Raw genomic sequence first — 57,671 nt, 5'->3', positions numbered from 1 at the left:
ATGGGCTCAGAACACTCGGCACTGCTGATTAACAAAGGACAAGAAATTGTAGATAGAGATTGGAAAGGATCGCCACGATGATCACCAAGATAAGCATCTTGAAACGCAAAAAGAATCGTCTCTAAAATTTGCGTTTCTATTTCTGGAGAGCACTGCAATTCTACTTGGCCGTCATCGCGATCTTTAAACCCAACATCAATGTAAGCTTTGAGTATCGCTTCATCCCAAGTTTTAAATACAGGCTTTTCTTTGTAGTTTGCAAACAACTCTTCTCGATCTGAAAACACGCTGCGCCGATTAGTAAAAGCTCGCGCGCGTGCTCGAATAGAATCTTTCACCGTATCATGCAGACGCTTTTTTTCTTCCATAGACACATCAATAGACACATCAATAGACACATCATTTGCAGCAGACAAGGTTGGCTCCATGACAAATATTTTTTTGAACAAGGTATTTTCAATGCTCTGCGCTATCAGCATATCTGTACCACCCGCACTATGGCCGACGGCATAGGTGTCTTTTAAGCCAAGTGCCTTGCAAAAACCAATACAGTCTTCGGCGAAATCCATAAACTCATAACCCTGCTCCGGCTTACTGCTAAGACCATGGCCACGTCGATCATAAGCAAACACTTGAAAATGAGAAACGAGTTGTTCCGCAATTGGATTAAACGTCGCTGCAACAAAACTAGTACCGTGTAATAAGAGTAGCGATGGCTTATCGACAGCGTCAGGATTCCAACATACGTAAGACAAATCCATACCGTTGGGCAAGGTAACTTTTTTGGCTTGTGGCAACATTTGTTCTTTCATATTCATCTGTAATTATTTTTTATCCGACAACTTATGCTGATTCTTTAAGGCCTCTCGTTTTGCCAAATTACTAAGCTTTGCCTCATGTTCACCAATATAACGTTGAACCTCTTTGATATCTTGCCAGGCATAGGAACGTAAAGCCCAACCAATGGCTTTTTGTAAAAAGAATTCCTGCTCGGCTAAAGACGGTTTAATACAGGCATAGAGAAATTTTAAATCGGTTTTCTTCTTAAAACTTAACTGGCTTAATATCGCCGTACGTCGCTTCCAGATATTTGCATCAACAGACCACGCCTTGAGAATTTTTTTCATGTCCTTCGGGTGTTGCTCTAATAAATAACCAATGCGATGGGAGGCAATCACGTCGACATAATCCCACCAAGCCCCAGTGACAATCATCTCTTCATACATTGGCAAAGTATCGAGGGTTTGAAACTCAAGATATTGCTTTGCTTCGCACAATAAAATTCCACAATGACGTTCTTCACGAAACTTGGCTTTGCGCCATAACAATAAAACAGTATCGCGCCAATCGTCGGAGTTTTTTAAAGGGTACTGAGCAAAAATCTCTTTGCAGGTGGAGCGAATCAATGGCATTTTCACACCATAAAAAGGGGTCGCCGACTTCATATAGGATTGCATTTTCTGAGCGGCGATGGGATCAGCTTGAGATTGAAGAGCGGCTTTAAGCGAGGAGATTAGTTTTTTATTGGCGGGCATTGTTGAGACCTAAAATACAACAACAATAAAGTCAGCAAAATATTTCTTATTGCAATAAAAAATACTTATCCAAAACTCTTAATATTCATCACTAAAATATTCTGGCGCTAAATTTTCGAAGCGGGTGAAGTGGCCGACGAAAGCGGCGCGGGAGGTACCAACTTCACCGTTACGTTGTTTGCCGATAATTAATTCGGCGATACCTTTGTCAGGGCTTTCTTCGTTGTAGTATTCGTCGCGATAAATAAATAACACAATGTCCGCGTCCTGCTCGATAGCACCCGACTCACGTAAATCGGAATTCATTGGGCGTTTGTTGGGTCGCTGTTCAACACCACGATTTAACTGCGACAAAGCAATCACCGGGCAGTTATATTCTTTTGCGATGGCTTTTAATGAACGGGAAATTTCTGAAATTTCTTGCGTACGGCCTTCGGTACTACCGGCAACATGCATCAACTGAATATAGTCGATAACAATCATTGCGGGTTCGCCGTGCTCACGAGCAATTCTACGGGCTCGGGCTTTAATATCTTGTGGCGTTAAACCCGGAGTGTCATCAATAAATAATGGGCGGCCTTTCATTTTACCAACAGCGGCAGATAACTTAGGCCAATCCTCTTCTGTTAATTTTCCGTTACGCATTTTGCCTTGATGAATTCGACCAATGGATGACAACATTCTCATGACGAGAGATTGCGCAGGCATCTCCATACTGAAAACTAAAACAGGCATATCTTGATTTAAGATCGCGCTTTCAACAAAATTTAACGCTAATGCAGTTTTTCCCATTGACGGACGTGCCGCCAGAACAATCAATTCACCATTTTGCCAACCGGAAGTTCGCTCATCTAAATCTCTAAGGCCAGTAGATAAACCAGTGAGATCGTCATCGGAATCAAACAATTCTTCAATACGTTTGATGGCGCCTTTTAATAAGCCATCTACTTCGAGAAAGCCGCCTTCTTTGGGTCGGTCTTCAACAATTTCTGCAACCCGTCGTTCCGCTAATTGTAATAAAGCGGCTGAATCCAAACCGGCGGGATTTAAACTGGAGCGACTAATCTCATTTGCTGCTGAAATTAGTTGGCGGACGGTGGAGTGATCACGAACGATTTTCGCGTAAGAAGTAATATTCGCAGCACTAGGCGTATGGGAGGCCATTTCCGCGAGATAACCATGACCACCAATACGATCTAACTCACCATGACGTTCCAAGGCTTCCGCCAAAGTCACGATATCGAGAGGCTTGCTTTCTGTTGCTAACTCCACCATCACTTTAAAAATCTGACGATGGTCGTCTTTATAAAAGTCTTCAACTGTGACGAATTCTGCAACTGCATCAAAGCGGCTGTTATCCAGCATTAGGCCACCGATCACTGACTGTTCAGCCTCAACTGAATGGGGCAAGAAAGTCTCTACCGCAGAGCGCTGGGCTTCTGGGGCATCATCCATAAAGTCGTTATCGTAATCGTCGGGTAATTCAGCTTCCAATGACATAGGCGTAGCTTGTTTCGTCGGGCGCTCCAGAGAGAGCTATTTAAGTTATTGTTTTTTAAAAGAATATATTTCAGAGTAAAGACAAGAATGAAATATTTTGCTCACTACAAGGTAAATATGTGCGCGCAAAGTTGCAGGAATTGTAACGGTTTTTGAGCTTCGAAAATACCGGCAAGCAAGAATATCGGGAAAAGAAATGACTACCTTAGTGCCGGTAGAAACAAGGTACTAAAACAAAAACGCCGTAACCAAGAGCCAACACATTGGGCCATCTAGTCACGGCGTTTGAAAGGCTGCTCTCAAAGGAGAGCAGCAAAAAACGACAATTTTTATTCCGCTTCGATAACTAATTTAATAGCCTGGGTCACTTCGGAATGTAGTTGGATATCGATGTCATTTTCGCCAAGCTCACGAATAGTACCCTGAGGCAAACGCACTTCAGCCTTAGTGACTTCAACACCAGCAGCAGTAATCGCATCGGCGATATCTTTAGTACCAATTGAACCAAATAATTTACCTTCGTCACCCGCGTTTGCTGCAATTGTTACAACCAAACCTTCAAGCTTGTTTGCTCTCGCTTGTGCCGCACCAATTTGCTCAGCAGCAGCCGCTTCTAATTCCGCGCGACGGGCTTCAAATTCTTGAATATTTTTTTCAGTTGCGGGTATCGCTTTGCCTTGCGGCATTAAAAAGTTGCGTCCAAAGCCAGCTTTTACACTTACCTTGTCACCAATCGCGCCAAGTTTACCCATTTTTTCTAACAGAATAACGTCCATCAGTATGTCCTCAATGTATGTCTCGCAAAATAATAGCGGCGAGAGTTTTAACTTAATTTATTTTCTGTAATTCAATATTGTAGAAAACAAGATATTGCGCTTCTCTACGTGGCTTATTTTTGCAAGCTCATTTTTTACGAGCCAGGTTTTTACGAGCTTAGCGGGACAGGATTTTTTTTCTAAAATCAACCCAGCTATCCATCAACCCAATAACAACTGCAACCAAATATATCGCGGGTAGCATTGTCAAAATATAAAAAGCAATTAACCACTGCTTACCAAGCTTTTTCTCCGCCACGATATTATGAACTATCGTAACGCTGACTAAGAATAATGGTAGCGCTGCAACAAGCCCCCAATAATCATATTCACGTCGACTCAAACCCAAAACAGCTAAACCGAAACAGAATAGTGCTTGGCTTAAGTTTAATCGAAATTGATGAAACTCAAGCTGAAAACCACCAGGGTTATACAACATTGCTTGCCACCAACGTCCAACTAGAAGTGCTAAAAATGCACTCGTTGTTGCGACATAAGCAACTATGCCAGTTACCTTTGGAGCACTTAACTCAGTCACCTCAGAAACTTCATAGCCTTGCTGCTTTAACTGCTGAACTGCTTGCGCTTGAACCGAGTTCCATTGATCAACAAAAGCATTAATATGTTCTGGAAATGTAGAGCCAAAAACAAATCCGCCGGTAGCGCAAATTGCTAGCAAACCCAAAACGCTGACTGGCCAAGTGGAGCCTGATCGCAACACTAGCGCACCACCAATGGTCGCAGCCATGATTGTTAACACCAAAAATGTAAACGGTAACAAACTTACATCAACAGCGGTGAAAACAATGTAGGGCAACAATGCCCACACTAGGATATAAAATCCATTAAGGCCGCCACGACGAAGAGTAACTAAGGCAATCGCAGCGGAACCTAAAAAGGGTACAAAAAAACAGAGGCCGGCAAAAGCGGCTGCTTGCGCTCGCCCACGCATAATAAATTCAGCAAGGGCGCGCACCAATACTACTCCGTTTTTACTCGTGGCTATCGGTATAAGGTAGCAACGCTAAATATCGCGCACGCTTAATCGCTGAAGAAAGCTGACGCTGATATTTTGCTTTTGTACCCGTGATACGACTAGGAACTATTTTCCCAGTTTCTGATACGTAAGCTTTTAATGTTTCTAAATCTTTATAGTCAATTTGCTTCACGCCTTCAGCAGTGAAACGGCAAAACTTGCGACGTCGGAAAAATCTAGCCATCTTATTCTCCTCCCTCTTCTATTTCGGTTTCGGCTTCATCATCTAAATCGTCAGCGTCTTCATCGCTTTCGTCAGACTCAGCTGCACGCGCTTCACTTTCTTCGCGCTGTTCCATACGGGTTCGGCGCTCACGATTTTCAGCTTCTGCTTTCATGATGTGGGATTGCTCGGTGACAGCTTCATCACAACGCATAACCATGTTTCGCAACACAGCATCGTTATAACGGAAAGCCGTTTCAAGCTCGTCCAATACTTCCTGAGTACATTCAACATTCATCAGGATGTAGTGGGCTTTATGAATTTTATTAATGGAATAAGCAAGCTGGCGACGGCCCCAATCTTCTAGACGATGAACAGTGCCACCACCATTAGTAATTGAAGAGGTATAGCGTTCCACCATACCGGGTACCTGCTCGCTCTGGTCTGGATGGACCAAGAACACGATCTCGTAATGTCTCATTGTGACTCCTTACGGGTTAAAGCTTCCCGTCTATTCAACATAAATAGCGGTGAAGCAAGGAGCGCTAGCTGGCAATCGAGGCCATAGCTAGCGGGGGCGGCTATTCTAGGGGCTTGCCAATGGCTTTGCAAGCAGCGGGAGGTCAATTTTTAGGCAAGACCCAGTGCTTTTGCAAAACCACACACTAAACTCAGAAAAAACCTCTATCTCCAAGCATCGGACGCTCTGAATACAGCCCAAACAAGGTATTAGACTAAGGACTTTGCTATCCTATTTGGCCAGCCGGGCCATAAAATTTCATAACAATATAATCGCCAGGCTTATACTCATAGGGGCAAAATCGGCTATGCGACAAAACCACCAAAGCGCAATAAACCTCCGTGCGAATGCCTCTATGAAAAAGTTTATTTTGATAGTCCTGCTTTGCCCTTGGCTATTCATTCAAGCCAGCCCATCCTCCGCGCAGAGCTACCCCTCCTATACATCAGTCTACGTAAACGATTTTGCCAACATCCTCGATGCGGAACGTGAATCACGCCTTACTCAAATGCTCACATCTACTCGGGAATCCCGCGGTGTCGAGATAACTCTCGTCACCATTAACAGCCAAAGCGAATATGGCTTCCCTAAAGACATCGAAGGTTTCGCGACCGGTTTGTTTAACAAGTGGGGAATTGGTGATGCCGCGAGAAACGATGGAATATTGATACTCGTCGCAGTGCAGGATAGGCAAATGCGTATCGAATTAGGCAGAGGATATCCCAGGCGTTTTGATAACGAAGCGCAAACAATTATTGATAATTATTTTTTACCTGCCTTCAAACAAGGGAATTACGCCTCGGGCATTGAAGCAGGAACAAGAGAAACAATTCAAAAGATTAGTCTAAACATTCAAAGAGAAGAACTAGGAATTATCGCCAGTATTTATGATTCGGGAAAATCACTAGTACAAGACTGGGCACCGAGTGGAGTTTGGCCATGGATTGCAGGCCTTATTAGTTCCTTTTTTGGATTTGTAGGAATCAATCGATACAAAAGAAACAAACCGAGAAACTGCCAGATATGTAATAGAGAAATGCAAAGACTTGGCGAGGGTACTGACGACCATTATTTAAATCACGGCCAGCAAGTTGAAGAAAAAGTGCTATCAAAAGATTACGATGTTTGGCATTGCATCGTCGACAACAGCATCATCATCGAAGGTTATCGGAACTGGTTCACTCGTTACAAAGTCTGCAAGTATTGCAATTTTAGAACACTCCATGTTGAGCGAACGGTGATTGATGCCGCAACCGAACACAGTACCGGCACCGCAAAAATTGATTACAACTGCAAAAATTGCAAGCGACATTGGTTTGAAAACGTAACAATTCCGAAAATCAGCCGCGATCACTCATCGTCGTCTTCTTCAAGCTCGTTTAGTGGCGGCTCTTCTTCCGGTGGTGGCGCTTCTGGGAGTTGGTAGCTTTTGGTAAGAAATAAGCGCTGGTAAAAAACTGAAAGTTTAATTTTTTCTCTGGCGAATCGCTTCAAACAAACACACGCCAACAGCAACTGAAACATTTAAACTACTAACACCGCCGATCATGGGGATGCTAGCAAGATAATCGCAAGACTCTCGTGTTAGGCGTCGCATGCCTTCACCTTCTGCCCCCATCACAATAGCCATCGCCCCTTTGAGATCCGTTTCGTAAAGCGATTTATCGGCCTCTCCCGCGCTACCAACAATCCAAATCCCTCGCTGCTGTAACGCTTTCATGGACCTAGCTAAATTGGTAACTGGTACATAAGGAATTAATTCTGCCGCGCCACTTGCGACTTTACGAACCGTGGAATTAATACTAGCAGAATTATCTTTTGGCGCGATCACCGCATGAACACCAGCCGCTTCTGCGGTTCGTAAACAAGCGCCAAGATTATGTGGGTCGGTGACGCCATCGAGAATAAGTAGTAATGGAGGGACAGATTGCTCATCGAGCTTATCGAGAAGCTGATTTAAAAACGCTTCGTCGTGAACCTCACCTGCACTGCATTCGGCGATCACGCCTTGATGATTACCGTCTTCAATATCATCAAGTTCATCGCGAGATTTAAAACTATAACTTACACCTTGCTTTTCGGCTAAGGCAATTAGCTTTGCCACACGCTGATCTTTACGACCTTGTAAAACATATAATTGTTTAACTCGATCAGATGCCGACTTAAGCAACGTTTGTACTGAATGAATACCAAACACATATTCAGTTTTTTTACTTTTCGATGCACTCAAGATTAACGTCGCCCCTTCTTAGCCTTGGTCTTAGCTTTGGTCTTTGCTGTTGATTTTTTTCCGGCTTTGGATTTAGAAGAGGTTCTTTTTTTCCCGCTGCCACTTTTAGCCGATGTTTTTTTCGGACGATCACCACGGGGGGATTTTTTATTTTTAGTACTTCCTGAAGTGGCTTTATCTACTTCTTTTTGTGTCAGCAGATTAGTCTTGGTTTTTTTCGACTCAACTAATTCAAAATCTACTTTTCGCTCATCCAAATTAACGCGAACAACTTGCACTAATAATTCATCACCAAGACGAAATACCCGCCGCGAACGCTCACCAATTAAACGATATTGCGCCGCTTCGAAGTGATAATAATCTCTCGGCAAAGAAGTGATATGCACTAAGCCTTCAACATATAAATCTTTTAATTCAACAAATAGGCCAAATCCAGTTACCGAAGTAACCACACCTTCGAATTTATCGCCAACGTGGTCTTGTAAAAATTCACACTTTAACCAACTGGTAACATCACGAGTTGCGTCATCAGCTCTTCTTTCCGATAACGAGCACTGCTCACCAAGTTGCAGCATTTCCCCCATACCGTAGGGGAAAATGGCTTTCTTCTCGATTAATGCCGCACCACGTACTCGTTGCACGTGTGCAGACTTTTTGCGTGAGTGAATGATATGACGAATAGCGCGGTGTACTAATAAGTCCGGATAGCGACGGATCGGTGATGTGAAATGCGCATAGGCTTCATAATGCAAACCAAAATGGCCAAGATTTTCCGGTTGATAAACCGCTTGCTTCAAACTGCGCAACATCACGGTTTGAATAACATGAGCATCAGGGCGACCTTGGATTTTCTTTAGAACCTCTTGGTAATGGGCAGGCGATGGTTTATTCCCACCAGGCAGATAAAGACCAAGCTCCGCAAAAAACTCTCGTAAATTTTCTAACTTTTCTTCCGTGGGGCCTTCATGTACGCGATACAAACCAACAAGATCATGCGCTTGCAGAAAATTTGCTGCACTCACATTGGCGCACAACATACATTCTTCAATCAGCTTATGGGCATCATTTCTTTGTACGGGAACAATTTTTTCTATCTTTCGTTGCTCGTCAAAAATAATTCGTGTTTCAACGGTTTCGAAATCAATTGCACCGCGTTTACTACGTTCCTTTCGCAATACTTTGTATAGATTATGTAGCTCATCGATATGGGGAACTACTTCGCGATACTGCTTACGAAGATTACTGTCACTTTCTTCTTGGTTGCGTTCTGCGATCATCTTTCCGACTTGGTTGTAAGTCAGTCGCGCATGAGAGTGGATAACTGCTTCGAAAAACTTATAGTCGCTGACCTTTCCTTCAGCACTAATCGTCATTTCACAAACCATGGTCAATCTATCGACATGGGGATTGAGCGAACACAAACCATTTGAAATGGCCTCTGGCAGCATAGGGATAACATGGTCAGGAAAATAAACCGACGTCGCGCGCAAAACCGCTTCACGATCAAGCGCGGTATCAGGCTCTACATAAGATGAAACATCGGCAATGGCCACCCACAAACGCCAGCCGCTGGTATTTTTTTCCGCCAATGTTTTTGCTGAAGTGATAGCTTCGCAATAAACCGCATCATCAAAATCCCGCGCATCTTCACCATCGATAGTAACGAAAGGAAGATGACGTAAATCAACACGATGCTCTTTATCTTTTTCTTGTACTTCTTCAGGAATTTGTCCCGCTTGATCAAGTACCACCTGCGGCCAAACATGAGGAATGTTGTGGCTCCGAATCGCCACATCAATTTCCATACCCGGCGCCATGTGATCACCGAGGACCTGAAGAATTTTTCCCGCCGGTGGATGCTTGCGATCAGGTTGCTGAACAATTTCAAGCTCTACAAATTGGCCACTTTTGGCTTTTTCACCTTCGTCTTTTACAACGAGAATATCGACGTTAATTCTTGGGTTGTCCGGACGTACAAATTCCACGCCTTGTTCTTTATAGTAACGCCCGACTAACTTCTCAGTGTTACGACTGAGTACCTCAACGATAACCGCTTCGTTCTTACCTTTAAAATTCGCCCCAGAAGGACGAACTAACACTTCGTCACCATCAAATACTTTTTGCATTTGCCGAAAGGGCAAATATAAATCTTCGCCTCCCGCTTGAGGAATAACGAATCCAAAACCATCTTTATGGCCCTGAACCCTACCGCGAATCAGATTCATTTTATCGACGCGCCCATAGGCTTTGCGGCGATCGCGAATCACTTGGCCATCCCGCTCCATGGCAATTAGCCGGCGGCGCAAGGCCTCGATATCATCTTCATCAGTCAAACCCAGCTCATCTACCAAATCTTCATGGCTCAAGGGTTTACCGGCAGCCTCCAACTTATCGAGAATAAATTCCCGACTAGCAATAGGCTGACTATATTTTTCCGCCTCACGCTTGGCGTGGGGATCTTTGTTTTTTACTCTAGTTTTTTTCAAAATATTAAATTACTCAATTAAAAGAAGCGGCTACTATACTCCGAGTGCGGTTTGACATAAACCAGCAGCAGCACTAAGATCGCGACCGATTGACACCCTCGGAACATGATTTCTAGTTCACTGAAAGATATCGACGATATATCACAACCCGATGACAGGACGGCCACGCGTCGCGTATCAGGTTGAGAACACTGAGATTGAAGTAAGAGTAAATTTTCAATAAATCGAAAATGCCCAGGTGGTGCGTCTTGTAAACGAAAAGCGTAGACACATCGTGTCGAGGGAACAGATCAAAATTCCGAACACTGAATAGTTAAATCCACCCTATAAATGCCCAGGTGGTCGACTGCTCGGCAAATAATTGTTCCTTCATTATTTGCATTTACACCATCCATGGTGCTCGATGCAGGAGGTAGAACAACGCAGGAGCAGTTGTCGAGAAATTGACTCGCCCCATCCATGGGACTCGGTTCTTCGAACCAACCAAAACGGACGGTTGTTCTAATTTGTTCCAAACAAATTAGTGGGAGATGAAGCACACGATGTGCAAATGCCGCGTGAGGCAGGAGCCGGAAGCGGCCACGCGTAGCGTGTCGGGCATTTACCTCCGAACCTATAATAAAACAGAATATTTAAATCCACCCTCGAATTGCCCAGGTGGTGAAATTGGTAGACACGCTAGCTTCAGGTGCTAGTGCTCGCAAGGGCGTGCCGGTTCAAGTCCGGCCCTGGGCACCATACACTTTTCCATCGTAGTTTGAATTTGCGAACAACTAATTTATCACTTCGAAGACACAGCCGGACTAATCCTGCTAACTCTTTTTATTCGCGCTTCGCGCAGAGTTGTGTAGATAAATTATTCCGACTCAAACATTATTTCCGCTTCCAACCCAGTAGTACACAACCAACAAAACCAAGGCGATGACGGTTGAAATTAATTCCATACCTAATAAATACCATTGAATAGACGATCCACTGTCGTCATAGAAAATACTGCACAAACGAACAATCCCAATAGTTCCCACAATCAATACCATTGCAACGAGGCCGGTTTTCACCTCAAAGAACGCAGCATACAAAAGAAAGCAAGCTATACCGAGCATTAGCCCGCCATAAGTTGCCCTGATCTCGGTTTTAGAAATACCACTATTAATAGAAATCTCCATCGGCAAAACCGTAGCGACGGGATTAACCAAGCCCAAGACCCCAAAATAAAAAAAGAGGCCCGCACCTATAATCAGGAATATTCTTGGTAGATTGGTAATTATTATTTCCATAATCTTCGACCCGATAACTACGTTTGTTATTTTCATTCATTTTGACGCCGCAACATCCTTTCCATCTTTCGCTTATACGGCCGAAACCAAAGTTCAGAAAATATTATTGCGTAAATAACAGGTTTGGAGATAATCGCTAAATATCTCTGAAAATCCTCTTGAGGCAAATTCGAATGTATCACCAATGATATGCTTGTGATTAAAGAGGCTGAAACCCCAATTATGTAAGTGTTATTTATAACCATTTTTGCGTGAGCGATAAACTTGTTGAGCCCTCGAACATAATTAGGATATTTCACAATCCACGAAGTATTGTCATACAGGCGGTAGGTTTCACGAGCACCATGACTGATAATTGACACTAAAACCGTAAGACCCCAGACGATAGATATGCTTGCGAGTTCCCATTTTCCATTCGTTGCTGTTAGCAGTACAACGGTCATCGTCACTAAGCCCAGAATAAAAAGACCAATGACGCCGCTCCAATCGATCACATATTCTGATTTTTCGTCTCTTAATGCCGCCTCATCTGATTGAGACAATTCAGCTGGAGAAACTTCGAATACCGTTGCGAATGCTAATTTGCTGTCCATTGAGACCGATCCATCTTTTTCAGCCCTCTGGATCGTCCTTTCGCTTATACCGCTTATAGCGGCTAACTTTTCCTGAGACCAGCCTCTATCTTTCCGCAATTTCGTTAGTTTTTCTGGCGATAGTTTCATTCGTCCTCTCCGGTTTTAAATTACGGAGATAATGGCTTAAAAAGCTTAAATATCACCACGACAAAAACCCGACAAGTATCCGCCAAGCCGTCGCCATGAAAATGTAATACTCCAAATAGGTTCAATCGAGATATCAAAAACTCTTCTATTCTTTTGAAATACCAAAATCAATTGCCCTAACTTCATGAGCTTTACTCAGGGACTCTAGAATTATGGAATTGAATTATTTTCCATTGACCATTTCGCTTAGATAGAGCCATGCTAACGCGAAGTGGCGTGCCGGTAACTTGGTCTTTGGGGGTGACTTGCCACATGCCAGAAACGATCACTTCGGTCTCAGACAGTACTACCACAGAATAATCCAAGGCACTTGCTTTACGTTCTCCGGGAGGGCGTCGACTCAAGCCGGAAAAGTATGCGTGAATCCCATCAGTATCTTGGACTAAAGTCTTCGAGCCAGTTCCCCAAAATAAAGCGTCTTCCGAAAATAGCCCAACGATTCCCGCAGCATCAGAGTTAGTAAAGAATTCTAGAAATTGCTCGAAGACTGCTGCCGCATCCTCTTTAGGGTCTGCTTGCACTGCTGGCGACAAGAATGGAAACAACACGAATACTATTGAAATTATTTTAGTTTTCAAAAAAACCTCGTTTAAATATTTTCGGGGCTTCATATCCGCGATTATATAGACATGAAACTAAACTGTCTTTGCTACAAAATTCAAGCTTAGCATTTCTTTTGTTCGATGCGGGTATTTGTTTAGCTAGATAGAGTGGCCTGTAAATTTTTTATATGTATATTTTTACTCATTTAGAATACCAAATATTGGTGAGGAAAATAGCCCCACCAATTTAAGGTAAAAAATGTATTTATTCAGGCATGATAACTGAATCGATAACGTGAATTACACCGTTGCTAGTTTTGATGTCCGTCATCACTACCTGGGCACCATCAACGAATACTTTACCATCTTGCACGCTGATCCCAACGGATGTCCCTTGCACGGTTTTCGCTTCTTTTAAAGCAAGCACATCTTCAGCCAATACTTCACCAGCGACTACATGGTAAGTTAACACATTAGTTAAAGCGGCTTTGTCTGCAATTAGTGCATTTAGAGTAGCAGCCGGAATTTTTGAAAACGCTTCGTCGGTGGGCGCAAATACAGTGAAAGGGCCATCACCTTTTAAGGTATCTACCAAGTCCGCGGCCTGTACAGCTTTAACCAAAGTCGTAAAGTTACTGTTCGCAATGGCCGTATCAACAATATCCATCTGCTTCTTCGCTTCGTGATTTCCAGCAATAGCAAACGTTGATATCAAAGCGAACAAAGCACTAATGATTCCGAGTGGTAATTTCTTTTTCATGATTAGGAGCCTCTGTAATAAATTGATTTATCTGACAACATCTGTGTCAGTCAACAGTTTGTACGGGGAAACATAAATTTGGATCAGTTCGTTGACCAGCATTTCAATTTGATCGACATTTCAAAGAAGAATTTGGATGATACTGATCCGAAGCTAGGCAACACTACGTATATACCCATTAATCGTTTTCAGAATTTTGATTCATCACCGGCATGCTCACTGCGTAACTAATCGAAAATTTAATAGGTGCCAAAACTAAAATGATTTTACGAAGACTTACAGAGGGTTAGTAGTATGGTAAAAAATTTATGCGTAGTGCTAATTATTATTTTTTTTACGAAGGCTTCCATGGCAACTGAAGAGCCGGAGTACACTGTTATAGAAAAATCCGGTGCTTTTGAGTTACGCGTTTATGCCCCTATGATTGTGGCGGAAACACAAACCTCGGGCTCATTAGATGAGGCCTCCGATGCTGGATTTAAAGTAATCGCGGATTATATTTTTGGAAATAACACCTCACGTACTGGTGACGGTGAGAAAGTAAGCATGACCTCTCCAGTAACTGTTGCGCCTCTGGGGAACGGAGCGCCAGAATCTGAAAAAATTAGCATGACCGCGCCGGTAAGCATGAAACAAATCGACGGACAGTGGCGGATGCATTTTGTGATGCCTGAAAAATATACCTTGGACAGCTTGCCCAGCCCCAATAACCCGGCGGTGGTATTGCGCGAAGTACCTGAACATAAATACGCGGTCCTGCGTTTTTCGGGTTTCGCCGGTGAAGCTAAAATTGCAAAAAAAACCGTTGAACTGACGACGTGGCTGGCCAGCAAAGGCATTCGCCCAACAGGTGCACCTGAAATTGCACGCTACGACGCACCCTGGACTTTACCCTTTTTTCGCCGTAACGAGATCATGGTGAGGTATTAGTCGAAGCCGTGTATAAACTTTTTAGAAGCTTGTTTCGTATATAGAGGTATGAAATCAACTTTTGGTTGAACATATAGAGGATCAATTGTGAATGCTTCACTCTTTTATGACGGCACATGCCCATTATGCAGCAGAGAAATTACCGTTCTAAGGCGCCTAAGTAATGGTCGCATGAACTTCATCGATATCCACCAAGTAGACAAAGAAAATATTCCCAGCAAAGAGGCGTTATTAAAGCGGCTACATCTACGTAAAACGGATGGTACTTGGCTGATTGGTCTGGACGCCAATGTCTATGCTTGGTCTCAGACACCCTACGGTATACTGTTTAAAATTTTGAGAATTTGGCCTGTTCGTATTATTGCCGACGCTATCTATAACCGTTGGGCGGACCAACGTTTCAAGAAACGTTATCAATGTAAGGCATGTTTAAAATAAAGAATATTCAATAGTTAAGTATTTTCAATAGGTAGGCACTTATGTTTGGATGGCTAAAAAAAGACCCTATTAAAAAACTCGATGCACAATACCAAGCTAAATTAAAAGAAGCTATGGAATCACAACGCAACGGTAACATTCGTCGCTATGCTGAATTAACACAACAGGCTGAGTCTATTCGTGAATCAATGGAAGCGCTAAAAATAACTTCGCAGAAAAACCATTAGCAGCGCAGCACGAAGACGCTTAAAATTTTACCTCAGCTTTCTGCCTCAACACGTTTGATTATTACACCTGAAGCCTGCACACCAACATTATTAGCCTAACTATTTGCTTGAGAAAATACATAATGATGAGAATCGCACTTGCTACTGTTCTGGCTTTAGCACTAACAGGCTGTCTTGGCATGCCTAAGAGTGTTGCACCTGTCGAAGATTTTAAGTTAGATCGCTACCTAGGCACATGGTATGAGATCGCACGCTTGGATCATTCATTTGAACGTGGTCTCGAAAATGTTACTGCCGAATATTCGATGCGTGAGGATGGTGGTGTTTCAGTTGTAAATCGCGGCTATTCAATTAAAACCAAAGAATGGGAAGTGGCCGAGGGCAAAGCGTACTTTGTCGGCGATAAAAATACTGGCTATCTAAAGGTGTCATTCTTTGGCCCTTTTTACGGATCCTATGTCATATTTCAGATTGACAAGGAGGGTTACGAATACGCATTTGTGTCTGGGCCAGATACTTCGTATTTGTGGTTACTATCCCGAACGCCAAAAATTGAAAGCGAAGTTATCAAAAATTTTGTAACTCTCTCCGATGAACTTGGCTTTGATACCAGCAAATTAATATACGTTAAGCATGAGTAAGGTACTTAGCTATATTACTCGCACTAATTGATTTCAAAATTTAGTAGTAAAAACTCGAAACGCATTATACGGGCCGCAAACATGAACTTGCTTATTACTGGAGGAACAGGTTTTATCGGTACGGCTTTGTGCTCCCATCTTTCAGATCAGCATGACATTACGCTTAAGACCAGATACCCGGAGTCAATCAGCGGAAATATAAAGGGGATTTCAAGTCTGAGCCAACTCGCTCCTACTAAAGTATTCGATGTGGTAATAAATCTTGCGGGAGAGCCGATTGCCAACAAACGGTGGTCTAAAAACCAAAAACGAAAAATTATCGATAGTCGGATAAACGGCACAGAAGAATTAGTTAACTTTTTCAAAAATTCCAAGGAGAAACCCTCTTTGTTGATTAGCGGGTCCGCAATTGGGTACTACGGCGTCGGATCAACAAACGAAACTATCGATGAAGACAATTCAGGAGATAAAAGTTTTTCCAGCAGTCTTTGCACCAAATGGGAAAATACTGCAATGCAGGCCGAATCCCTAGGGATTCGTACCTGCACGCTGCGCACTGGAATCGTATTAGGTAAAAACGGCGGCGCCCTCAAGAGAATGCTATTGCCTTTTAAGCTGGGACTAGGTGGAAGAATAGGAACCAGAGATCAGTGGATGTCGTGGATTCATATTGATGATCTAATCGGTATCATCAATTATTGTATCGAGCATAAAGATCTACATGGCCCGATTAACGGTACAGCACCAAACCCTACTAGCAATGCAGAATTTACCAAGATACTCAGTAAAACCTTAAAACGCCCTGCTTTTTTCCACCTCCCTTCACCCATCATTAAATTTCTCGCAGGTGAAATGGGCGAAGAACTGTTGCTAGCCGGTAAAAAAGTTGTTCCATCAAAAATATTGGCCGCGGGATATAACTTCAAATATGCATATTTGGAAGAAGCCCTATCAAATATATTACACGCCGAGCAAAAGTAAACGGCCTTTGCCCCAGCTTATTAACTCTCAAGATAGCAATCTTTTATTCAAGCTATCTAGAATTATGAAATTGAATTATTTTCCATTGGCCATTTTGTTTTCAAAAAACTCTCCCATTAAAAATTTTTCGAGACTCCATATTGCGATTACTTAAAGCATTAAAAAGCCACCCCGGTTCCGACTTTCAGCAAAGGTCGCCAACAATTGTAGAATAATACTCACTCCCAATCGAAAATAAATCTCCTTCCACCTACCCTTTGGACCTTCAAGCGCAAGCTGCAATTTGTCGAATATTTTCACCCGACAAACTAAACAACATCCATTCTCGTTCATGCCGAGCACCAAGCGAATAATAAAATTGCTGGGCTTTTAGGTTAGAAGACAATACATCCCAACGGATTTTATTGCTACCTTTGATCTCACACTCGCAGGCAAGCTGTTTTACTAATTTGAAGCCAACATTTTGTGAGCGAAAATCCTCAATAACATAAAGCTCTTTGATGTAAGTCCAAGGGTTTAGATCATAGGTGAAAGGTAAATGATAATACACCAACATACCAATCAACTGATGCTCCTGCTCAGCGACCAGCACCGAAAATATTCTTTGATCGATAAGTTTTTCATGGAGTACTGATTCGGTGACTTTAAAGTGTTGTGCATAGCCTTCGAATTCAGCCAACTCTCGCATCAGGTCAACCAGAACTGCACAATCTTTGCGTTGAGCGTGTCGAATAATACAGGTTTTTCTAATCGCGGCTTTCAAGGGTAAATCCTTCATCAATCCATCCCGTTACACCGCCGATCATTTTCTTTACCGGTCGATTCAAACCGGCTAACTTGATTGCCGCTTTTTCAGTTGCGTTGCAATGCGGACCGGCACAATAAACAACAAAGAGTGTGTCGAGAGGAAACCCCTGCAGACTCGTTTCATTAATTCGATGATGGGGCAGACTGATTGCACCCGCGACATGCCCCGAGTTGTAGGCTTCCTCTCCTCTAACATCGAGAAGGACGAAGTCTTGACGATGATTACTAAGCGCATGATGCACGTCCCAGCAATCAGTTTCGAATTTCAACAAACTTTGAAAGTGTTCTAGTGCGGCATGGCTATCCGCTGCGCTTGGTCTTGATACGGCTGACATAGTTTTCTCCTTAAGATGTTCCGGTGGCCATTATCTCGGGTTTTTCCACATCGAAATATTGGCTTAAAAGACAATCTTCGATAAGATCACGCCATTCTTTTACCGGGGACTCCATTGAAACACATCGCCATACTTGCCAATGATCAGGGCGCGTTCTTTGAGTTGGGCTGCGCTATCGAGGTATTCGGCCTACCTAGGCCAGAATATGAGAATTGGTATCAATGTGACGTTGTCTCATTTACTCAAGGCCCCTTGAACTTCACCAGTGGAATTCAAATTCACTGCAAAGTGATCGAATCTCTAGATGACTACAACATGCTTGTCATACCCAGCTGGCCGACAAATAAGTCCAAACCATCGCAGCAATTAATTGAGGAGGTTCTCAGCTTTCATAAAAAGGGCAAGCGAATCATCTCATATTGTTCCGGTGCATTTCTTTTAGGTGAAGCGGGTATTTTGAATGAACGCGACGCAACGACTCACTGGAAATATGCTGAGCGATTTAAAAAAGCATTTCCCAAGACCCACTATCTCGACGATGTACTCTACGTCTACGATGGGCTGATCGGTTGTTCCGCGGGCAGCGCTGCGGCCTTGGATTTGAGTATCGAAGTGGTGCGTAGCGATTACGGTTACAAAATTGCGAATCAAGTTGCGCGTCGTTTAGTTTTATCATCCCACCGAAAAGGTGGGCAATCTCAATTCGTTGAAACACCCATGTTAGCAATACCCAATCGTTTTTCAGAAACCTTGGACTGGGCACTCAATAATTTATCTTCCGCTATCGATATTAATACCTTAGCGAGAAAAGCAAACATGTCTAGACGAACTTTTGACAGGAAGTTCAAAACGACTTTCAACCTGTCTCCGAATAGCTGGCTCATTAATCAACGCTTAACTTTCGCAAAACAATTACTCGAAGAAAAAAAATACGCTATTGAAAAAGTGGCGCAAATGTCTGGCTTTGGTAATTCAATCACGATGCGGCACCATTTCAATAAATCTTATGGGATTTCGCCCAAACAATATAAGCAGCAATTTTAAATCTAGGCTTATAGGAAAATAGCGATCCATGTCGTTCTTTAATTTGGTCGCAGAGATTGTGCTGGATTCTGGTTGATGGTTTTATTCCCTTGCAATGCAATGGTAATAAATGCTAAAGCGATCGCAACACAACTAATAGCTAAAAATACAAGTAAGTTAATATCGATTCGGTAGGAAAAATTATCAAGCCATTGATTAATAGCATAGTAACTCAGGGCGAATGAAATCACCGAGGCAATCGCAACAAGCCCGGCGACATCCTTAAATAACATCATCAATATTTCCTGACGAGATGCACCTAAAATTTTTCGTATCCCAATTTCTTTAGTTCTTTGCGCCGTTGTAAAGGAAGATAAACCGAATAAGCCCATGCAAGAGATAAATACAGATAGCACTGCAAACAACACCACCAAGTTCAACAAGCGTCTCTCATTGGTATAAACTTGGCCTAATGCTTGATCATAAAATATCAACTCAGGTGGATGTGATGGATCCTGCTCCGACAAAGTATTCCGCACATGATTTAAAACACTCGGAATGTTTGATGCTGACAATCTGACTAAGAGTGTGCCCGTTAAATTGGCATTCTGGGTTGTCAAACTAGCAGGGTCAAAACGACGTAAAATTAGCGATTCTACTGGTTGGCGCAAAGATTCAAAATGAAAATCCTTAACCACACCCATAACCCGCGCATCAAGATTACCGCCGATCACAATACGTTTATTTACTGCCTGATCGCGCCAATTTAGACGCTTGGACATGGTTTCATTTATTAAAATTCTTTCATGCTCGACTTCATTTTCATCAAATTGACGGCCTTCACTTATCTTGATTCCCATTAAATCTAAATAATCGTCATCTACCCAGGCACCGCTAGTCGCTTGAGAAGTTAATGTGCCTACACCATCGTCGACTTGCACTGCGAAATACGGTGCAGTATCGATACCTGGAACTTTTAAACTACTCGCAACACCCAAAACCCGGTTATCGCGCATTAAAGCGGTTTTGATAGTGGGAATTTTTTTAAGAACTTCGCTGCCACGTAACTTCACCAATAGCAAATTATCAGTATTAAATCCCACGGCTTGGTTTTTCAAAAAATTAATTTGCGATGCCATTAAAAATGCAACGGAAATGATAGCGATCGAAAAGGTGAATTGCAGTACGACTAAAACTTGCTGCACGGTGCCACGCTTACCACCACTACCGGTTCGCGCAGAAGAACTCAAGGCTGTTTCTGGGCTAATGTTGGCGAGATAGAATGCAGGATATAAGCCCATTCCCAAACCTAACAAAAAACCAAAGATAATAATGGGAATAATTAGCCAGGGTTCTTGGATTAAACTGAATGATAACTTGTCACTGATCAATTGATTCATAAAACCCTGCTCCAAGAGCATTCCAACTAATACTAATGCGCAGAACAAGGCGGTGAATGAAAGTAACATCGATTCGCAAAGAAAATACAGAATGAGTTGCGGTGCATCAGCTCCCAATATTTTTCGTAAGCCTACTTCGTTACTGCGTTTGATTGAGCGCGCAATAGCGAGGTTCATGGAATTAATGCAGGCTATTGCTAAAACGAATATACCCATTATCGCGCAAGCGATTAATGCAAACTTACTCCCACGGGGTTGGTCACCGCCGACAATGGAGTTGAGGTGAATATCGGCCAATGGCTCTAAATAAAATGAGCGCTTCTTACCAATTCGAGCACCACCTTCCGCCATGTAACGGTCGTAGAGATCCCAGGTCATTGATTCAATGCGTTGTGGATCAAGGTCGACGTCCATTCTTAAATAGGTTATCGCATTCACAAACCATAATTCACGGTTATAGTTTTGAGTCGGTTGGCTAGAGATGAAATCTTGATAGGAAACTAAGGCACTGTATTTCAAATGGGTGTTTGTCGGTAAATCTTTAAACACGAGCGCAACCTTGAAGTTGCCAAAATCGGATTCAAGATCCAGACCCACTGGATTCAGATCACCAAAGTAGGTACGCGCTACTGTTTCATTGATTGCTATGCTACCGGGAGATAAGAGAGCGCTTTCTGGATCGCCATAAAGAATATCATGAGAAAAAAGTTTAAAAACATTGGCGTCTGCGTAATAGATATTTTCCCAATACAGTTTAGTTTCGTCATACCTCAGAAGTTGCGCGGAGAAATTAGTGTTATCGATTGGTGTGAATCGAACAGTCTCCAGTATATCCGGATAATTTTTAGCCAACAATTCTGCTAATTCTCGTGAAGTACGAGAACGGTAAGCGATGCTCCCATCTTCTGAATGCAATCTATCAGCGACCCGATAAATGTATTGGTGGTCTTTAAAGTGCCTATCGTAGCTAAGCTGGGTCCGCAAGAATATTGCCAAAATTAAAAAACAGGCAATACCTAAAATCAAACCGGAGAGATTGATAAAAACATAGGCGTAGTCCTTACGTAGATTGCGCAAGGTAACTAATAAATTCATTTTAAACATGATGAACCCTCAACTTTATTGAGGGTTATTATGGAGAGTCAAAACAGCGTGTCGTCTCAAGTACTGAAGTTGAGACCAAGAATCACGATCTTAACATTTCATTGCCTTTAGAGAGCTGCTTCAAATAAGCGGTGGGTGTTTTTCCGGTGTGTTTTAGAAAATTTTTATTAAAAGCCGATTTACTTTGAAAGCCCGCTTGAAACGCGATATCCAATAACGAAACATCGTTTAAAGTGCGAAACAGGGTTTCGACTTCGGCTACACGATAGCTATTCACATAGTCATAAAAGCTCGTATTCATTACTTGATTAATTAACTTGGATAATTTTCGTGGTGATACCGACAGTAGTTCGGCCAAACGATTGATATTTAGTCGAGAATTCAAAAACGGTTTTTCTTCTCTCATGAATAAATCAAGATCGTCTTTTAATCTAATCCATTCATCTTCGTTTTCACCAATTAACTTGTTATTCGTATCTAAAGTTTCTTTTGAACTATCTTCCTTTTCATCAAATTTAGGAAAATCTTCACTAGAGCGCGACACTAGATTTAAAACTACAAAATTTAGAAACACAAAGCTCAAGAATATTACCACGCCAGGGCTGGGGAGCCCTTCTAGCACTCCAGGATCACCTGAAATCCAGTGGTAGATGAGTAATACTGAATAGACAGAATAACTTGCAATGATGAGTACGTTTATAAAGCGCAAATAACGTATTCGCAGAGATTGCTCAAATGAAAGTAAGTTTGATAAATCGACTCCATAACTTTTAAGAACCCTGAATGTTAAAACCAAATAAACTAAAAAGTGAATACTAGAAGCCAACCTACCCTCAATAGTGCGATAGAAAAATAGATCTACTAAAGAAGAGGGTATTTGTGTTAAAAAGCCATCGTTAGCAACCCAGGGAGAAAGAAAAAATGGGGTTAAGAAAATACATTTCACAACGAAAGGCAAGAAATGTAAAAGCTGCCAGGAGGATGTTATCGGATTCTTTCCAGTCAGAGATTTAATATAAAAGTACATGACCGGCGGCAGCAAAGCCCAAGTCGCGCGAAAAATATGCATCCTCGGGAAGCTAGGATAAAGCTGATGTAATGACATCATATAAGCGATTAAACATACCGCGATCGTGAACAACCACAGCACCTCAAAGCGCTCAAACACAAGTAGTCTACGTGGCCGCAATATCAAAACTAGTCCGGCAACCATACAATGTAAAATCACATAACATGACACCAGAGTGAATAACTGATTGCCCATAGAATACTGCTACCCTTCTAGCGAAAAAAGACGAGACTAATAGAGCGATGGAACAATTGCTAGAAAATTTCGTTTAATAAATGCAAATCTAAAAAGAAGGTACAGATACCATTACGATGGGCGATAACAAACAAATTAGGTCTTGGTCGTCATCATCAAAAATCCAGAGAACGCAGCATTCGATGGCGATAGGCTTTTATTGACTTTGGTTTTTGCTTCGTTAATTAGCAGGCGATATTTTTTGTAGAAATCCCAGGTCGGTTGTGGTTTGTAAATGGGATCGGTAATTTCAAAATACTTTAATACGTTCTTGGCTGTTGTCGGCTTTACGAATACTTCTGTACTGGGGTGGTAATATGCGGGGATGATCGTTAGAAGACTCCACTTGGCGAGCTTTTCGGTTTTTAGTATGTCAACGAAGGCTTCGAAGCCAGCTTGTTGTTTCTTTTGCGACTTGTTATGAAGCCATTCGCTCAGAGCATGAACCATAAAATATTTAGCGCCTTCGTCGAGACCTTTAACAAAGTCGCGAAATTTTGGTTTTTCAAATAGCGATACCATTGACGAGCGGCTAACAACTTTCACCATATTGTCTGCGGCAACGTGCACATTCGAGCAAGCGGTTTTGGAAAAACTCTCTTGCGCAAAAACCGTCATCTTGTTCACGTTGTGCTTCTTTGCAATGGCAAGCATTGCAGGATCATCAAACCCACCGGGATACTGCATTAAAAAGTCAGCTTGCGCCTGCTTGAGCCGCTTTAAATCCAACATGATGATTCCTAGTGATGCGGTAAAGAATATGGCGAGTAAATTTTGAATCCAGAGTTTACCCGCCACCTCCTAAACACGCAACGCTACACCGCCATCGCGAACCATTGCTGCTGTTTCATTGCTTTTAGTCTACGCTTTGCCTTTTTATTGTCTCGAATAAAAGAGGGCCCTTCGTTGACTACATCAAAACAAAAACGCTTTGGTAGTTCGGTATACAGTGATTTTGGAGGCTTGCGAGACTTAATTTGCTTTAGCACCGCTCCAGTATTAAAACTGTGGTAATAAATATTTCGAATTCCGATTTCATCGACAATAAAATTTACCGCAGCATTGAGCATTGCCTCGCTCCAAATTTTTTGATGTTTGCTGACTTCCTGGAGATAAGCAAACACCTTATCGACATACAAAAGCTGATCGTAATATGAAAATCTAGATAATTTTCTATGTGCTGCTCGCTGACATAAGCTCTCAAGCCAGCCAACGGAACGCAACCAATCGGTTTGTACCTCTTCAATAAGCGCTTCATTGCTCGCGAAATCAAAATCGATACGCGCCCAAGCCATAGTGCAACGTTTGGACGATACAGGATGGCCTCTATACTGAAACTCGTCAAAATCACCCAACGCTTTTGTTCGATACGCTTCGTCATGTTTATTACTGAAATTAAGTTGTAGCACCAAATTTGAACCGGGCCTAGATACTTGCTCCCATTCATAGGATCGATTATCACCCCAAGTACCTAAGGTCAGCACATAACTCTCACATTCACTCTCCCACATTGCATCTAAATGTCTATGAGAGAGAAGCCCTTTCCCCAAGCTCGCCAATAGCTCTGCAAATATTGGCTTGGCTAATAATTTCGCATATTTTGATTGACGAATGTGCGCGAGGGTTTGATCACCATGACGAAAAAGATAGCGGCGCAGCAATGAAACAGCGTAAGCGTCTTTATAATAGTGATAAAGCGTTCGATTTTTTGGCAAACAATCGATTACCTCTTTTGCTAATAAAATGTCCATGATCTTCTCTATACTTCCGGTTAACTAACTATTTTCTATATTATTTATCTCGTTTCGCCTTCATCTCGAATAAAAATCTCGATTAGAACCGTCCCAACGTCCCGATTCCATACAACAGCGTTTGAAATCTACGACTTGATCCGCATGGGCAAGGGTCGTTTCGTCCCAAACGCTCTATTAAGTCTTTGTCCCCATGTACGATCCTATCGCCACGCTTTACTTGCGTTTCCGATGGATAACCTCGCTTACGTTTACTGCTTGGCTCGAAACCAATGCATGCTGTGTTGTAATTTAGTTTTCATGATCAACTCCTTGTGTTTCGTTTAACTAATGACCTATGCATTTTTTACTATGGGTTTTATATTTTTATTAATTTTCCTGCTGATAAAAAATAGGCCATGGTGATAACCATGACCTATCGTTATACAAAAGCGTATCTCAGTTTGACGCTCGCTTTATTTTTTGCGCAGCCTCATTATTAAATACGCCTTTATCTAATTAACACGCCTAATTGGATCGAAGCTTTACAAGCTCATTCATTACACCATCAAGACCGCCGTAAACGGTGATGTTATTGATGCTTTTAGTAACTCGCTCTAATGACTCCAATTCTTTCAGGCGCATTAGTACGGCATTATTTTCCATTAATTTCGCAGTGTTATGCAGTGAGCGCATCGCTTGAGTTTCTTCACGACGCTTAATTAGATTTGCCTCTGCCTCTTTTTGAGCTTCGACAACCTGATTAAGAATCACTTTCATATCACCGGGCAAGATAATGTCTTTAACGCCGACGCCTTGCAGGCTAATACCGTAATCTTTTAGCTTCTGGCGTACGCCATCAGCGATAACACTATTCAGAAGATTTTTGTCTTCCAATAGCTCATCAAGAGTTTTGGTACCAATCGCTTCGCGTAAACGCAATTGCAATTCTTGATAAATAAAAGCCGCATAGTCTTTTAGCTTTAATGCAACGGTTTTTACATCGTCGATACGATAGCTAGAAGACAAGTTGACTCGCAAACTTACGCGGTCTTTAGTCAAGATTTCTTGACCGCTGACTTCAATAACTTGCAAACGCATATCAATCGATTTAACAGTAATCGCACGATTGTACTTCCAGAAACCGTAGCTACCGGCTTGCAGAAGGCGTTCGAATTTACCATTTACCAGCAACAGGCCGACATGTTCGTCGGGGACTTCATTGTATTGAATCGCATTAATCACTTCACGGCTGCGGCCAATTTTTAAACCACGACCTAAAATAGCAATCAATTTTTCATCAATGCAGTAATCTTCACTAATATCGATAACATCGACACGAACATCCTCAACACCTTTCCATACGGTTAGCGCTGTACCAGGCGCTAGAACATCGACTAAGTGCTTATCTCGATACAGTAAACCAACTTCAGTATCGCTAAGTTCCTTACGTTGCAGATACGCATCTAATTTTTCTACGTAGTTATTCAACAGAAACTTGGTACGTTTGTTTTCAAAGACCACATCGGTAATGTCGTACGTTTCCAAACTGATATTATCGAACAGGGTTCTAATTCGGTGACGGCCACTTTCCAGAACGCCTACGAATCGATCACGTCGATACAGTAAAACGCGCTGATTGTCAGCGACGTCAATTGTTTTCCAAAACATTTTACTACTCCTTTAATACTTTCAATTTTTTCCAATAAAGACGAGGTCCACCCAGGGAAATCACGGTTGTTGGTTTGCGCAAAACAGGTGTTAGCACAAGAGACTGTTTAGCCAGGCTGGGGGAAATGTCTTATCGCAACAACAGATCTCCCTCCTATTTAAACAACGTAGTAACAACACATGTAAAACGAACCCACCAATAACGGCGACAACGCCGGCGTTAAATTGAGACATCCTTGTTTACATTGCTTGCGCAATGCCTTCCTGTGAAACAATCTAACTATGGACCTCTAGTGATTTAATCAAGCGATAAACTTGTGAGGATTCGAACCTCAGTCTCTCGACATACCGTTTACTGCGTGAAAGGCAGTTAGTTGCTGAGGCAGGATTTGAACCTGCTACCCATCGATTATGAGTCGATTGCTCTCCCAATGAGCTACAAAGCACGGAGTTCAAGCGTTTTGTTACTGCTCGGTATGCAATACATCAATGATGTTGCACCGGACCGGCGTACAGAACCGGAACCGCAGAACAGGCAACAACAACTTAAACAAGGTATGGCAAACCGTAGAACTACACAGCCTGCCAAATTCTTTAACGACAAGTCGGAGTCACTAAATTTAAATACGCGACCTTGTCCTTATTAAATTTTGCCAATTCCAATTCACCGTTTATAGGAGCGATCGAAACTAAGTGCTCAATTTTCAGATATAAGGAACCCTCGTATGCATTCAACTTACCTTTGCCAAATTGGAATAGCTGGTCTTCTTTTTCATCGCCATTGTCGTCATAGTTGGCGGACACCCAATAAACATTGTCGAGTTTAAAATAACCTGCGTTCAGTTGATTGGACACGATACCTTCAAACACTGCTTTGAGTATTTGGCCTTTATATCCCCAAACGTTGTCATTTAATTTTGTTGTTTCAATTTTTACACATCGTAATTGTTCCATTGTGGGCCTCCGTTAATAAGCTAAGTGGCAGCTGCGTATTCTTATACAGTTGACCACTGCCTTTTGCCTGAAAAATTTGCGCTCAAATATTCCATCTGGTCCGCCAAAATTTTTCTATTTGCCAAATACATAAATTCATAAATATTGGGTGTAAAGGGAATGGCTAACAACTCCATACCCGCTTGCTCCGGCGTGCGACCACCCTTATGATGATTGCAACGCTGACAAGCGGTGACGACGTTAGTCCAAACATCCTTACCACCTTGTACTCGTGGAATAATGTGATCACGGGTTAACAGTGATCTCGCAAAAACCTTTCCACAATACATACACATATTGTTATCGCGACGAAATAAAAATGAATTCGCGAGCGAAGGTGTATCGGACACATGCTTTGCTTGACGGCCTTCGGTTGCAATAACCGACGCTAACGCGATAGCTGATCGGCGGCCTTGGTCATTAACACCGCCGCGCATCACCCAAGCACTATCACCAAGCTGCCACTTAACTCTGTTTTTACAGTAAAGCAATACGGCTTCTTGTAATGAAAGCCAGTACCTTGGCATACCGGAAAGATCGAGCTGTAATACTTGATTCATGCCGTTCTCCTTAATTTTCGGTACAGCTAAAATTTAGAAGTATCGACACCTTAAGTACTACCTAATTTATCGATACTCGCTAATGAATGGTTTTTCGGAAAAATATCCCGTCACCAATAAACCCATTCGTGTTCAAAAATTCTCCTAAAATTTTTCGATGTTCCGACACGTTAGTGGTGATCATTACGTATAAGGGCAAGCGATTTTTTTGCTTGGCCCATCTCAAAACATCAAGTCCAGTTTTACGCCCTTCTAAACTCTGCCCGATATACAGCATGCTGATTGGGCGCTCATTTAAAATACGTTGTCCGTCTCTCGCGGAAGTACATTTGTAGTCCGCAGAGTATTGTTGGTTTTTATCTATAACTAATCTCATTTTAAAATTCCTTCTTACTATCCTTTAAAAAATTAAAGGCAACCTCCTTGTTAGCCTTTAACATTTACAACTTGTCGAAGTGTATGCACGATCTCGACAAGGTCTGATTGATTGTCCATCACCGATTCGATTGGCTTGTACGCCATCGGAATCTCGTCAATCACGCCCTTGTCTTTACGGCATTCGATACCTTCGGTGGCAGCGACCAAATCGCTTACTCGATATTTTCTCGCGGCAGCAGTGCGACTTAATCGACGTCCTGCACCGTGGGAACAAGAACAAAAAGATTCCTCTTCTCCCTTACCTCGAACAATAAAACTTTTATCGCCCATTGATCCGGGAATAATCCCTAAGTCGTCTTTTCTTGCACGTATCGCTCCTTTACGCGTTACCCACACATTTCTACCAAAATGGTTTTCCTTTTCCACGTAATTGTGATGGCAGTTGATCGCTTCTTGGGTGATAGAAAAATCCGGCAAATGATTTTTCAGTGCACCTAATACCGCATCCATCATGTGAGCGCGGTTTAACAGGGCATAATCTTGCCCCCAAGAAACGGCCTCAATGTAGTCATCGTAGTAATCGGATCCTTCCGATAAATAAGCTAAATCACGATCAGGTAAGTGGATCATCCATTTTTCCATTTCACGTTTCGCCAAGGCGATAAAGTACATACCGATCTTATTACCGACACCACGACTCCCTGAGTGCAGCATTACCCATACATCTTGATTTTCATCCAAACACAGTTCGATAAAGTGATTACCTGAACCCAAAGTTCCTAACTGTTTTGCAAAGCGATTCAACTTCATCATTTTGCTTAACTGCGGATGTTTCTCGAAAATTTTTCCAAGACGCATCGATACATCATGCCCACCAGCGATCCGCGGATCTCTGTGTTCACCACCCGCGCCAACAGGAACGACTGATTCAATACTCGAACGAATTGCTTTCAAATTGTCGGGTAAATCTTTTGCTTTTAAGGACAAACGAATCGCGTTCATTCCACAACCGATATCAACACCCACAGCAGCGGGAATAATCGCTTTCTCAGTTGCAATCACACTTCCAACGGTCGCCCCTCTACCTAAATGCACATCTGGCATTGCTGCAACGTGCTTAAAGACAAACGGTAAATTCGCAACCCGACTCAACTGAGCCTGAGTATTGTAGTCAATATCGTCAGTCCAAATTTTTACCGATAAGCGCTGATCTTTATGCGGCGCTAATACTTTTTTAATAGCCATGACAGCGTCTCCTTTTAATTGGTTGAAGGTGCGGGAGTTGTTGTGTACCTCCCTGTACTCAATCGCTTCGCGACCGCCCTTCGGCGGCCAAATTTTTTCCCGAAAAATTTGTTAAACCCACCTGTCTCCGCTTAAAAGGCGGATGCCCAACCACTAGGCCAACCTTCATAAATAAATACTTTTTCTAATTTGGTCAGAGTGGATGGAGTTGAACCATCGACCCCTTGGTTCCAAACCAAGTGCGCTACCAGACTGCGCTACACTCTGAGATTTTTCCTTTTTAATTGGTGCCCCACCCCAGGGTCGAACTGGGAACCTCCTGGATCTAAGCCAGGCGCCTCTGCCAATTGGGCTAGCCGGGCAAAATTTGGTACACCGAGCGGGGGTCGAACCCACAACAAGCAAATTTTAAGTCTGCCGCGTCTGCCAGTTGCGCCATCGGTGTATTGTTTGGCTGGGATAATAGGGGTCGAACCTATAACCGCCCAGTTAACAGCCGGGTGCTCTACCGATTGAGCTATATCCCAAAATGTCTTTTCTATTCACTACAAAATAATTTTCTAGTTCAGCTGAAGTTAATTTACTTCGCTACACGTCGTCGTTACTGATTACATACTTGCGCTCGTAACTGCCTTTCCCCTTTTTGGGTTTTTCGACTTTCATTCCAAATTGCGGGTTACCTTTAATCGCCAACAGGCGATTCCGATAACGATGTCTTTTCCGCTTCATCTATTCATACCTCACTAAAATTGGCACAGTGAGTTGGACTTGAACCAACACTCTCCGGATCTTCAATCCAGTGCTCTACCATTGGAGCTATCACTGCCTTGTTTTCACCGATCCCATCTGCATTGGACATATAGTTATCGAAGCTTAAGGTTCAATAACTAATATCAAATGCCAAAAACTAAAAAACCCCGATTGGATTAAACCAACCGGGGTTTTAATAAGATATCCGGATGGCAACAGCCATCCGGTTTTTGGATTACTGTCTTTAGGTGATTTTGTCTTCGTTCTTAGGTTCAACTATCAAACCGTTCACTACACGCTGCTGTGAAATATCAAAACCCTGATCAAACCCTGACAAAAAAGAGGGCGTATGCGAACACGACAAGAGATAGGCACAAAATTGTGTCTCTGTTTGTTTATTTGTCATTGTCGGGTTTTGATAAAACATAAAAATCTCTATTAAAATTCCTAATTAGTTGTTTCTGTTTTGTCTATTAGTTTTTCTATTGGTTTTTTTACAACACAAACATTCTTATCTGTACTGCTAATTTCGTAAATATTAGAAATATTTTTTCGCCATGACAAGTCATTTTTTGGTAACAAATTTTAGTATATTTCAATTAGAAATATGCAACCAATCTCCTTTTCCCAGCAGTTACCCTACCGTCTTAATTTACGATATATCGACCATGGGATATTGTTATGGCTTAGAATTCATACTTAAGCTCACTATCGGTTAACTTTATTTGTCTCATCTATAAAAAATCGTTCTAACGCTCCTCACTAAATTCGATATAAAAATTCACTTATTGCTATTCCTTTTTAATAATTTTATTCCTAACACAAACTCAAGGCATAAAAAAACCCGAAAGTTACCTTCCGGGTTTCATGAAAGAAGAAATGTCTGGAAGGCTTAGTGCCTACCAGATTAAGTAAAACTTAAATCACGGACACCAACAAAAAATCTGAAGTCACAAAGGGATATGATCCCTGCAACCGCTCAGATCTACTTTTATTAATTATTAAACAACGATATTTCATTGCATTACTTTTTATGTTAAAAATTTGGACGGCGAGTATACCCAGCGATAAGGCAGCTCGCAACAAGCAAATGACTTTAGCTCGACAAGAAAGGAGGATCGATAGGACACAACAGAAAGGCTCTATAAAAAATAATAAGCTCGCCACCGAGAGGTTGATTAAAGGTGTCGAACTTTACGACAAGATAAAACACGCCCTCCTTTTATTAGTCTATTCTGTTCTATAGAGATACAAAAAATTTGGCTGTGGCGTCGATATATATCTATTTGAGATGGACGTCAAAGGGTGTTAACTCCATGTTTTTATTAAAAAAAAGCGAACTAGCTATACCAATTCTAGAGTCTTTACTGGCCCAGTTAGACAGCGGTCAAACACTAAAGATTGATAAAGAAAAGAATGATGATTCGAATTTAATTTTGGGCTTACTACAAGAATTAGTGGACAAGGTTAACCACCTTAGAGATGAAAAGGATAACACCGCTCAACACCTGAAGCGCCTGGAAGATTACGCACGAATCGAAGGTATCGGTTTATGGGATACAGAAATTCCTCCCTCAAGACGACCCGGTTTAGACGCGACTTTCATTTGGTCACCTTTTTTTCGAGAATTTTTGGGCTTTAAAACCGAGAGCGAGTTCCCGAACGTATTAAATAGTTGGATGTCGCGATTGCATAATGATGACAAGAAAAATGTTATCTCAATGTTCGCCGCCCATCTCGACGACTTCACAGGCACAACCCCTTTCGAACTCGATTACCGCTTAAAATTAAAATCTGGCGAGTATCAATGGTTTCATGCTAATGCAGTCACAACGAGAGATTCAGAAGGTAACCCTCTACATACCGCTGGCACTATGACCAACATCCATCAGCGCAAAATAAGTGAGCTATATAAGGAAGAACAATATCAAAACAATTTACAGATCATTGATCAAGTAAACAATTTTGCTAAGGAAATCATCGAAGGTTTCGAAGCAACATGTAAGGATTTATCAAGTGCTTCCGACACCACCAATCAGGCAACTCATAAAACTCAGGAAGGCAATAACAAAACTGCCAAAATGACAGAAATGATTAATTCAGTTTCTGAAAAAAATAACTTAGTACACGCAATCTCCGCGAAAATTCAGTCTATCGCACAGCAGACAAACTTACTCGCACTAAACGCTACGATAGAGTCTGCCCGCGCGGGAGAAATGGGGCGCGGTTTTTCAGTCGTCGCTGACGAAGTTAAAAAACTTGCCGGACATTCACAAGATTTCTCGAATGAAATTACCCAGCTTATTTTAGATGCCGCCAATGAAGCCAATAATGGCGTCGGTACAGTGGAGGAAATAAGTCATTCTATGGAGGATATTGAACGGGCAATTCAAGAAGTTAATACAGCTATCGGCAATGCCTATAGTGTGATTGAATCGCAGTCTTCAAAAATAGGCCAAATTCGTGAAGTTGTGTCAAAACTAAATTAAATTTATCTGAATAAAAAATGCTGGCCGCTAATTACACGTCATCATGCATTGCTGATAATCTCATCTAACTTCTTTAGATGAGTTATTAATGGTTCTGAAGTCAGCGACGAAACTCTAAAGTATTCTTCCGCCATCGGTGCAACCCCACAGCTTTCTGGTAATGGCAAGGTCGACTCCACTAATACCTTAATCCGTTCTATAAAAACAAACTGCAACCATTGCGGGAAACTCATCGTATCAACAAAAAAAGGTTGCTTGCTTTGAAAGGCGACATCTTCCGGCCTCTCCTCGCTCCAGCAGTCTATTGTTCGCAATTCATTTTCTATATCGATTAGCAGTCTCGCTATCGCCTTATAGCTTGCCATCCTTCATGTAGCCTTTCATTTAAAGTTGGAGAGAACGCCTTTACGAATCTAAGCCGTCCGCACATATTAATCGAGTCGCTATCTTTTGTCTGCAGAGGCCATCAATGGTATGGTTTGAAATCTCAAAATTTATCCAGGCCCAGTCCAACAATAAATACTATTCATTGCACATCGGTGTAGAATCACCAAAAAATCAATTTAATTTTAGTTACAAAATAGCCCTTAGTTTTTGCATTTATCGGAGAAAAGGTAATGACGCTTACTCGAAAATTCGCATTGTTTGTTATTCTTTGCATACCATCGTTAATGAACGCGCAAGCGGATGACATCTTTAATAAAGTTGAACACGGCTATGCCGACAGTAATGGTGTGAAAATTCACTACGCTTCTATAGGCGATGGCCCGCTCTTAATCATGATTCACGGCTTCCCTGACTTTTGGTACTCATGGCGCTATCAAATGGAAGCGCTCGCTAAAAATTATAAAGTCGTTGCCATCGACCAGCGCGGTTACAATAAAAGTGACAAACCCAAGGGCCAGGAAAATTATGACATAAAATTTCTAATCGGTGATGTTAAGGCCGTACAAGAACATTTCGGTGTAGAGAAATCCATCATCGTTGGCCATGACTGGGGAGGTGTTGTGTCTTGGGCTTTTACTTCGGCGTTTCCGGAGCGAGTAGAAAAATTAATTATTTGTAACCTTCCTCACCCTCGTGGCCTGTCACGGGAATTAGCTCACAGTAATGAGCAAAAGAAAAATTCTGCTTACGCAAGGCGCTTTCAACAAGCAGATGCGCACAAGGCATTAAGTGCAGAGCTGCTTGCGGCAATTCACGGCGACAAAGATCCCTTAGTTCAAGCTCGGTATGTAGAAGCATTTAAGAATTCAGACATTGAGGCTATGCTGCATTACTACAAGCAAAACTATAATTCGCCTCCCTATATGGAAGACACCTCTCCCATAGTAAAAATAAAACCACCTGTACTAATGATTCATGGCTTAAACGACACAGCCTTACTGCCGGGGGCACTAAATGACACCTGGGAATGGTTGGAAAAAGATTTAACCTTAGTGACCGTACCCGGCGCTGGACATTGGGTTCAGGAAGATGCGCCGGTCTTTGTGAGCAACATGATGTCAGCTTGGCTGACGATTCAAAAAACAAGATAAACACTCCCACTTATTTAGGCGAAAGTATTTAACATCATACGATCGCCTAAAAAAGCCTATAGTTTACTTTTTCATCCGCTCAAAAAATTCGGTCAATCGAGCCGAATTTTTTCCGACATCACTCACACCAACTCGGGACACTGAACGTGCATTCAATTCAACTTGTTCACCTTTCTGAGTGAGCTTAATGACAACATCATCCTTGAAACGAAACCAAAAAGTCGTATCCGTTGCTTCTATACGCCCCTCTTCGGGAACTGATGCAACCAATTCCCAGCCCATATCTTCAACGACTTTAAGTGCTTTTTGGTGTACTGCATTAAGGCTGTCTGAATAAAGCTGCGGTTTTATTTGTGGATAAGCTTCACGTTGCAATTGCGCAAGTTTTTCCGCCGTCATATTTGGACCACTCCCATAGTCGAGGGAATTAGAGGCAGTCGCACGTAATGGAACAACGGCGACAAACACTTCAGGAGCATCCGGGTTGGTCGTAATATCATGAATCGGCGGAATTACTGCCGTTCCGGCTGGACGAAAAGATTCAGGAATATACCATGCAATCGCGGCAGCCAAGGTTCCTAATATTGTCATTGCGGCGACTCCTCTGATTCTATTTTTAGTCACGAAAGCCAAGGTAATAACTGCAAAAGACAAGGCTAAACAAGCATAGACAAACCAATTCGCATTAGCATTTGTCCAACGCAAAATTGAAAAACCTTTGCGAAAATCCCACATCCCCGTCCACACGCCTAAGGGCGCAACGATTGTTGAAATGGCGAACCCTAAGCCAAGTGCTAAAGTTAGTAGTGCCGCTATCTTAAGCGGTGTTGTTAAATTGTTATTTGAACCTACTGTTTGATCTGCCGACATTTTTTATTTTCCAATTTGTATTAATCTCATTAATCAATTTTATTGTTATCACTTTTAACATCAAACTGAATGTCTGTCACAAAAAACCGTGTTAACGAATGAAATGATGGAATAGTGCTCTTTATCTTGGGTAAAGAATCATTTGCGTACATCGAAACATCGCGATGACTTTACCGCTTTCACGGTGTTTGACTTCTGCATCCCAGACTTGTGTTGTTTTTCCTTTATGTGCGATAGACGCCTTACATTCAATTACGCCATCTCTCGCCGTTCCTAAATGATTTGATTTTAATTCGATAGTGGTAAAACCTTGGGCTCCTTCTGGCAAATTGACTACGCAGCCATATCCACAACAGGTATCCGCTAAAGTAACGACGCTACCCGCGTGAAGAAATCCGTTTGGCGCCATTAAAAATTTTTTCACTAATAATTCTGCGCGCACATACCCTTGCTCATCGACGCCAGTAATTTCAATACCCAAATGACCGGGTAAGAAATCCCCACCCATTATATTCAACTGCTCTGATTTCAACATATCGCTTCTTTTTTCTCCGGACTAACGCTTTGGAAGCCGGAGTTTAACGTCATTTCCTCATCATTTTTACTGATATTTTAGAAACTCACTAAATTTCTTTGCGGTAATTTATTTTCTATTCGTCACTAGATGGAGGGGAGACTCAGGACGTCTAGATCTCAACAGAACACGCCTAGTCATCATCACAAACTTACTTTGTTCGGTTAATTTTCATTTTCCAACTCTACATTGGGGGAGACACAATGATTCAGCGAACCATCAGTCGTTATTACTTAAGGGGCCTTGCGGTGGTTTTCTGCTTATCGGCTTCGGCGTTAACACACGCACAAGAAGATTCGGACATTACAACCATAGACTGCTCGGACGGAAGTACGAGTCCAGAGTGTGTTGATAATACGGTTGAAGAAATTACCGTCACCGGTTCTCGTATAAAACGCAGCACTTTTACGAGTTCCTCTCCAATACAAGTCATTACCGCCGAACGTTCTGCTCTTGCCGGCCTACTCGACGCGACAGATATTTTGCAGGGCAGTGCTGCCGCAACGGGTCAGCAAATCGATGATTCATTCTCTGGATTTGTTACCAATGGCGGACCCGGTGCTAACTCAATTGGCTTACGCGGATTGGGCGCTCAACGAACGCTAACGCTCGTTAACGGCAGACGTTGGGGACCTTCAGGCGTTCGTGGTGCCGTTAACTCGGTTGACCTAACGGCAATTCCAAACTCAGCGGTAAGCCGCTACGAAATTTTAAAAGACGGTGCATCGTCAATCTACGGCGCAGATGCGGTTGGCGGCGTTGTTAACTTAATAACTAAAACTCGTGTCGACGGCTTTCAATTTAATGCCGCAGGTAGTCAATACCAAGAAGACGGCGGTGAGCGATACAGTATCGATGGCGTGTGGGGTGTAATTGGCGACAATTGGTCCTTCAATATTGGCGGTTCACTTATCGAACAAAAAGAACTGCTCGCGAATCAACGTGATATTAGTGAATGCCCCACTGCAGAAAGGACCGTTGATAGTGACGGGGACGGCGTCATCGACAACACTAATCCAATTACCGGTGAGCCACTTTGTTTTGGGTTTATTTATGGTCTTGCAACTTCGCCTTTTGGTTTCGTCCGTTACGACCCTTCACTCGGTCCTAGCGCCGATGCGAGCAATCCAAATTTTGATCCCGTCGTAAACGGCACCTTCGGAATACCTTTTTTCACCCGTGTTCCAGAAGGCCCTTTAGACAATCAAGGTGCATTTTTGCGTGACACTCGCTCACCCTCTGTCCAGCAGATAATTCCGGAAACCGATCGTTTCTCTATCACTTCTTTTGCCGATATCGATGTTAATATTTTTGGCCGTAGTGCAGTTATTTACAGCGAATTTTATTACAACGAAAGAGAAACTCGCTCCAATGGTGGCTTCAGCCAATTGTTTCCATTTGTGCCCGCCGACAACCCAACCAACCCCTTCGGCATACTTGGCCCTCTGGGTCTCGTAAACGGTTCCGCGGCAAGATCGGTGTTACCAACTTATGGAATTATGGATCCGAATAATGAGACAGAGGTAAAACGCTCCAACACATTTGTTGGCATAAAAGGCGACATTACATCTGAATGGAGTTATGACGCTTATTTTGGCCACAGCAATTCCAAGGGTGAGTATCGGGCACAACGTTTTATTGATGATCGCTTGTTCGCTGCATTAGATGCCTCGCTCGACATTAATGGCAACTTAGTCTGTAACGATTTAGTTAATTTTCCCGGTTGCGTTGCGGTTGACCTTTTCGCAGAAGATGCAATTCTCCGTGGACAATTGCCTGCAGACTTTTTAGCTTTTGCCAGAAAAAATACTAAAGGTGAGACCACTTACCGAACCAATCAATTTAGCGCCTACGCAACAGGTCCTTTGTTTTCATTACCTGCCGGCGCAGTACAATCCGTATTCGGAGTTGAGGTTCGCGATAACTACATTGATGACACGCCTGATATCGAGGCGCAATTTGATAATATCCATAACTTTACATCTTCAGGGATTACAACGGGCGAAGATAAAGTTAAAGAAGCATTTACTGAATTAGAAATACCTATTTTAAGAAATGTTTTTTTGGCTGAAGAATTAACTTTAGACGCTTCATACCGTTACACCGACTACGATTCCTACGGTAGTGATGACACTTACAGGGCACGTATTAACTGGCAGATCAACGAGCAGTTTAGGTTTCGTGCAACTAAAGGGACGTCATTTCGTGCGCCAGCATTGTTTGAACAATTCCTTGCCAATCAAACCGGATTTCAAAGTCCTTTCGGTTTAGATCCTTGTATCGACTACGGCACTGACTTTGTGCCAGGTGATACAATTTTCGATAACTGTGCAGCGCTTGGTCTAGCCCCGGATTTTGGAACCGTCGGCGCTCTGCCATCGATTCGCACCATTACCGGCGGCAACCCAGACCTTGAGGCAGAAACATCGGACTCTTGGACTGCGGGAATCATATTTACTCCGCTCGACCTAGGTTTATCTATATCTGTCAGCTGGTTTGATATCGAATTAGAAAATTCAGTTGCGAGCCCTTCTCTAGGCTTTGTTCTGTTCGATTGTTATAACTCAGCCGGTTTCAGCAGTGCTTTCTGTGGTCGAGTTGGCCCACGAGACGGCACCGGTGCACTAACAGATGTTGATTCAAGTAGAGTAAACATCGGTGTTGAAGCGACGAAAGGACAAGATATCGATATTGCTTTCGAACATTCATTCCCTTCTTTTGAATTTGGTATCGATGCCGCGTTTGTAAAACTTGATGAGCAATCTTTTGAGCTGTTTGGTCAAGTTTTCGATGTCGAAGAGCGTTGGGGTTTTCCAAAATGGCGCGGTGATACTGAAGTTCGTATCGATTACAAAGATTGGCGCTTTTCTTGGAATATAGATTACGTTGGCGAGAGCGAGGAAAATCCTATTACTGTAGACATAGGAGGTGTTGACACGCCCAATTCTGTTTTTAAAGCAAATAGCGCTATTTATCACAGTTTTGGTGTTCGTTACAGAAGTCCCGACAATTGGGAAGTCATTGGAACGGTGCGAAACCTCGGCAATAAAAAACCACAGCGTGTCGGCAGTAATATCGATTCCGACGGAAGTACACGTGTGTTCAATACGCTTCCAGGTACTGGCTATGACCTTGCTGGCAGGGAATTCATACTGAGGCTATCTTTTGGCTTTTAATGTAAACCACGAAATTAATTAGAAACTAACAACGGGCAAAAAATTATTTTCGCCCGTTGTTTTGATTTTGAAATTTGCTTTTTATTAACGCGAACGAGGCAATAATTTTCATTCCGGCTTAGTTCGTAGCGCGACAAGGAACCTGAAAATGAATCGTTCGAAATTCTCTTCTATATTCGCCCTGCTTCTTGCTAGCTATTTATTAGCAGCAGCAAATTTTTTATCTGCAGAAACGGCTACTGAGCCGCAGCTAATACCCATCCAAGCGTGGACCCACGATCCTGTGATCAATAGCGTCGATGTCACACCGGACGGAAATCAATTGGTCGCTTTAACAATTCAAAAACTCAATCAAGCGCCAGACATAACTGTTTGGCAAACGAATGATTTATCGCAAGCGCCCATTCGTTTTGCACCTAAAGACGTAAAAGCCCTTCGTGTTTTTTGGATTAGCAACAGTCAATTACTTGTTGTCGGCCGACAGAAATTCGATATTCGTTCTGGTGGAAGACCCACCAGATGGTTTCGCGACAAAATTTATATGGTTGACGACAAAGGCAAGAGGTTTCGCGAAATTCTTCCTAACGAGGAAAAGTTAGGCGCTAGGTTGATGAATATCTTACCCTTAGAGCCCGACAGTGTTTTGGTCGCTGCGACAAATACTGATTTCGCAGAAGATATTTACAAATTAAACTTAAAAAATTTTATTGCCACGCGTGTTTATCGAGGCTCGCCAAAAACCGACTTTTTCACAAACTATAAAGGTGAAGTCATCGGCTCCAGCGAATTAAAGGGCTCAGGGGAAGATACCCGCATCGAATTTTCTTATATCAATCCCGAGTCTGGTAAAAAGGAAATCCATCATTCGCTATACGCTCGACAACGTGAAGGCTTAAACCCTTTAGCCGTCGACAAAGATGGCAAAACCGTTTACATGGCAGATAACATCGGTCGTGATCGTACTGCATTGCGCAAATATGATTTATTAACTCGCGAACTCAGTGAACCCATTTTAGAAGGCGATGACTTTGATGTAGTCGGTGTCTCCCAAGGTTCAAACCCAAATAATTGGGGAGAAATCCTGAGTTACAACACGCTAGGCGCAGAAAGCGGAGAACATATCATCGATAAAGAAAGGGCGCTTTTGCAAGGCCGTCTCGAAGCGGCGTTACCTAAAGACGAAAACCAATCCATATTGTCTATGTCTGACGACAAGACAATTATGGTGATTAGATCTTCTGGCGTAAAAGAACCCGGCGCTTATTATTTAATGGTTAATGGTGAGCAATTAATCCCTCTGGGCCGCTCTTTCCCAAATTTAAAACCTGAGCAGCTCGCCGAGATGAAATTTGTTACTTATAAAGCAAGAGACGGTTTAGAAATTCCCGCTTACTTAACCGTTCCCAATTCCGGCGAAGCACCTTATCCAACTGTCATCATGCCCCACGGTGGTCCTTGGGCTCGCGACAACTATGGCTGGGATCTCTGGGTACAGTTTTTAGCGAATCGCGGTTACGCCGTTTTGCAACCACAGTATCGCGGCTCCGAAGGTTGGGGACAAAAATTGTGGCGCGCTGGAGACCGAGAGTGGGGCCAAAAAATGCAAGACGATAAAGACGATGGTGCGCAGTGGTTAGTGGACCAAGGTATTGCAGCAAAAGATCGCATTGCTATTTACGGATATTCTTACGGCGGTTACGCCGCAATGGCTGCAGTAGTCAGACCAAACTCTCCTTACCAATGCGCGATCGCTGGTGCTGGTTTATCCGAACTCGCCACGTTCGACAAGGTCACCTTCGAAGGAAAGTTTGGTCGTGAATTTCAAAACCCGACCATTGCCGGTCTTTCTCCTATCGACCACGTCGAAGACGCCAATATTCCAATTTACATTTTTCATGGCGATCGCGATCAACGTGTCCCTGTAGATCAATCACGAAAATATTACCGCGCCCTCAAAAAGGCGGATAAAGACGTTGAATACAACGAGATCCCTGACTTGTGGCATAGCTTGCCCTGGTGGCCAACCCATCACGTCAACGTTCTTGGTTCGCTCGAAGATTATTTGGCAAACCGCTGCGGGCCGGGGGGCTTATAGCCTCCTGGTTTTTTAGGGTTGCCGACAAGATTTCATTCTTGTAGGGCAACCCTCCTTCAAATACGCCTTCTACACCAAAACTTCCAAGCTATATTTTTACCCGGGTGTTATTGACAAACCATTATCACCAAGGCAATATCCTGCATCGAATTTAACCCGGGTTAAATTCTTCTTTATTCAGCGGGATATTTATCATGGAAATCACCCAATACCAGACCTGCAAAGCCTTTGCGGGACACAGTTTACTTGCCTCAGGAAACCCAAGCGAAGTTGCCTCAGCAGTAAAAAAATATTTTGACCTCAATACCTCAGAAGCGATTTTAGTTTTTGATGCAGAATCAAGCGCGCCTATTGAGTTCGACCTTGAGGGCAGCGAAGAAGACGTTGCGAATCGTTATCGCGAAACACCTAAGGCTAAGGCGACGGCTGAGAAACAAGAACCAACCCGAAGCCGAGGGCGGCCAAAGCTTGGCGTGGTTGGCAAAGAAGTTACCTTGCTCCCTCGCCACTGGGAATGGCTGCAAAGACAAAGCGGTGGCCCATCGGTGGCACTTCGAAAACTTGTCGAACAAGCTAAACGCGAAAGCCAAGAAGAAGATCAACAGCTGGCCGCTCGGGATGCGGTGTACAATTTTATGCATGCCATTGCCGGTAACGTGGCTGGTTTTGAAGAGGCAAGCAGAGCCTTGTATGCCAGTGATCGTCGTCGCTTTGATTTCGAGACGGAGCTTTGGCCTAAGGATGTAAGAGAACACTTATATTACCTAGCAGACAATTTTTTTAAGTGAGCTATGTGTGAATTAACTATTCGATTCTCTGGAATAGAGGGTCGAATATTTTCTCCACATCCCCCTACTTCGCACCAATCTCAAATAAAAACATTTCTTTAACATACAATCACTTCTAAATAGTGACTTCCCTGTACTAATGCATAGCAATCCGGTATATAAACTCGCTAATAAAATTAGTAGAGCGTTTATGAAAAGTCTGACCTCCCCCATCATTAAAGACCTGGTTTTAATTGGTGGCGGCCATGCCCATGTCACAGTATTAAAACAGTTCGGTATGCACCCCATTCCTGGTGTGCGTTTAACGCTGATCAGTCGCGACTTACAAGCACCCTATTCGGGAATGCTGCCTGGGTTTATTGCTGGCCATTACACTTTAGAAGAAGCACATATTGATTTGGTGCCGCTAGCGAATTTTGCGGGCGCGCGTTTTTTTCATGACGAAGTGATTAAACTTGATACGAAAAAACAACAAATACTTTGTAAAAATCGCCCTGCAATAAACTACGACTATCTTTCTATCAACATTGGCTCTTCGCCAACCACATCTACTGTTCCTGGTGCTGACACTTACGTAACGCCAGTAAAACCCATCGCAAGCTTCGTCGATACTTGGCACAAATTACGCGAGCGCGTGCTAGCGAGCAATACGGCCATGCGAATTTGTGTCGTCGGTGGCGGTGCTGGCGGCGTTGAATTAATTCTCGCAATGCAACACCGACTGAATTCGGATCTACAGAAAAAATATTCGTCAACCGCTCCAAACTTGGACTTTCATCTCTTTGACGGAAATACAGAAATCCTATCTAGCCACAACAAAAGTGTTCGGAATAAGTTCTCGACGATATTTAAACAAAAGACAATAAACTTACATTTAGGTGTGCGTGTTACAGAAGTTAAACATGGGGAATTATTTACTAACAATTCAAAATCTTATGAATTCGACGAGATTTTGTGGGTAACAAGAGCGAGTGCTCAAACCTGGTTACGCGATACCGGCTTATCGTTAGATGATAACGGTTTTATTAATGTCGCCGATACTTTGGAGTCTACCTCACATCCCGGCGTTTTTGCGGTTGGTGATATCGCCAATGTAATTAATCACCCCCGACCGAAAGCAGGGGTATTCGCCGTTCGCCAAGGCAAACCTTTAACAAACAACTTGCGGCGGCTTATAAATGGCCAAGCCCTAAAAGCATTCAAACCGCAAAAACAATTTTTAAGTATTATTTCAACTGGCGATCAATACGCGGTCGCTTCTCGTTCGTTTTGGAGTTTATCAGGAAAATTTATTTGGCGATGGAAAGATAAAATTGATAAAACCTTCATGGATAAATTTTCCAAACTTCCAGAGATGCAAGCTATCCATCATTCTCCATCCTCTGCTTTAGCTTCAACGGAAGAGAGAAAAGAACTATCGAACCTTGCGATGCGCTGCGGGGGTTGCGGAGCGAAAGTTGGCGTTTCTGTATTGGATCGCGTGCTATCAGATATCAAAACCGTAGAGCGCGACGATATTATCCTTGGCCTACACCAACCGGATGATTGTGCTGTTGTATCCGTTCCAGAAAACAAACTCATGGTGCATACCGTCGATCACTTCCGAAGCTTTATCGATGACCCTTATGTGTTCGCACAAATCGCCGCCAATCATGCTTTAAGTGATATCTATGCGATGGGAGCCGAACCCCAATCAGCACTTGCGATTGTCACCATTCCTTATGGCATCGAAAGTAAAATCGAAGCAGACTTAAGCCAATTAATGTTGGGCGCGTTAAAAATATTTAACGCCGCCAATACCGCGTTGATCGGTGGCCATACAGGTGAAGGTGAAGAACTCTCAATCGGATTCTCAATTAATGGATTAATTGAAAAAAACAACATTTTACATAAAGGTGGAATGCAAAACGGCGACAAATTAATTATTACCAAAGCTATTGGCACCGGCGCTTTATTTGCGGCCAACATGCGAGGCAAAGCGAAAGGGCCTTGGATCAAAAATGCCATCGACAGTATGCTGTTATCCAATCAACGAGCTGCAGAAATATTACATACTCACCAAGCCAGCGCTTGCACAGACGTTACGGGATTCGGCGTGCTAGGGCATTTAGTGGAAATGGTTAAAGCATCACACACTGACAAGATCTCGATGAGTGTCAAATTAAATTTGTCTAAACTACCGATATTAAGCGGCGCAGAAACGGTTGTTAGCCAAGGAATATTTTCTTCACTGCAGGCCGATAATTTACGCTTGCGTCGCGCAATTAAAAATATTGAAAACTTCAGTGACGATCCGCGCTATTCATTGTTATTCGATCCGCAAACTGCCGGTGGCTTAATGGCTAGCGTTCCCGCAGATCACGCGGAAGCCTGCTTGCAAGAGTTAAAGCAAGCCGATTGTCTTGACGCAGAAATAATTGGCGAAGTAAATGCAGGCGAAAATTCGAAGTCGTTTTCGGAGTCAGCAATAGAGCTTGTATAGCATCACCAGAACAACATTCCCAGCAAGTGTATTATTTGAGAATGTCACACTTACAATTTATTATTATTGCGTACCACCCCGGTATACATTCACCATACGGAATTCTTTCGACTCATCTAGATCTGGCAAAGTACAGGCTTCTTGAGAAAATACTTTTTTGTAACCGGGAAATTCAAAATTTTTGACTCGGGAATCGGCGATCAACACCGTGTTTGCTCGCCGAGAAAACGTCTCTAACCAAGGATAATTATCGCGATCATAAAGAACATCAGCGGCGAAAATAATATCAATATTATCTTCTATCTCGTTGAAGTCTTGATTGTAACGTAGGGAAACATTATTTAACTCCGCGTTATGTTTTGTCGCGGTTATCGCTAACTCATCGATATCGCAAGCGATAACGTCTTGTGCTCCCGCTAAGGCCGCAGCGATTGCTACCACGCCTGAACCACACCCAAAATCGACAATACGCTTGCCTTTGAACATAGGTTTATTTTGCAGAATATATTGGGCCATCACGTCGCCAGAAGCCCAACAGAAGGCCCAATATAAGGGGTTTTCCATCAAGCGAAGAGCGACGTCGGCAGGTAAACGACCACGTGGGTAGTCGGCATTGATCAGGGACAAACTAATTTTTGGTTTGGTATCGAGCGTATACGTTTCTAATTTGGCTTCGGGGATGAGCGAACTTAATCGTCGCTCGAGTTGAGAAGGATTCATATTGTCTAATTTAATAATTTTCTTAAGCTTAAATTTTTTGAAGTAACAACTAGGCGGAAGCTAAGATGGAATATTACCAGACGATTGCCAAGAATAGGAAACTAAAAAACGAACTAAAAAAAGGGGAAGCGAATTCTTCGCTCCCCCTCAACAATAATACTGACTGCGATTTTACAATTAAATAACTCTAAAACCGATATCCCACGGAGAAAGCAACATTCTTAATATCCTGATCGGTAGAAAGACCGTCAAAATCTGCATCGAATTCTAAGAAGGTGTATTCAATTGCCACTCGAAAATCATCCTCGATATCAAATTGCATTCCAAAACCGACATAGGTATCGACACCTTCATCGTCAGAGCGAAATACATCTACGCCGTCGGTTTCGGTAAAATTAAAATCCCAAAATGCTAAACCCACTCTTCCCGTTAAAGATACAATGCGCCCTAAAGGCAGTTCTGCACGCATGCCAATATTAAACGATTCCGTTTCGAGCGTATCAGTAATTGTGTCGCCAAAACTATCGATAAAGCGGTCTTCAACCTTACCAAAATCCATATAACCCAACTCTAAGCTGGTGACTCGGCCCAAGGGTGCAACGAAACGAATGCCTTGTGAGGATTCAAAACCGTCAATAACTTGTGCACCCGCGATGGAATTTTTTTGATCAGCTTTACCTAGTAAACCCTCAATAGCATATTGTCTCTCCGCCATCACCTCTGTAGCCGACAAGCCGAGCATGAGCACGCCGGAAATTAATAGTTTGTTTGTTATTAATGTGTTTTTCATTAAAAATTCCTCGATGAATTAATTATCAAATTAGCCGGCTCCAACTAAAGTCAACTCTGAGCCAGCCGTTCATCGCTCCCGTTTAAATCTGGAATCCGCGGATCGCTCTTTGCTCTCCGTCCGTGTCACTCTATTATTATTTTGTTTTCTCGCAGAAGACTCGGTTCGACTATAACGATTTTTAGAATCTTGGCGCTGCGTTCGCTCTTGTTGATATTGTTGTCTTTGAGCGCGGGGCTCTTGAATTCTTTGCTTGGCCTCCACTCTCGGTTTAACTTCTGCTCGCTGGCGAGTATTTACATCACTCCTTTGTCTTGCATCGCTACGCTCACGTCGTTCCGTATTTATTCGTTGGTTTTTTTGATCCCTTGTCGAGCTGCGCTGCTCAATGTCTCTTTGCTTATCGCCTTTTCGTTTTTCGAAATCTTGCTTCCGCTGCTCTATTAACGCCGAGTTATCGCCACTATCATTTCTGTCATTACTTCTATCCCTGCTCTTATCATTGCTTCTAACCCGGGTATCACTTACTCGATCTGCACTTCTAACACGACGATCCTTCGCGCCCGCGGACTGATCACGATTTCTTGGTTCACGGATATCACGCGTGACTTGTTGACGACGTTGCTCATTAAACTCTTGTCTCGGCACATAGTCCCGTCGAGAATTAACAGTATCTCGCTTTCTGTTTTCAAAATAATCACGCGTGCGAGGGTTGCGATATACCACGCCTCTACGATGATGGGGGTTGTGTTCCCAGTGACGAGCATTTTGATGTCGCGCAACATGTCGACCATTGTAAAAATTTCTATTGCGATGATTATGATAGTGATGATCAACCACAACTACATGGTGGTGGTGCCACTGAAAGGAGCTAAAGAAAAAACCAAATGAAACATGAACGCGCGGCCCCCAATAAATACTGTGAGAACGATGCCCTATGTAACTCGAGTGCCAATACACCGGAGGATAACGCGACCAACGCCAATCGCCGTACACATAACGCGTATCGTAGTAAGGTATGTAAACCACTTCGCGAACAGCAGGCTCGATAATGATGACTTCTTTATCTCTACTGACATCGACATTGGTTAATGATGAAAGATTACCGGCATCATATGCGCGTTGACGTAACGATTGGACGCTTGCCATGACGCGCTCTTCACTTAACAAAAATGCATCGCCTAAACGTTGGGTCCAATCCAGATCGTCGCTCATGCGTTTTAATAAATCAGGGAAAGGTACTAAGGCTTTTACGCTCGGATCCCAATCTTCATTTTCAACTGCCGCCAAAGCTTGTTCCGCATTTAGATTTGCGTTTTTACTAGACCAACGTTCAGCCTGAACGACTTCGAGTGGGTAGGTCGCAGCAATGAGTACATGGGCGAGAACAGTATCTGGGTACAAAGCAATTGGTGCTAACATCTGCTCTAATTCAGCGTCGCTAAGCTCTTCCTGATCGGCACTTAGGGCTTGCGCATAAAGGAATTGAGCACACACACTCAAAATAAGTCCGATACTGATGCGAGTCATAATTTTCATAACCTTACCCTCTATCCCAGTGAACCCGGCATTAAGAACAAATCTCCAAGCCCATCTGTTTGAATTAACCGCTATTTAACACCCGTCAAACTGAACCCGAGCTGAACGACTGAGAAAAACGAATAAGATTAGGTTAAAGCTTGTACAAGTAGCTGGCAATGAGCCATTTCACAGCTTCAAAGGAAATCTGACAGGGGCCGAGAAGGCCTGCATTGAAAAGGCGGGCTTAGTGTGAAATAGATTCTATGAAATAGAGTATTAACCGCCGAACTCCAATCTAAAAACGCTCCCCGCTCCGAGAGAAGACTCCACGGTTAGTGCGCCTCGATTCATAAACATTATCTGCCTTGAGATACTTAAGCCGACTCCGGTGCCCATTTTTTTAGTGGTGTAGAAAGGCATGAAGATATTTGAAATATTTTCGTCGGATATACCTGATCCATTATCTCGAATCTCGATGGTGTCTTTTCCCGTACGACTTTTAAAAACAGAAACTTCTATTGTCGAATCGTCTTTACTCTCTAACTCATCTATAGCGTTGCCTATTAGGTTTATCAATACTTGCTCTAACTGCCGTGGATCGACCAAAACTACACAGCTGGGTTTTTCAAAACTCTTCACTAATTTAATTTTATTTTCTTGAATGCGCGCTGCCAATGACAGTAATACATTGCCGATTGTTTCGATAACGTCAACTGTCTCTCTTTTCGGTTCGGAGACATAACTAATATCTCGGTAAGCATCGACGAATCGAATAAGCCCCTTACTTCGCGTATGAATTGCATCTATGCTGCGAATCAAATCTTCACGATCATCTTGATTTAAAAAATTGTCCGTTCGTTCAGAACCTTGTTCAGATTCAAACATAGTGCGAATAGAGTCGCTAAGTGACAAAATAGGTGTCGCAGAATTCATGATCTCATGAGACAAAACACGAATTAATTTTTGCCATGCGTCAGCTTCCTTTTGATCTAGCTCGTCGCGAATATTCTGAAAAGAAAGTAATTGATATTTTGTTTCTCCAATAACAAAAGCGTTGTTACTCACAGACAACTGTACAACTTCGCCTTTTATATTGGCTGAGATTAATTGCTGTTCGCCGGGCAGCATTTTCTTCGCACAACTAAAGATAAATGGGTCGACATGATTTAAACCATTAATATGATGGATATGATTTATTCTAAATAATTTTTTCGAAGCACTATTTATAAGGGATACGTGGCCATCAGAGTCAACGCAAATAATGCTTACTTGCAATGTATCAACAACTGCCTCTAATAATTTTAGATGCTCTTCTTTCTGATAAGTAATCCGTCGAAAAGATTGGACAATAAGATCGTATGCGTCGGCTAAACTATCAAAAGACTTTCCGCCTTGACTAGCGGGGGTGGCCGTTAAAAAATCTTGATGATAAATAGCGTTAAGGAAATAGTTGAGATCTCGATTAGTTTTCTCAACAAAACTAATTAAATTAAAAACACTCATCAATACTAGTAATATAATTACGGCAGGCGTAAATATCCAATTTGTACTAACGAATACAAACGCTAGTGATAATAGTAAAACAGAGAGAATTACTACTCGCCAAAGTACGCTAAAGCGGAAGTTACGAAAGCCCATATTTAGCCATTTTTCTATATAGGGTCGCTCTACCTAAACCTAATGCCTCCGCCGCTTGCGAAATATTCCCTTGATATTTTACCAATGCGCGAGATACCGCATCTTTTTCTAGCTCACCCAGATTTAGGGTTGTCTGACTTTTATTAATAGACTTAGGCAACACGAAATCATCAGTACTTAATTCTTGGCTATCAGACATGATCACCGCTCGCTCGATTGCATGCTTCAATTCTCGAACATTTCCTGGCCATGTATATTCTTGAAGTTTTTGTAAGGCAAATTTGCCGACAGATTGAATATTTTTGTGGTATTTTTTTGAGAATTGCTGTCGATAGTGTTCTACCAACAAAGGAATATCCGACACTCGCTCTCGTAATGCAGGGAGCCGGATTTCAACAGTGTTAATACGATAAAACAGATCTTGCCGAAACTCGTAAGATTCTACTTTTTCATCCAGCAACAAACTGGTTGCACATATAACACGGATGTTTAATTTAATGGGCCGATTAGAACCGACTCGAGTGATAGTTCTGGTTTCCAAGGCGCCTAACAATTTGGCCTGGCCTTGCAAGCTTAGATTGCCGACCTCATCCAAAAAAAGCGTACCGCGATTAGCTAATTCAAAACGTCCCGCGCGATCGGTTTTTGCATCAGTGAACGAACCTTTCGCGTGCCCAAAAAGTTCAGATTCAAATAAAGAATCTGGAACAGCACCGAGATCGACACCGATAAAACTTTCACGATTCCGTAAAGACAGATTATGCAGAGCCCTTGCAACCAATTCTTTGCCCGTACCGCTCTCGCCAAGAATCAAAACATTTGCATCGGTCGCCGCAACTTTTTTAATGGTCGCCAAGACATCGCGCATGCTGTCGGATTCTCCAACAATATCTGAAAACTCGCGCTGAATATCTCGATCAATTAAACTTTGCTTGGCCTTGAGCTGCGACACTTCTTGGCTGGCTTGGCTGTAACGACATGCTGATGAAACCGTGGCGACTAATTTAGCGTTGTCCCAAGGTTTAATAATAAAATCAACCGCACCACCACGCATTGCTCGAATCGCAAGATCAACCCCACCGTAAGCGGTCATCAATATGACCTTGGTATTCGGGGACACGTCCTGAACCAGCGCCAACCATTCGAGCCCCTCTTTTCCCGAGGTCGCACCACGCTGAAAATTCATATCCAAAAGCAATACGTCATAGCTGTGGCTGTTCAAACGCTCTTGCAATGCTTCAGGAGACGCTTCGGTATCGACAGATTCGAAATGTTTTTTGAGAACAATTTTAGCCGCTAACAATACATCAACGTCATCATCGACGATCAGCAGACTGGCATTTTGTTTTGTCATGAGCGACTCCCTGATGGTCTTCCTTTAAACGCTAACTTCTTGTTTTATCGGGTTGTTTGCGGTCTCTACTTCAGTGGTAAGTCCCTCAGTACCTTAATACTCGCCGCCCAAAGTGACTCATTATGATACACAACTAGTATCAATTCGATACTAGTTTTAAGAAAAAATCGGAAACTGACAACAAGGGCTTAGCCTATCTTATTGTTTTTATTAATTTTTTTGAAAAGGCGCGTTTGGCACAGCAATTGATACACACTAGTCACAAATCTTAAATCAACCACGCAAAAATAAGAAGTAAACCTAGCATGGATAGAGCGATTGAAAAAAAGAAGTGGCCCGCTTCGAAAATAATCACCATTCTCGTCGGCCTGACCACAGGCATTCTCCTGATCTACCTATTAAGCAATCAGCAAGGCTCGCGCCTCAAGGTAGATGTCAACCGAATCAGTACTGCACAAGTCAAAGTGGGAGAGTTCCAAGAATATATTCCAATAACCGGGAATGTTCTCCCCCATACCACGGTGTTTCTTGATCTTGAAGAAGGCGGCATCGTTGAAAAAATTTATGTACAGGGTGGCGTACCCATAGAGAAAGGCGACCTTATTCTTGGCTTCTCAAATACCACCGTACAAAAACAAAACATAGATTCAGAAACTCGCCTGCTGGAAAACTTGAATCAATTACGCAATTCAAAATACGCCAACATTCGCCAGAATTTACAACTCAAAGACCAGCTCTTAGATCTGGATCAACAAATTCTTGAAACTGAAAAAACTTTTCAACGCTATGAATTATTAATAGATAACCCCAACGCACCACTACCCAAGGAGCAATACGAAACAACCCGAGATCAACTAATTTATTTAAAAGAAAAACGAAAGCTACTAAACGAGCGTATTCGTCAAGAAACCATTCTGCAAGAACAGCAAAACGAGCAGATCGATGACTCTATCGAGCGCGTCAATCGTAGCTTAGAAATCCTTACTAAAATTATTGATAGTCTTGAAGTGCGTGCACCCATTAGCGGACATCTTTCTTCGATGAATGCGGAGATCGGCCAAAATTTTACACGTGGACAGCGCATCGGACAAATTGATCAGCTCGACAGTTTTAAAGTACGTGCCGACATCGATCAATATTACATCTCCCGCGTGACGGTAGGACAACAAGGTAGCTTTGATTTTAATGGTACCGAGTATCGCCTAGAAGTTAGCAAAATTTATCCCGAAGTAAGTAATGGTGCATTTCAAGTTGATCTAGAATTCATTGGCAATATCGCCAACGGCATTAAACGTGGCCAGAGCTTACAAATTGATTTGGCCCTTGGCGAATCGAAAAATTCAAAACTGGTTGCTAAAGGCGGATTTTATCGTCACACCAACGGGCGCTGGGTATACAAAGTTTCTGAAGATGGCTTAAGTGCCTCTCGCGTCGATATTGTTGCCGGCCGACAAAACCCACAAAACTTTGAAATACTTGAGGGCTTAGAAACCGGCGATTGGATTATCAGCTCTGGTTATGATGTTTTTAATGACGCGGATACGCTCACGTTTTCAGAACCCGTAGGAAAGTAATTTCCGAATAACGACGATAATAGGTCTAGATTTTTATAAGCATAATAAATTCGAATTCAAAAAAAGAAAAAAGGACTCGCTATGATTATATCAACCAATAATTTATCCAAAATATTTCGCACCGAAGAAGTGGAAACAACTGCTCTCGATGGCATTAACCTCGAAGTCAATGATGGAGAATTTGTCGCCTTGATGGGGCCATCCGGTTGCGGAAAATCAACTCTTATGCATATTCTTGGCTTAATCGACAATCCCAGCGGCGGCACCTATACATTCTTAGATACGGAAGTCGCGAGCTTTCCTGAACGAAAACGCGCCTTACTAAGAAAGGCCAATATCGGTTTTGTTTTTCAAAGTTTTAATCTCATTGACGAACTCACCGTCTATGAGAACGTCGAGTTGCCTTTGATTTACAACAACGTTCCAGCATCGCAACGAAAGATTCAAGCTGAAGCAGTCTTAACCAAAATGGACATGGGTCATCGCCTAAAACATTTCCCCCTTCAGTTATCCGGCGGACAACAACAACGCGTCGCCGTCGCGCGCGCTATTGTCAACAATCCAAAATTGATTCTCGCCGACGAACCAACCGGTAACTTAGATTCTGAACACGGTGAAGAAGTCATGAAAATTCTTCGTCAACTAAATGAAGAAGGCAGCACCATCGTGATGGTTACTCACTCTGAGCATGATGCCGGGTATGCAGATAGAATTGTTCGCTTGCTGGATGGAAAAATCATTTCCGAGCATAGCCGCGAAAAAGAATATGCTTAGAAATTATTTGTTAGTCGCATTTCGCACTCTTGCTCGTGACAAGATTTACGCGGGCATTAATATTGTTGGACTTGCTCTCGCTTTGGCTTGTAGCTTAGTGCTATTACTATATGTTCGCAGTGAACTTAGTTACGACCAGCACTTTGAAGATCATGAACGCATCGTGCGTGTAACTTATGAATCAACTGCGCAAGGTCGCTCACGTCACTTCGCCATCAGTTCGCGCGCGTTAGCGCCACTTTTTAATCGTGAATACCCAGACACTGTAGATTTCGTTAGATTTTTTCCTTCTGCTAACAATTTGGTTAAGGCAAATGATGCAGAGTTTTACTGGGATACCATTAAGTACGCAGACCCGAAGGTATTCGAGGTGTTTTCACATCACGCTGTATTCGGCGAACTAGAAAATGCACTCGACGAACCCTTATCGATCGCTATTAGCCGATCTATGGCAGAGAGATATTTCGGTGAGAGCAATCCGGTTGGAGAAACACTCGAAACCGATATCTTTAACTATAAAATAACCGCCGTGTTTGAAGATCTCCCCGACAATACCCACTTGAAATACGATGCTCTTATTTCTTATAAAACCTTTGAGAATTTTGGACTAAATGACGACGCCATTACGCCAAGGGACCTGTTCGGTATTAGCGACTATACCTATGCTCGATTGGCGCCCGGAATAAGCAAGGATCGATTTCAGTTTTTGCTTGATGAATATCGTGAACAGCATGTCAAAAGCATCAGCGAGGAAATTGAGATAGATAATAGTTTTCACGTTCAGGCTTTAAAAGATATACATTTTGGTCCCAGCGTCGTACGCGATGAGCCTACGGGTAATATTTTCTATGTCTATGGTTTCATCATGGTCGCGCTATTTGTTTTAGCGGTCGCTTGTATTAATTACATGAACCTGGCGACGGCTCGCGCAACCAAGCGTGCAAAGGAAGTCGGAATGCGCAAGGTCATCGGTGCCAATCGCTCACAACTCATCATTCAATTTGTCGGCGAATCATTTGCTTATGTATTTATCGCATTACTGTTGGCTTTAGCTCTAGTAGAAATTGCACAACGATTCACTGAGTTAAGCACGCTATTAGGAAAGACGAGCTTACTGGATATACACAACGACGCGATCATTCTGGTTTGGATAATAATAGGCGCATTTTTAGTTGCCTTAGCATCTGCAGCGCACCCAGCTTTCTATTTATCATCCATTACGCCTCTGGCTGCCATTAACTCATCCATAGTGACTAAATCCGCTCGCATACAACTCCGTCAAGTGTTGGTATTCATACAGTTCTTTATTTCTATTGGGGTTGTGTCGGGGACAATCCTAATGGGTTTACAAATGCAATACTTAGCCAGTAAATCGTTGGGGTTCGACAAGGAGAATAAACTCATTGTGCAACTTCGTGGTGTTGATGTACTAGAGAAGCTCCCATTGATTCGCAACGAGCTTTTAAGAAACAGTAAAGTACGCGGCGTGGCCGAAACCTCTTTTACGCCCAAAAACTTAGCATCTTGGGCGGTAAATGTATTCGACGTCGAAAATAATGAAGGAGAATTCGAGCGTTCTCGTGTCAATCACATCGCAGTGGGTGATGACTTTATTGGCCTAATGGGAATTGAAGTTGTTCAAGGTAGAAGTTTTTCGACGGAATTTTTAAAGGATAACAGTAATTCCATTCTCGTCAATGAAACCATGGTCAGTAAATTGGGCTGGGACGAAGGCGTCGGTAAGCGTATTAAAGTAGGTGATGCAGAATACCAAATTGTGGGCATCGTTAAGGATTTTAATTTCGAATCACTGCACAAACCCGTTGATGGTTTAATGCTACGGCCCTTCCCGACCGATGAGTTTGCCAATCTTTCTGAGAATCAAAGGAAAACAATTTCAAGATCAGTAATCATTAGTATCGGCGGGGAAAACGTTGCCGACACCATTAAACACATTGAATCGGTAATCGGCCGATTTGATCCCAGCCATCCATTTGAATTCAGTTTTTTGGACGACATGTTAAACGAGCTTTATCTGTCCGAATCAAATCTTATTAAGCTCACCTGGGTATTCGCATTTATCTGTATCTTAATTTCTTGCTTGGGCTTATTCGGATTAGCAACCTTTACTACAGCGCGTCGCACCAAGGAAATAGGTATTCGAAAAGTTCTTGGCGCGAGTACTTTTCAGATTATCGAATTGCTTGCTCGCAGCCAACTCATACTCATTTTAGTCGCCTCTGTTTTCGCATCGATTACTTGCTATTTGGTAATCTCAGAGTGGCTAACAGTTTTTGCCTATAAAACTGATATTAAACTTTGGGTGTTTACGGTTTCAAGTTTGGCAGTTGCGGCAGTAGCATTTATCACCGTCACCTTGCAATCTGGAAAAACGGCACGATCGAATCCGGTTGACGCTTTGCGCTATGAATAAAAATAGAGGCATATTTTACTTATAAAAAGATAGGATAATTAGAAGGAAAATAATTATGTTTAAGAACTATCTACTCATCACTTTACGAAATCTCTATCGTGAAAAAATTTACGCGGGGATTAATATTTTTGGATTATCACTGGCTCTCGCTTGTAGTTTAATTTTGGTACTTTATATACGCAGCGAACTGAGTTACGACAAACATCACCTTAATCATGAACGTATTGTCAGAATAACCGGTCAGTTTACATCGAGCGGAACGACGAATTATTTTGCAATTACCTCAACTGCGCTGGGACCACTATTGATTAGAGAATATCCACAGGTGGGTGACTTCGTACGCTTTCAACCCGTACCCCGTGGCGTACTGCGTAACGACGATGTCAGCTTATATTGGGATGACGTTTATCTTGCCGACGACAATGTGTTTGACGTATTTACCCATGAAAGTGTTTACGGAGATTTATCAACCGCATTAGTTGATCCGTCATCGATTGCAATCAGTGAAAGCTTTGCCAAAAGTTATTTCGGTGAGGGAAATCCAATTGGCCAGAGCATTAACACCGATACTTTTGAATATCAAGTCACGGCTGTTTTTAAGGACCTTCCCGATAATAGCCACTTAAAATATAGTGCATTACTTTCTTATAATCGTTTGGCCGCCTTAGGACAAAGCGACGACAATGTATCGGCTCGGCAACTATTTGGTGTAAATATTTATACTTACTTATTGACGCCAGAAGGTTTTGACCAATCCTCATTAAAGCGCATTCTTGACGAATTTTATGAAAAAGCCGCAGGGGAATTGGGCAGACAAATAGGTCTTGAAGGAGAATATTTTTATCAGCCATTAACCGACGTACATTTTTCGGACTCTGGCCAGTATGATGAACCTACCGGTAACATTTTTTATATCTATGGTTTCGCTGCAGTCGCTATCTTTGTACTTCTTATCGCCTGTATCAATTACACTAATTTAGCCATAGCACGTGCAACTAAACGTGCGAAAGAAGTGGGGATGCGCAGGGTTATCGGGGCAAGTAAAAAGCAATTGGCTTTGCAATTTATGGGGGAATCGATTTTTTATGCTTTGGTCGCGATGGTGATTGCATTGGTGATGGTTGAGGTCGCCGATACCCTGACCTCAATCAGTGATTTATTTGGCAAACCTAATTTGCTCAACTTTTCCAATGACCCTTCTGTGCTTTTAGTCTTTGCGGGGCTTGCTATTTCGGTTGGTCTATTGGCCGGAACTTATCCTACTTTTTATCTCACCGCGATTTCCCCCTTAGCCGCTTTAACAGCGACGAAGAAAAGTAGGGGTTCCAAATTTAGAATCGGTACGTTTTTAGTTTTTATACAGTTTTTTGTTTCTATTGGCGTAGTCGCCTGCACCCTACTCATGAATCAGCAAATGAATTATGTGGCGAACAAATCTTTGGGATTCGAAAAGGAAAATAGCATATCCATTTTAATGAAAGGTGTCGATGTCATTTCAAAGGTTCCAGTGATCCGCAATGAATTGATGACCAACCCGAATGTACTCGGTGTTACTTCCAGTAGTTTCACACCAGGTTCAGATATAGCGATAAATCTTGCGGATGTAGAAAACAACGAAGGTATTTTGGAACCTACCAATGTTAATAATTTCGCAGTCGGTGAAAATTTTATTGAGGTTATGGGTATGGAAGTCCTAGAAGGACGAGATTTTTCGACTCGCCTGTTAACTGACGTAGGAACCTCTCTTGTTGTTAACGAAACCTTGGTAAAAAAAATGGGCTGGGAAAACCCGATCGGTAAACGCCTCAGAGGAGGCCCGATAAGAGACGGACGTATAGTGGGCGTCGTTAAGGATATTCATTTTTCTTCCTTACATCAGGAAGTGGGACCGATGCTGATTCAACAATATCCCGATGATGATTTACAAAATGTTCCAGAAATGCAAAGGAATATCATCAGCCGCAATCTCATTGTAAAAATCGCGGGAGATGATGTTTATCAAACTATTAATCATATTGAATCCGTCATGTCTCAATTTGATCCCAAACACCCATTCGAATTCGATTTTTTCGATACTCTGCTCGACAAGGTGTATACCTCAGAAACAAACCTGATGAAACTGACCGGAATATTCGCAGGTATTTGTATTTTTATTTCCTGTATGGGTTTGTATGGCCTTTCGGCCTTTACAACAGAACAGCGAACTAAGGAAATTGGTGTCCGTAAAGTATTGGGCGCATCTACTTCGCAAATTATTCTTATGTTATCAAAAGGACAGATGATATTAATCATTGTTGCGGCGGTGATAGCCTCAGCCGTCTCTTATTACGTGATGAATGATTGGTTGTCGTCTTTTGCCTATCGAACCACCATTCAATTTTGGGTATTTTTTGTAGCAACGTTAGCAGTAGCCTTTGTCGCATTTATTACGGTAGCGTTTCAATCCGGAAAAACAGCGCAATCTAACCCGGTAACAGCGCTTCGTTACGAATAAACATTCATAAAAATAACACCGAATAACAACCAAGGAGAAGGAAGTATGAAGAAGAGCATATCGCTATTATTTACCGCAATAGTTTTTATATTCAGCTGCTGTTTCGTATACGCGCAAGATATAGCCGGTACCTGGCAAGGTACGCTAACTGTCGCGCCGGGAAATGAACTGGTTGTGCAATTTATTATTGAAGAAGAC

The 57,671-nt window shown here is 42.5% G+C and carries 52 protein-coding genes, 8 tRNA genes and 1 pseudogene (2 of these 61 cut by a window edge); 20 read left to right on the top strand and 41 right to left on the bottom strand.

What is annotated here, in order from left to right; genetic code table 11:
- The 7 genes from ACYUCY_RS05285 to rpsF form a co-directional block, all read right to left on the bottom strand.
- On the bottom strand, positions 1–818 hold the 5' portion of the coding sequence (locus ACYUCY_RS05285; protein WP_460225409.1) for an alpha/beta fold hydrolase. 142 nt of this gene lie to the left of the window's left edge; 818 of the gene's 960 nt are visible here — the first part of the coding sequence; the start codon lies at positions 816–818; its stop codon lies off the left edge, out of view.
- 6 nt (positions 819–824) lie between these two features.
- Positions 825–1,535, bottom strand: coding sequence for a DNA alkylation repair protein (locus tag ACYUCY_RS05280; protein ID WP_460225408.1), 711 nt, complete (start codon positions 1,533–1,535; stop codon positions 825–827).
- A gap of 78 nt (positions 1,536–1,613) precedes the next feature.
- Positions 1,614–2,990, bottom strand: a complete 1,377-nt coding sequence (gene dnaB, locus ACYUCY_RS05275; protein ID WP_460225712.1) for a replicative DNA helicase — start codon at positions 2,988–2,990, stop codon at positions 1,614–1,616.
- A 374-nt stretch (positions 2,991–3,364) separates the two neighbouring features.
- Complete coding sequence (gene rplI, locus ACYUCY_RS05270; RefSeq protein WP_460225407.1) at positions 3,365–3,811, bottom strand: 50S ribosomal protein L9; 447 nt, start codon at positions 3,809–3,811, stop codon at positions 3,365–3,367.
- 157 nt (positions 3,812–3,968) lie between these two features.
- Positions 3,969–4,826, bottom strand: coding sequence for a YybS family protein (locus ACYUCY_RS05265; RefSeq protein WP_460225406.1), 858 nt, complete (start codon positions 4,824–4,826; stop codon positions 3,969–3,971).
- 16 nt (positions 4,827–4,842) lie between these two features.
- The gene (gene rpsR / locus ACYUCY_RS05260; RefSeq protein WP_460225405.1) at positions 4,843–5,070 is read right to left on the bottom strand and encodes a 30S ribosomal protein S18; all 228 of its coding nucleotides are present in this window, start codon (positions 5,068–5,070) and stop codon (positions 4,843–4,845) included.
- Position 5,071: 1 nt separating this feature from the next.
- Positions 5,072–5,530, bottom strand: a complete 459-nt coding sequence (gene rpsF, locus ACYUCY_RS05255) for a 30S ribosomal protein S6 (RefSeq protein ID WP_460225404.1) — start codon at positions 5,528–5,530, stop codon at positions 5,072–5,074.
- 394 nt (positions 5,531–5,924) lie between these two features.
- Here rpsF and ACYUCY_RS05250 point away from each other — a divergent pair, with 394 nt between their 5' ends.
- On the top strand, positions 5,925–6,995 hold the full coding sequence (locus ACYUCY_RS05250) for a TPM domain-containing protein (protein WP_460225403.1): 1,071 nt from the start codon (positions 5,925–5,927) through the stop codon (positions 6,993–6,995).
- A 39-nt stretch (positions 6,996–7,034) separates the two neighbouring features.
- Here ACYUCY_RS05250 and rlmB read toward each other — a convergent pair whose 3' ends face one another.
- Complete coding sequence (gene rlmB, locus ACYUCY_RS05245; protein ID WP_460225402.1) at positions 7,035–7,799, bottom strand: 23S rRNA (guanosine(2251)-2'-O)-methyltransferase RlmB; 765 nt, start codon at positions 7,797–7,799, stop codon at positions 7,035–7,037.
- 2 nt (positions 7,800–7,801) lie between these two features.
- The gene (gene rnr / locus ACYUCY_RS05240) at positions 7,802–10,288 is read right to left on the bottom strand and encodes a ribonuclease R (RefSeq protein ID WP_460225711.1); all 2,487 of its coding nucleotides are present in this window, start codon (positions 10,286–10,288) and stop codon (positions 7,802–7,804) included.
- 648 nt (positions 10,289–10,936) lie between these two features.
- Between rnr and ACYUCY_RS05235 the strand changes: the two genes are divergently transcribed.
- Positions 10,937–11,023: transfer RNA gene (locus tag ACYUCY_RS05235), tRNA-Leu, on the top strand.
- A gap of 128 nt (positions 11,024–11,151) precedes the next feature.
- Here ACYUCY_RS05235 and ACYUCY_RS05230 read toward each other — a convergent pair.
- From ACYUCY_RS05230 to ACYUCY_RS05215, 4 genes are all read right to left on the bottom strand, one after another.
- The gene (locus ACYUCY_RS05230; protein ID WP_460225401.1) at positions 11,152–11,598 is read right to left on the bottom strand and encodes a DUF4345 family protein; all 447 of its coding nucleotides are present in this window, start codon (positions 11,596–11,598) and stop codon (positions 11,152–11,154) included.
- The gene (locus tag ACYUCY_RS05225) at positions 11,595–12,284 is read right to left on the bottom strand and encodes a helix-turn-helix domain-containing protein (RefSeq protein ID WP_460225400.1); all 690 of its coding nucleotides are present in this window, start codon (positions 12,282–12,284) and stop codon (positions 11,595–11,597) included. Before ACYUCY_RS05225 ends, ACYUCY_RS05230 begins: the two co-directional genes overlap by 4 nt.
- A gap of 191 nt (positions 12,285–12,475) precedes the next feature.
- Positions 12,476–12,922, bottom strand: a complete 447-nt coding sequence (locus ACYUCY_RS05220) for a nuclear transport factor 2 family protein (protein WP_460225399.1) — start codon at positions 12,920–12,922, stop codon at positions 12,476–12,478.
- Between the two features lie 229 nt (positions 12,923–13,151).
- Positions 13,152–13,646 (bottom strand): fasciclin domain-containing protein, encoded by a 495-nt coding sequence (locus tag ACYUCY_RS05215; RefSeq protein ID WP_460225398.1) that lies wholly within the window; start codon positions 13,644–13,646, stop codon positions 13,152–13,154.
- 348 nt (positions 13,647–13,994) lie between these two features.
- Here ACYUCY_RS05215 and ACYUCY_RS05210 point away from each other — a divergent pair, with 348 nt between their 5' ends.
- The 5 genes from ACYUCY_RS05210 to ACYUCY_RS05190 all read left to right on the top strand — a co-directional run bounded on the left by ACYUCY_RS05210 (position 13,995) and on the right by ACYUCY_RS05190 (position 16,863).
- Complete coding sequence (locus ACYUCY_RS05210; RefSeq protein WP_460225397.1) at positions 13,995–14,576, top strand: SOUL family heme-binding protein; 582 nt, start codon at positions 13,995–13,997, stop codon at positions 14,574–14,576.
- 87 nt (positions 14,577–14,663) lie between these two features.
- Positions 14,664–15,014: a thiol-disulfide oxidoreductase DCC family protein gene (locus tag ACYUCY_RS05205; RefSeq protein WP_460225396.1), complete on the top strand. Its 351-nt coding sequence runs from the start codon at positions 14,664–14,666 to the stop codon at positions 15,012–15,014.
- Between the two features lie 41 nt (positions 15,015–15,055).
- Positions 15,056–15,241 carry a DUF6435 family protein gene (locus tag ACYUCY_RS05200; protein WP_460225395.1) on the top strand — a complete coding sequence of 62 codons (186 nt, stop codon included), beginning with the start codon at positions 15,056–15,058 and terminating at the stop codon, positions 15,239–15,241.
- A 122-nt stretch (positions 15,242–15,363) separates the two neighbouring features.
- Positions 15,364–15,882, top strand: coding sequence for a lipocalin family protein (locus ACYUCY_RS05195; RefSeq protein ID WP_460225394.1), 519 nt, complete (start codon positions 15,364–15,366; stop codon positions 15,880–15,882).
- Positions 15,883–15,963: 81 nt separating this feature from the next.
- Positions 15,964–16,863 carry a TIGR01777 family oxidoreductase gene (locus tag ACYUCY_RS05190; RefSeq protein WP_460225393.1) on the top strand — a complete coding sequence of 300 codons (900 nt, stop codon included), beginning with the start codon at positions 15,964–15,966 and terminating at the stop codon, positions 16,861–16,863.
- Between the two features lie 265 nt (positions 16,864–17,128).
- Here the strand turns inward: ACYUCY_RS05190 and ACYUCY_RS05185 are convergent, their stop codons facing one another.
- On the bottom strand, positions 17,129–17,641 hold the full coding sequence (locus tag ACYUCY_RS05185; protein WP_460225392.1) for a GNAT family N-acetyltransferase: 513 nt from the start codon (positions 17,639–17,641) through the stop codon (positions 17,129–17,131).
- Positions 17,610–18,005 carry a rhodanese-like domain-containing protein gene (locus ACYUCY_RS05180; protein ID WP_460225391.1) on the bottom strand — a complete coding sequence of 132 codons (396 nt, stop codon included), beginning with the start codon at positions 18,003–18,005 and terminating at the stop codon, positions 17,610–17,612. Before ACYUCY_RS05180 ends, ACYUCY_RS05185 begins: the two co-directional genes overlap by 32 nt.
- A 114-nt stretch (positions 18,006–18,119) precedes the next feature.
- On the opposite strand from ACYUCY_RS05180, the gene ACYUCY_RS05175 reads away from it, so the two are divergent.
- Positions 18,120–19,049, top strand: a complete 930-nt coding sequence (locus ACYUCY_RS05175; RefSeq protein WP_460225390.1) for a helix-turn-helix domain-containing protein — start codon at positions 18,120–18,122, stop codon at positions 19,047–19,049.
- 38 nt (positions 19,050–19,087) lie between these two features.
- On the opposite strand, the gene ACYUCY_RS05170 is transcribed toward ACYUCY_RS05175, so the two are convergent.
- The 18 genes from ACYUCY_RS05170 to ACYUCY_RS05085 all read right to left on the bottom strand — a co-directional run bounded on the left by ACYUCY_RS05170 (position 19,088) and on the right by ACYUCY_RS05085 (position 30,238).
- Complete coding sequence (locus ACYUCY_RS05170) at positions 19,088–21,532, bottom strand: ABC transporter permease (RefSeq protein WP_460225389.1); 2,445 nt, start codon at positions 21,530–21,532, stop codon at positions 19,088–19,090.
- An 82-nt stretch (positions 21,533–21,614) separates the two neighbouring features.
- Positions 21,615–22,796 (bottom strand): AraC family transcriptional regulator, encoded by a 1,182-nt coding sequence (locus ACYUCY_RS05165; RefSeq protein ID WP_460225388.1) that lies wholly within the window; start codon positions 22,794–22,796, stop codon positions 21,615–21,617.
- 135 nt (positions 22,797–22,931) lie between these two features.
- Entirely contained in the window at positions 22,932–23,567 is a 636-nt protein-coding gene (locus ACYUCY_RS05160) for a hypothetical protein (RefSeq protein ID WP_460225387.1), read from the bottom strand.
- Positions 23,568–23,650: 83 nt separating this feature from the next.
- On the bottom strand, positions 23,651–24,586 hold the full coding sequence (locus ACYUCY_RS05155; RefSeq protein WP_460225386.1) for a hypothetical protein: 936 nt from the start codon (positions 24,584–24,586) through the stop codon (positions 23,651–23,653).
- 82 nt (positions 24,587–24,668) lie between these two features.
- Positions 24,669–24,755: an SEC-C metal-binding domain-containing protein gene (locus tag ACYUCY_RS05150; protein ID WP_460225710.1), complete on the bottom strand. Its 87-nt coding sequence runs from the start codon at positions 24,753–24,755 to the stop codon at positions 24,669–24,671.
- Between the two features lie 338 nt (positions 24,756–25,093).
- The gene (locus ACYUCY_RS05145; RefSeq protein ID WP_460225385.1) at positions 25,094–26,236 is read right to left on the bottom strand and encodes a slipin family protein; all 1,143 of its coding nucleotides are present in this window, start codon (positions 26,234–26,236) and stop codon (positions 25,094–25,096) included.
- A gap of 374 nt (positions 26,237–26,610) precedes the next feature.
- Positions 26,611–26,682 (bottom strand) — tRNA-Met (locus ACYUCY_RS05140).
- A gap of 148 nt (positions 26,683–26,830) precedes the next feature.
- Positions 26,831–27,190 (bottom strand): hypothetical protein, encoded by a 360-nt coding sequence (locus ACYUCY_RS05135; RefSeq protein ID WP_460225384.1) that lies wholly within the window; start codon positions 27,188–27,190, stop codon positions 26,831–26,833.
- A gap of 41 nt (positions 27,191–27,231) precedes the next feature.
- Complete coding sequence (locus tag ACYUCY_RS05130) at positions 27,232–27,789, bottom strand: HNH endonuclease (protein WP_460225383.1); 558 nt, start codon at positions 27,787–27,789, stop codon at positions 27,232–27,234.
- 79 nt (positions 27,790–27,868) lie between these two features.
- Positions 27,869–28,165, bottom strand: coding sequence for a hypothetical protein (locus ACYUCY_RS05125; protein WP_460225382.1), 297 nt, complete (start codon positions 28,163–28,165; stop codon positions 27,869–27,871).
- A gap of 50 nt (positions 28,166–28,215) precedes the next feature.
- Entirely contained in the window at positions 28,216–29,412 is a 1,197-nt protein-coding gene (locus tag ACYUCY_RS05120; protein WP_460225381.1) for an RtcB family protein, read from the bottom strand.
- Positions 29,413–29,431: 19 nt separating this feature from the next.
- Positions 29,432–29,580, bottom strand: a tRNA-Lys gene (locus tag ACYUCY_RS05115).
- Between the two features lie 22 nt (positions 29,581–29,602).
- Positions 29,603–29,679 (bottom strand) — tRNA-Pro (locus ACYUCY_RS05110).
- Between the two features lie 18 nt (positions 29,680–29,697).
- Positions 29,698–29,774 (bottom strand) — tRNA-Leu (locus ACYUCY_RS05105).
- Between the two features lie 6 nt (positions 29,775–29,780).
- Positions 29,781–29,857: transfer RNA gene (locus tag ACYUCY_RS05100), tRNA-Leu, on the bottom strand.
- A gap of 6 nt (positions 29,858–29,863) precedes the next feature.
- Positions 29,864–29,939: transfer RNA gene (locus tag ACYUCY_RS05095), tRNA-Asn, on the bottom strand.
- Between the two features lie 61 nt (positions 29,940–30,000).
- On the bottom strand, positions 30,001–30,141 hold the full coding sequence (arfA, locus tag ACYUCY_RS05090; protein WP_460225380.1) for an alternative ribosome rescue factor ArfA: 141 nt from the start codon (positions 30,139–30,141) through the stop codon (positions 30,001–30,003).
- A gap of 21 nt (positions 30,142–30,162) precedes the next feature.
- A tRNA-Phe gene (locus ACYUCY_RS05085) sits at positions 30,163–30,238 on the bottom strand.
- 1,240 nt (positions 30,239–31,478) lie between these two features.
- On the opposite strand from ACYUCY_RS05085, the gene ACYUCY_RS05080 reads away from it, so the two are divergent.
- Positions 31,479–32,651, top strand: a complete 1,173-nt coding sequence (locus ACYUCY_RS05080) for a methyl-accepting chemotaxis protein (RefSeq protein WP_460225379.1) — start codon at positions 31,479–31,481, stop codon at positions 32,649–32,651.
- A 41-nt stretch (positions 32,652–32,692) separates the two neighbouring features.
- Here ACYUCY_RS05080 and ACYUCY_RS05075 read toward each other — a convergent pair whose 3' ends face one another.
- Positions 32,693–33,016, bottom strand: coding sequence for a YqcC family protein (locus ACYUCY_RS05075; protein ID WP_460225378.1), 324 nt, complete (start codon positions 33,014–33,016; stop codon positions 32,693–32,695).
- A 252-nt stretch (positions 33,017–33,268) separates the two neighbouring features.
- On the opposite strand from ACYUCY_RS05075, the gene ACYUCY_RS05070 reads away from it, so the two are divergent.
- Positions 33,269–34,189, top strand: a complete 921-nt coding sequence (locus ACYUCY_RS05070; protein ID WP_460225377.1) for an alpha/beta fold hydrolase — start codon at positions 33,269–33,271, stop codon at positions 34,187–34,189.
- Between the two features lie 63 nt (positions 34,190–34,252).
- Here ACYUCY_RS05070 and ACYUCY_RS05065 read toward each other — a convergent pair whose 3' ends face one another.
- Both ACYUCY_RS05065 and ACYUCY_RS05060 read right to left on the bottom strand, forming a co-directional pair.
- Positions 34,253–35,059, bottom strand: coding sequence for a DUF1499 domain-containing protein (locus ACYUCY_RS05065; RefSeq protein ID WP_460225376.1), 807 nt, complete (start codon positions 35,057–35,059; stop codon positions 34,253–34,255).
- 121 nt (positions 35,060–35,180) lie between these two features.
- Positions 35,181–35,594: a PaaI family thioesterase gene (locus tag ACYUCY_RS05060; protein WP_460225375.1), complete on the bottom strand. Its 414-nt coding sequence runs from the start codon at positions 35,592–35,594 to the stop codon at positions 35,181–35,183.
- A gap of 242 nt (positions 35,595–35,836) precedes the next feature.
- Here ACYUCY_RS05060 and ACYUCY_RS05055 point away from each other — a divergent pair, with 242 nt between their 5' ends.
- The 5 genes and pseudogenes from ACYUCY_RS05055 to selD all read left to right on the top strand — a co-directional run bounded on the left by ACYUCY_RS05055 (position 35,837) and on the right by selD (position 44,174).
- Complete coding sequence (locus ACYUCY_RS05055; protein WP_460225374.1) at positions 35,837–38,809, top strand: TonB-dependent receptor domain-containing protein; 2,973 nt, start codon at positions 35,837–35,839, stop codon at positions 38,807–38,809.
- A gap of 148 nt (positions 38,810–38,957) precedes the next feature.
- A complete protein-coding gene (locus tag ACYUCY_RS05050; RefSeq protein WP_460225373.1) occupies positions 38,958–40,904 on the top strand; it encodes an alpha/beta hydrolase family protein in 1,947 nt (648 codons plus the stop codon).
- A gap of 194 nt (positions 40,905–41,098) precedes the next feature.
- Complete coding sequence (locus tag ACYUCY_RS05045; protein WP_460225372.1) at positions 41,099–41,692, top strand: DUF2239 family protein; 594 nt, start codon at positions 41,099–41,101, stop codon at positions 41,690–41,692.
- A 139-nt stretch (positions 41,693–41,831) separates the two neighbouring features.
- Positions 41,832–43,019 (top strand): annotated as a pseudogene (locus ACYUCY_RS05040) (FAD-dependent oxidoreductase); the annotation flags it as partial.
- Positions 43,020–44,174 carry a selenide, water dikinase SelD gene (gene selD, locus ACYUCY_RS05035; protein ID WP_460225709.1) on the top strand — a complete coding sequence of 385 codons (1,155 nt, stop codon included), beginning with the start codon at positions 43,020–43,022 and terminating at the stop codon, positions 44,172–44,174. It begins immediately after the preceding pseudogene.
- A gap of 63 nt (positions 44,175–44,237) precedes the next feature.
- Here the strand turns inward: selD and ACYUCY_RS05030 are convergent, their stop codons facing one another.
- The 5 genes from ACYUCY_RS05030 to ACYUCY_RS05010 all read right to left on the bottom strand — a co-directional run bounded on the left by ACYUCY_RS05030 (position 44,238) and on the right by ACYUCY_RS05010 (position 50,197).
- Positions 44,238–44,894: a class I SAM-dependent methyltransferase gene (locus ACYUCY_RS05030; protein WP_460225371.1), complete on the bottom strand. Its 657-nt coding sequence runs from the start codon at positions 44,892–44,894 to the stop codon at positions 44,238–44,240.
- Positions 44,895–45,081: 187 nt separating this feature from the next.
- Complete coding sequence (locus ACYUCY_RS05025; RefSeq protein WP_460225370.1) at positions 45,082–45,684, bottom strand: outer membrane beta-barrel protein; 603 nt, start codon at positions 45,682–45,684, stop codon at positions 45,082–45,084.
- Between the two features lie 69 nt (positions 45,685–45,753).
- Positions 45,754–47,223, bottom strand: a complete 1,470-nt coding sequence (locus tag ACYUCY_RS05020) for a DUF3300 domain-containing protein (RefSeq protein ID WP_460225369.1) — start codon at positions 47,221–47,223, stop codon at positions 45,754–45,756.
- A 258-nt stretch (positions 47,224–47,481) separates the two neighbouring features.
- Positions 47,482–48,708, bottom strand: coding sequence for a sensor histidine kinase (locus ACYUCY_RS05015; RefSeq protein WP_460225368.1), 1,227 nt, complete (start codon positions 48,706–48,708; stop codon positions 47,482–47,484).
- Positions 48,709–48,829: 121 nt separating this feature from the next.
- Positions 48,830–50,197, bottom strand: coding sequence for a sigma-54-dependent transcriptional regulator (locus ACYUCY_RS05010; RefSeq protein WP_460225367.1), 1,368 nt, complete (start codon positions 50,195–50,197; stop codon positions 48,830–48,832).
- A gap of 305 nt (positions 50,198–50,502) precedes the next feature.
- On the opposite strand from ACYUCY_RS05010, the gene ACYUCY_RS05005 reads away from it, so the two are divergent.
- The 5 genes from ACYUCY_RS05005 to ACYUCY_RS04985 all read left to right on the top strand — a co-directional run.
- On the top strand, positions 50,503–51,771 hold the full coding sequence (locus ACYUCY_RS05005; protein WP_460225366.1) for an efflux RND transporter periplasmic adaptor subunit: 1,269 nt from the start codon (positions 50,503–50,505) through the stop codon (positions 51,769–51,771).
- 81 nt (positions 51,772–51,852) lie between these two features.
- On the top strand, positions 51,853–52,545 hold the full coding sequence (locus ACYUCY_RS05000) for an ABC transporter ATP-binding protein (protein ID WP_460225365.1): 693 nt from the start codon (positions 51,853–51,855) through the stop codon (positions 52,543–52,545).
- A complete protein-coding gene (locus tag ACYUCY_RS04995; protein ID WP_460225364.1) occupies positions 52,538–54,979 on the top strand; it encodes an ABC transporter permease in 2,442 nt (813 codons plus the stop codon). The genes ACYUCY_RS05000 and ACYUCY_RS04995 overlap by 8 nt, the downstream gene beginning before the upstream one ends.
- A 55-nt stretch (positions 54,980–55,034) precedes the next feature.
- Positions 55,035–57,473: an ABC transporter permease gene (locus ACYUCY_RS04990; protein WP_460225363.1), complete on the top strand. Its 2,439-nt coding sequence runs from the start codon at positions 55,035–55,037 to the stop codon at positions 57,471–57,473.
- Between the two features lie 45 nt (positions 57,474–57,518).
- On the top strand, positions 57,519–57,671 hold the 5' portion of the coding sequence (locus ACYUCY_RS04985; RefSeq protein ID WP_460225362.1) for a hypothetical protein. The gene runs 1,173 nt beyond the window's last position; the window shows 153 of its 1,326 coding nt (coding positions 1–153); it begins with the start codon at positions 57,519–57,521; its stop codon lies beyond the right edge, outside the window.

Source organism: Aurantivibrio infirmus (assembly GCF_054767315.1).
This window is presented reverse-complemented; position numbering and strand designations above follow the sequence as displayed.

What these genes read in the sequence shown, in the direction of transcription:
- ACYUCY_RS05125 (WP_460225382.1), bottom strand. Translation starts at nt 28,165, where the DNA reads ATGAGATTAGTTATAGATAAAAACCAACAATACTCTGCGGACTACAAA.
- ACYUCY_RS05075 (WP_460225378.1), bottom strand. Translation starts at nt 33,016, where the DNA reads ATGGCAAGCTATAAGGCGATAGCGAGACTGCTAATCGATATAGAAAAT.
- ACYUCY_RS05130 (WP_460225383.1), bottom strand. Translation starts at nt 27,789, where the DNA reads ATGAATCAAGTATTACAGCTCGATCTTTCCGGTATGCCAAGGTACTGG.
- ACYUCY_RS05160 (WP_460225387.1), bottom strand. Translation starts at nt 23,567, where the DNA reads ATGTTGGATTTAAAGCGGCTCAAGCAGGCGCAAGCTGACTTTTTAATG.
- ACYUCY_RS05010 (WP_460225367.1), bottom strand. Translation starts at nt 50,197, where the DNA reads ATGACAAAACAAAATGCCAGTCTGCTGATCGTCGATGATGACGTTGAT.
- rplI (WP_460225407.1), bottom strand. Translation starts at nt 3,811, where the DNA reads ATGGACGTTATTCTGTTAGAAAAAATGGGTAAACTTGGCGCGATTGGT.
- rpsR (WP_460225405.1), bottom strand. Translation starts at nt 5,070, where the DNA reads ATGGCTAGATTTTTCCGACGTCGCAAGTTTTGCCGTTTCACTGCTGAA.
- ACYUCY_RS05060 (WP_460225375.1), bottom strand. Translation starts at nt 35,594, where the DNA reads ATGTTGAAATCAGAGCAGTTGAATATAATGGGTGGGGATTTCTTACCC.
- ACYUCY_RS05280 (WP_460225408.1), bottom strand. Translation starts at nt 1,535, where the DNA reads ATGCCCGCCAATAAAAAACTAATCTCCTCGCTTAAAGCCGCTCTTCAA.
- ACYUCY_RS05210 (WP_460225397.1), top strand. Translation starts at nt 13,995, where the DNA reads ATGGCAACTGAAGAGCCGGAGTACACTGTTATAGAAAAATCCGGTGCT.
- ACYUCY_RS05070 (WP_460225377.1), top strand. Translation starts at nt 33,269, where the DNA reads ATGACGCTTACTCGAAAATTCGCATTGTTTGTTATTCTTTGCATACCA.
- ACYUCY_RS05065 (WP_460225376.1), bottom strand. Translation starts at nt 35,059, where the DNA reads ATGTCGGCAGATCAAACAGTAGGTTCAAATAACAATTTAACAACACCG.
- dnaB (WP_460225712.1), bottom strand. Translation starts at nt 2,990, where the DNA reads ATGGATGATGCCCCAGAAGCCCAGCGCTCTGCGGTAGAGACTTTCTTG.
- ACYUCY_RS05190 (WP_460225393.1), top strand. Translation starts at nt 15,964, where the DNA reads ATGAACTTGCTTATTACTGGAGGAACAGGTTTTATCGGTACGGCTTTG.
- ACYUCY_RS05230 (WP_460225401.1), bottom strand. Translation starts at nt 11,598, where the DNA reads ATGAAAATAACAAACGTAGTTATCGGGTCGAAGATTATGGAAATAATA.
- ACYUCY_RS05225 (WP_460225400.1), bottom strand. Translation starts at nt 12,284, where the DNA reads ATGAAACTATCGCCAGAAAAACTAACGAAATTGCGGAAAGATAGAGGC.
- ACYUCY_RS05215 (WP_460225398.1), bottom strand. Translation starts at nt 13,646, where the DNA reads ATGAAAAAGAAATTACCACTCGGAATCATTAGTGCTTTGTTCGCTTTG.
- arfA (WP_460225380.1), bottom strand. Translation starts at nt 30,141, where the DNA reads ATGAAGCGGAAAAGACATCGTTATCGGAATCGCCTGTTGGCGATTAAA.
- ACYUCY_RS05165 (WP_460225388.1), bottom strand. Translation starts at nt 22,796, where the DNA reads ATGGGCAATCAGTTATTCACTCTGGTGTCATGTTATGTGATTTTACAT.
- ACYUCY_RS05145 (WP_460225385.1), bottom strand. Translation starts at nt 26,236, where the DNA reads ATGTTTTGGAAAACAATTGACGTCGCTGACAATCAGCGCGTTTTACTG.
- rpsF (WP_460225404.1), bottom strand. Translation starts at nt 5,530, where the DNA reads ATGAGACATTACGAGATCGTGTTCTTGGTCCATCCAGACCAGAGCGAG.
- ACYUCY_RS04995 (WP_460225364.1), top strand. Translation starts at nt 52,538, where the DNA reads ATGCTTAGAAATTATTTGTTAGTCGCATTTCGCACTCTTGCTCGTGAC.
- ACYUCY_RS05250 (WP_460225403.1), top strand. Translation starts at nt 5,925, where the DNA reads ATGAAAAAGTTTATTTTGATAGTCCTGCTTTGCCCTTGGCTATTCATT.
- ACYUCY_RS05025 (WP_460225370.1), bottom strand. Translation starts at nt 45,684, where the DNA reads ATGAAAAACACATTAATAACAAACAAACTATTAATTTCCGGCGTGCTC.
- ACYUCY_RS05135 (WP_460225384.1), bottom strand. Translation starts at nt 27,190, where the DNA reads ATGGAACAATTACGATGTGTAAAAATTGAAACAACAAAATTAAATGAC.
- ACYUCY_RS05080 (WP_460225379.1), top strand. Translation starts at nt 31,479, where the DNA reads ATGTTTTTATTAAAAAAAAGCGAACTAGCTATACCAATTCTAGAGTCT.
- ACYUCY_RS05015 (WP_460225368.1), bottom strand. Translation starts at nt 48,708, where the DNA reads ATGAGTGTTTTTAATTTAATTAGTTTTGTTGAGAAAACTAATCGAGAT.
- ACYUCY_RS05180 (WP_460225391.1), bottom strand. Translation starts at nt 18,005, where the DNA reads ATGTCAGCCGTATCAAGACCAAGCGCAGCGGATAGCCATGCCGCACTA.
- ACYUCY_RS05185 (WP_460225392.1), bottom strand. Translation starts at nt 17,641, where the DNA reads ATGAAGGATTTACCCTTGAAAGCCGCGATTAGAAAAACCTGTATTATT.
- ACYUCY_RS05020 (WP_460225369.1), bottom strand. Translation starts at nt 47,223, where the DNA reads ATGAAAATTATGACTCGCATCAGTATCGGACTTATTTTGAGTGTGTGT.
- ACYUCY_RS05200 (WP_460225395.1), top strand. Translation starts at nt 15,056, where the DNA reads ATGTTTGGATGGCTAAAAAAAGACCCTATTAAAAAACTCGATGCACAA.
- ACYUCY_RS04990 (WP_460225363.1), top strand. Translation starts at nt 55,035, where the DNA reads ATGTTTAAGAACTATCTACTCATCACTTTACGAAATCTCTATCGTGAA.
- ACYUCY_RS05055 (WP_460225374.1), top strand. Translation starts at nt 35,837, where the DNA reads ATGATTCAGCGAACCATCAGTCGTTATTACTTAAGGGGCCTTGCGGTG.
- ACYUCY_RS05155 (WP_460225386.1), bottom strand. Translation starts at nt 24,586, where the DNA reads ATGGACATTTTATTAGCAAAAGAGGTAATCGATTGTTTGCCAAAAAAT.
- selD (WP_460225709.1), top strand. Translation starts at nt 43,020, where the DNA reads ATGGATAAATTTTCCAAACTTCCAGAGATGCAAGCTATCCATCATTCT.
- ACYUCY_RS05000 (WP_460225365.1), top strand. Translation starts at nt 51,853, where the DNA reads ATGATTATATCAACCAATAATTTATCCAAAATATTTCGCACCGAAGAA.
- ACYUCY_RS05005 (WP_460225366.1), top strand. Translation starts at nt 50,503, where the DNA reads ATGGATAGAGCGATTGAAAAAAAGAAGTGGCCCGCTTCGAAAATAATC.
- ACYUCY_RS05045 (WP_460225372.1), top strand. Translation starts at nt 41,099, where the DNA reads ATGGAAATCACCCAATACCAGACCTGCAAAGCCTTTGCGGGACACAGT.
- ACYUCY_RS05050 (WP_460225373.1), top strand. Translation starts at nt 38,958, where the DNA reads ATGAATCGTTCGAAATTCTCTTCTATATTCGCCCTGCTTCTTGCTAGC.
- ACYUCY_RS05195 (WP_460225394.1), top strand. Translation starts at nt 15,364, where the DNA reads ATGATGAGAATCGCACTTGCTACTGTTCTGGCTTTAGCACTAACAGGC.
- ACYUCY_RS05030 (WP_460225371.1), bottom strand. Translation starts at nt 44,894, where the DNA reads ATGAATCCTTCTCAACTCGAGCGACGATTAAGTTCGCTCATCCCCGAA.
- ACYUCY_RS05120 (WP_460225381.1), bottom strand. Translation starts at nt 29,412, where the DNA reads ATGGCTATTAAAAAAGTATTAGCGCCGCATAAAGATCAGCGCTTATCG.
- ACYUCY_RS05170 (WP_460225389.1), bottom strand. Translation starts at nt 21,532, where the DNA reads ATGTTTAAAATGAATTTATTAGTTACCTTGCGCAATCTACGTAAGGAC.